The 55,783-nt window shown below is 66.3% G+C and carries 52 protein-coding genes, 2 pseudogenes and 1 CRISPR repeat array; of the genes and pseudogenes, 32 read left to right on the forward strand and 22 right to left on the reverse strand.

The genetic code is table 11. The annotated features are described in order from the left end of the window. Positions 1-139 precede the first annotated feature (139 nt). From PYV55_RS07100 to PYV55_RS07125, 6 genes are all read right to left on the reverse strand, one after another. Positions 140-553, reverse strand: coding sequence for a YidB family protein (locus PYV55_RS07100; RefSeq protein ID WP_275849994.1), 414 nt, complete (start codon positions 551-553; stop codon positions 140-142). 106 nt (positions 554-659) lie between these two features. Beyond that, positions 660-1,508 carry a ModD protein gene (modD, locus tag PYV55_RS07105; RefSeq protein ID WP_275849995.1) on the reverse strand — a complete coding sequence of 283 codons (849 nt, stop codon included), beginning with the start codon at positions 1,506-1,508 and terminating at the stop codon, positions 660-662. Between the two features lie 58 nt (positions 1,509-1,566). Further along, positions 1,567-2,691 (reverse strand): molybdenum ABC transporter ATP-binding protein, encoded by a 1,125-nt coding sequence (modC, locus tag PYV55_RS07110; RefSeq protein WP_275849996.1) that lies wholly within the window; start codon positions 2,689-2,691, stop codon positions 1,567-1,569. Further along, the gene (modB, locus tag PYV55_RS07115) at positions 2,684-3,421 is read right to left on the reverse strand and encodes a molybdate ABC transporter permease subunit (protein WP_275849997.1); all 738 of its coding nucleotides are present in this window, start codon (positions 3,419-3,421) and stop codon (positions 2,684-2,686) included. The genes modC and modB overlap by 8 nt, the downstream gene beginning before the upstream one ends. Before the next feature lie 45 nt (positions 3,422-3,466). Continuing rightward, positions 3,467-4,246 (reverse strand): molybdate ABC transporter substrate-binding protein, encoded by a 780-nt coding sequence (gene modA / locus PYV55_RS07120; RefSeq protein ID WP_275849998.1) that lies wholly within the window; start codon positions 4,244-4,246, stop codon positions 3,467-3,469. An 84-nt stretch (positions 4,247-4,330) separates the two neighbouring features. Then, positions 4,331-5,155, reverse strand: coding sequence for a TOBE domain-containing protein (locus PYV55_RS07125; protein ID WP_275849999.1), 825 nt, complete (start codon positions 5,153-5,155; stop codon positions 4,331-4,333). Between the two features lie 238 nt (positions 5,156-5,393). On the opposite strand from PYV55_RS07125, the gene PYV55_RS07130 reads away from it, so the two are divergent. The 16 genes and pseudogenes from PYV55_RS07130 to PYV55_RS07205 all read left to right on the forward strand — a co-directional run. Continuing rightward, complete coding sequence (locus PYV55_RS07130) at positions 5,394-5,822, forward strand: TOBE domain-containing protein (RefSeq protein WP_275850000.1); 429 nt, start codon at positions 5,394-5,396, stop codon at positions 5,820-5,822. 76 nt (positions 5,823-5,898) lie between these two features. Further along, a complete protein-coding gene (gene cas3, locus PYV55_RS07135; RefSeq protein ID WP_275850001.1) occupies positions 5,899-8,175 on the forward strand; it encodes a CRISPR-associated helicase Cas3' in 2,277 nt (758 codons plus the stop codon). Between the two features lie 15 nt (positions 8,176-8,190). Then, positions 8,191-8,859, forward strand: a complete 669-nt coding sequence (gene cas5c / locus PYV55_RS07140) for a type I-C CRISPR-associated protein Cas5c (protein WP_275850002.1) — start codon at positions 8,191-8,193, stop codon at positions 8,857-8,859. Then, the gene (gene cas8c, locus PYV55_RS07145; protein WP_275850003.1) at positions 8,856-10,643 is read left to right on the forward strand and encodes a type I-C CRISPR-associated protein Cas8c/Csd1; all 1,788 of its coding nucleotides are present in this window, start codon (positions 8,856-8,858) and stop codon (positions 10,641-10,643) included. The genes cas5c and cas8c overlap by 4 nt, the downstream gene beginning before the upstream one ends. Beyond that, positions 10,640-11,521 (forward strand): type I-C CRISPR-associated protein Cas7/Csd2, encoded by an 882-nt coding sequence (gene cas7c, locus PYV55_RS07150; RefSeq protein WP_275850004.1) that lies wholly within the window; start codon positions 10,640-10,642, stop codon positions 11,519-11,521. Before cas8c ends, cas7c begins: the two co-directional genes overlap by 4 nt. A 23-nt stretch (positions 11,522-11,544) precedes the next feature. Next, positions 11,545-11,751, forward strand: coding sequence for a hypothetical protein (locus PYV55_RS07155; protein WP_275850005.1), 207 nt, complete (start codon positions 11,545-11,547; stop codon positions 11,749-11,751). Continuing rightward, positions 11,748-11,990, forward strand: a complete 243-nt coding sequence (locus PYV55_RS07160) for a type II toxin-antitoxin system HicA family toxin (protein ID WP_275850006.1) — start codon at positions 11,748-11,750, stop codon at positions 11,988-11,990. Before PYV55_RS07155 ends, PYV55_RS07160 begins: the two co-directional genes overlap by 4 nt. A 3-nt stretch (positions 11,991-11,993) precedes the next feature. Beyond that, the gene (cas4, locus tag PYV55_RS07165; protein ID WP_275850007.1) at positions 11,994-12,623 is read left to right on the forward strand and encodes a CRISPR-associated protein Cas4; all 630 of its coding nucleotides are present in this window, start codon (positions 11,994-11,996) and stop codon (positions 12,621-12,623) included. After that, positions 12,620-13,663, forward strand: coding sequence for a type I-C CRISPR-associated endonuclease Cas1c (gene cas1c / locus PYV55_RS07170; protein WP_275850008.1), 1,044 nt, complete (start codon positions 12,620-12,622; stop codon positions 13,661-13,663). The genes cas4 and cas1c overlap by 4 nt, the downstream gene beginning before the upstream one ends. Positions 13,664-13,670: 7 nt before the next feature. Continuing rightward, a complete protein-coding gene (cas2, locus tag PYV55_RS07175; protein ID WP_275850009.1) occupies positions 13,671-13,961 on the forward strand; it encodes a CRISPR-associated endonuclease Cas2 in 291 nt (96 codons plus the stop codon). 187 nt (positions 13,962-14,148) lie between these two features. Then, positions 14,149-18,137: a CRISPR direct-repeat array (repeat unit 37 nt; unit sequence GTTTCTCCCGGCCAAAAAGCCGGGAGCGGATTGAAAC). Between the two features lie 244 nt (positions 18,138-18,381). Further along, the gene (fabG, locus tag PYV55_RS07180; RefSeq protein ID WP_275850010.1) at positions 18,382-19,131 is read left to right on the forward strand and encodes a 3-oxoacyl-ACP reductase FabG; all 750 of its coding nucleotides are present in this window, start codon (positions 18,382-18,384) and stop codon (positions 19,129-19,131) included. Between the two features lie 108 nt (positions 19,132-19,239). After that, on the forward strand, positions 19,240-20,388 hold the full coding sequence (locus PYV55_RS07185) for an acyl-CoA dehydrogenase family protein (RefSeq protein ID WP_275850011.1): 1,149 nt from the start codon (positions 19,240-19,242) through the stop codon (positions 20,386-20,388). An 87-nt stretch (positions 20,389-20,475) separates the two neighbouring features. Beyond that, positions 20,476-20,928: a PaaI family thioesterase gene (locus tag PYV55_RS07190; RefSeq protein ID WP_275850012.1), complete on the forward strand. Its 453-nt coding sequence runs from the start codon at positions 20,476-20,478 to the stop codon at positions 20,926-20,928. Positions 20,929-21,057: 129 nt separating this feature from the next. Then, positions 21,058-22,320: an ABC transporter substrate-binding protein gene (locus tag PYV55_RS07195; protein ID WP_275850013.1), complete on the forward strand. Its 1,263-nt coding sequence runs from the start codon at positions 21,058-21,060 to the stop codon at positions 22,318-22,320. A gap of 15 nt (positions 22,321-22,335) precedes the next feature. Beyond that, the gene (locus tag PYV55_RS07200) at positions 22,336-24,798 is read left to right on the forward strand and encodes a putative bifunctional diguanylate cyclase/phosphodiesterase (protein ID WP_275850014.1); all 2,463 of its coding nucleotides are present in this window, start codon (positions 22,336-22,338) and stop codon (positions 24,796-24,798) included. A 32-nt stretch (positions 24,799-24,830) separates the two neighbouring features. Then, a pseudogene (locus PYV55_RS07205) lies at positions 24,831-25,385 on the forward strand (MFS transporter); the annotation flags it as partial. Positions 25,386-25,413: 28 nt separating this feature from the next. Here PYV55_RS07205 and PYV55_RS07210 read toward each other — a convergent pair. From PYV55_RS07210 to PYV55_RS07225, 3 genes and pseudogenes are all read right to left on the reverse strand, one after another. Next, entirely contained in the window at positions 25,414-25,734 is a 321-nt protein-coding gene (locus PYV55_RS07210) for a BrnA antitoxin family protein (protein WP_275850015.1), read from the reverse strand. Further along, a complete protein-coding gene (locus tag PYV55_RS07215) occupies positions 25,694-25,972 on the reverse strand; it encodes a BrnT family toxin (RefSeq protein WP_275850016.1) in 279 nt (92 codons plus the stop codon). Before PYV55_RS07215 ends, PYV55_RS07210 begins: the two co-directional genes overlap by 41 nt. Before the next feature lie 552 nt (positions 25,973-26,524). Next, positions 26,525-26,698: pseudogene (locus PYV55_RS07225) on the reverse strand (hydroxypyruvate isomerase); the annotation flags it as partial. A 118-nt stretch (positions 26,699-26,816) separates the two neighbouring features. Between PYV55_RS07225 and PYV55_RS07230 the strand changes: the two are divergent. Then, complete coding sequence (locus PYV55_RS07230; RefSeq protein WP_275850017.1) at positions 26,817-27,536, forward strand: glutathione S-transferase family protein; 720 nt, start codon at positions 26,817-26,819, stop codon at positions 27,534-27,536. 30 nt (positions 27,537-27,566) lie between these two features. Continuing rightward, complete coding sequence (locus PYV55_RS07235) at positions 27,567-28,184, forward strand: glutathione S-transferase family protein (RefSeq protein ID WP_275850018.1); 618 nt, start codon at positions 27,567-27,569, stop codon at positions 28,182-28,184. A gap of 153 nt (positions 28,185-28,337) precedes the next feature. On the opposite strand, the gene PYV55_RS07240 is transcribed toward PYV55_RS07235, so the two are convergent. The 4 genes from PYV55_RS07240 to PYV55_RS07255 all read right to left on the reverse strand — a co-directional run bounded on the left by PYV55_RS07240 (position 28,338) and on the right by PYV55_RS07255 (position 31,685). Then, complete coding sequence (locus PYV55_RS07240) at positions 28,338-29,507, reverse strand: D-alanyl-D-alanine carboxypeptidase family protein (protein WP_275850019.1); 1,170 nt, start codon at positions 29,505-29,507, stop codon at positions 28,338-28,340. Between the two features lie 69 nt (positions 29,508-29,576). Beyond that, entirely contained in the window at positions 29,577-30,239 is a 663-nt protein-coding gene (locus PYV55_RS07245; RefSeq protein ID WP_275850020.1) for an alpha/beta hydrolase, read from the reverse strand. A 75-nt stretch (positions 30,240-30,314) separates the two neighbouring features. After that, positions 30,315-30,683 carry a (2Fe-2S) ferredoxin domain-containing protein gene (locus PYV55_RS07250; protein ID WP_275850021.1) on the reverse strand — a complete coding sequence of 123 codons (369 nt, stop codon included), beginning with the start codon at positions 30,681-30,683 and terminating at the stop codon, positions 30,315-30,317. 381 nt (positions 30,684-31,064) lie between these two features. Next, positions 31,065-31,685, reverse strand: coding sequence for a glutathione S-transferase family protein (locus PYV55_RS07255; RefSeq protein WP_275850022.1), 621 nt, complete (start codon positions 31,683-31,685; stop codon positions 31,065-31,067). Between the two features lie 132 nt (positions 31,686-31,817). Between PYV55_RS07255 and purB the strand changes: the two genes are divergently transcribed. Further along, positions 31,818-33,197, forward strand: coding sequence for an adenylosuccinate lyase (gene purB, locus PYV55_RS07260; RefSeq protein ID WP_275850023.1), 1,380 nt, complete (start codon positions 31,818-31,820; stop codon positions 33,195-33,197). Positions 33,198-33,306: 109 nt separating this feature from the next. Here the strand turns inward: purB and PYV55_RS07265 are convergent, their stop codons facing one another. Together PYV55_RS07265 and PYV55_RS07270 are read right to left on the reverse strand one after the other, a co-directional pair. After that, positions 33,307-33,606 carry a hypothetical protein gene (locus PYV55_RS07265; RefSeq protein WP_144730630.1) on the reverse strand — a complete coding sequence of 100 codons (300 nt, stop codon included), beginning with the start codon at positions 33,604-33,606 and terminating at the stop codon, positions 33,307-33,309. Positions 33,607-33,647: 41 nt separating this feature from the next. Beyond that, the gene (locus tag PYV55_RS07270) at positions 33,648-35,033 is read right to left on the reverse strand and encodes an ammonium transporter (RefSeq protein ID WP_275850173.1); all 1,386 of its coding nucleotides are present in this window, start codon (positions 35,031-35,033) and stop codon (positions 33,648-33,650) included. 374 nt (positions 35,034-35,407) lie between these two features. Here PYV55_RS07270 and PYV55_RS07275 point away from each other — a divergent pair, with 374 nt between their 5' ends. The 5 genes from PYV55_RS07275 (at position 35,408) to PYV55_RS07295 (ending at position 39,588) form a co-directional block, all read left to right on the forward strand. Next, positions 35,408-36,166, forward strand: a complete 759-nt coding sequence (locus PYV55_RS07275) for a sulfite exporter TauE/SafE family protein (RefSeq protein WP_275850024.1) — start codon at positions 35,408-35,410, stop codon at positions 36,164-36,166. Between the two features lie 134 nt (positions 36,167-36,300). Continuing rightward, complete coding sequence (locus PYV55_RS07280) at positions 36,301-37,065, forward strand: ABC transporter substrate-binding protein (protein WP_275850025.1); 765 nt, start codon at positions 36,301-36,303, stop codon at positions 37,063-37,065. 36 nt (positions 37,066-37,101) lie between these two features. Continuing rightward, complete coding sequence (locus tag PYV55_RS07285) at positions 37,102-37,884, forward strand: amino acid ABC transporter permease (RefSeq protein WP_275850026.1); 783 nt, start codon at positions 37,102-37,104, stop codon at positions 37,882-37,884. Then, positions 37,881-38,657 carry an amino acid ABC transporter ATP-binding protein gene (locus tag PYV55_RS07290; protein WP_275850027.1) on the forward strand — a complete coding sequence of 259 codons (777 nt, stop codon included), beginning with the start codon at positions 37,881-37,883 and terminating at the stop codon, positions 38,655-38,657. Before PYV55_RS07285 ends, PYV55_RS07290 begins: the two co-directional genes overlap by 4 nt. A 46-nt stretch (positions 38,658-38,703) precedes the next feature. Continuing rightward, positions 38,704-39,588: a DMT family transporter gene (locus tag PYV55_RS07295; RefSeq protein ID WP_275850028.1), complete on the forward strand. Its 885-nt coding sequence runs from the start codon at positions 38,704-38,706 to the stop codon at positions 39,586-39,588. Positions 39,589-39,600: 12 nt separating this feature from the next. Here PYV55_RS07295 and mrdA read toward each other — a convergent pair whose 3' ends face one another. From mrdA to PYV55_RS07315, 4 genes are all read right to left on the reverse strand, one after another. Then, positions 39,601-41,499 carry a penicillin-binding protein 2 gene (gene mrdA / locus PYV55_RS07300; RefSeq protein WP_275850174.1) on the reverse strand — a complete coding sequence of 633 codons (1,899 nt, stop codon included), beginning with the start codon at positions 41,497-41,499 and terminating at the stop codon, positions 39,601-39,603. A 158-nt stretch (positions 41,500-41,657) separates the two neighbouring features. Further along, complete coding sequence (gene mreD, locus PYV55_RS07305) at positions 41,658-42,176, reverse strand: rod shape-determining protein MreD (protein WP_275850029.1); 519 nt, start codon at positions 42,174-42,176, stop codon at positions 41,658-41,660. After that, positions 42,173-43,144: a rod shape-determining protein MreC gene (gene mreC, locus PYV55_RS07310; protein ID WP_275850030.1), complete on the reverse strand. Its 972-nt coding sequence runs from the start codon at positions 43,142-43,144 to the stop codon at positions 42,173-42,175. Before mreC ends, mreD begins: the two co-directional genes overlap by 4 nt. A gap of 127 nt (positions 43,145-43,271) precedes the next feature. Next, a complete protein-coding gene (locus PYV55_RS07315; RefSeq protein WP_114482545.1) occupies positions 43,272-44,315 on the reverse strand; it encodes a rod shape-determining protein in 1,044 nt (347 codons plus the stop codon). 214 nt (positions 44,316-44,529) lie between these two features. Between PYV55_RS07315 and gatC the strand changes: the two genes are divergently transcribed. The 3 genes from gatC to gatB are packed head-to-tail and all read left to right on the forward strand — an operon-like array spanning position 44,530 to position 47,800. Further along, on the forward strand, positions 44,530-44,829 hold the full coding sequence (gatC, locus tag PYV55_RS07320; RefSeq protein ID WP_275850031.1) for an Asp-tRNA(Asn)/Glu-tRNA(Gln) amidotransferase subunit GatC: 300 nt from the start codon (positions 44,530-44,532) through the stop codon (positions 44,827-44,829). A gap of 8 nt (positions 44,830-44,837) precedes the next feature. Further along, complete coding sequence (gatA, locus tag PYV55_RS07325) at positions 44,838-46,334, forward strand: Asp-tRNA(Asn)/Glu-tRNA(Gln) amidotransferase subunit GatA (RefSeq protein ID WP_275850032.1); 1,497 nt, start codon at positions 44,838-44,840, stop codon at positions 46,332-46,334. Continuing rightward, positions 46,334-47,800, forward strand: a complete 1,467-nt coding sequence (gene gatB / locus PYV55_RS07330; RefSeq protein ID WP_275850033.1) for an Asp-tRNA(Asn)/Glu-tRNA(Gln) amidotransferase subunit GatB — start codon at positions 46,334-46,336, stop codon at positions 47,798-47,800. Before gatA ends, gatB begins: the two co-directional genes overlap by 1 nt. 33 nt (positions 47,801-47,833) lie before the next feature. Here gatB and PYV55_RS07335 read toward each other — a convergent pair whose 3' ends face one another. Together PYV55_RS07335 and pyrE are read right to left on the reverse strand one after the other, a co-directional pair. Continuing rightward, the gene (locus PYV55_RS07335; protein WP_407066781.1) at positions 47,834-48,535 is read right to left on the reverse strand and encodes a DUF4124 domain-containing protein; all 702 of its coding nucleotides are present in this window, start codon (positions 48,533-48,535) and stop codon (positions 47,834-47,836) included. After that, on the reverse strand, positions 48,532-49,248 hold the full coding sequence (pyrE, locus tag PYV55_RS07340; protein WP_275850034.1) for an orotate phosphoribosyltransferase: 717 nt from the start codon (positions 49,246-49,248) through the stop codon (positions 48,532-48,534). The genes PYV55_RS07335 and pyrE overlap by 4 nt, the downstream gene beginning before the upstream one ends. 10 nt (positions 49,249-49,258) lie before the next feature. On the opposite strand from pyrE, the gene PYV55_RS07345 reads away from it, so the two are divergent. From PYV55_RS07345 to PYV55_RS07355, 3 genes are read left to right on the forward strand one after another with little or no spacing between them, the layout of a single operon-like run. Further along, positions 49,259-50,062 carry an exodeoxyribonuclease III gene (locus PYV55_RS07345; RefSeq protein WP_275850176.1) on the forward strand — a complete coding sequence of 268 codons (804 nt, stop codon included), beginning with the start codon at positions 49,259-49,261 and terminating at the stop codon, positions 50,060-50,062. Positions 50,063-50,107: 45 nt separating this feature from the next. Then, positions 50,108-52,060, forward strand: a complete 1,953-nt coding sequence (locus PYV55_RS07350) for a GspE/PulE family protein (RefSeq protein WP_275850035.1) — start codon at positions 50,108-50,110, stop codon at positions 52,058-52,060. Between the two features lie 28 nt (positions 52,061-52,088). Beyond that, positions 52,089-52,727, forward strand: a complete 639-nt coding sequence (locus PYV55_RS07355; RefSeq protein WP_275850036.1) for an MBL fold metallo-hydrolase — start codon at positions 52,089-52,091, stop codon at positions 52,725-52,727. Positions 52,728-52,789: 62 nt separating this feature from the next. Here the strand turns inward: PYV55_RS07355 and mpl are convergent, their stop codons facing one another. After that, a complete protein-coding gene (gene mpl, locus PYV55_RS07360) occupies positions 52,790-54,370 on the reverse strand; it encodes a UDP-N-acetylmuramate:L-alanyl-gamma-D-glutamyl-meso-diaminopimelate ligase (RefSeq protein ID WP_275850037.1) in 1,581 nt (526 codons plus the stop codon). 175 nt (positions 54,371-54,545) lie between these two features. Between mpl and PYV55_RS07365 the strand changes: the two genes are divergently transcribed. Further along, positions 54,546-55,154, forward strand: a complete 609-nt coding sequence (locus tag PYV55_RS07365) for a hypothetical protein (protein WP_275850038.1) — start codon at positions 54,546-54,548, stop codon at positions 55,152-55,154. Beyond that, positions 55,151-55,729 (forward strand): TlpA family protein disulfide reductase, encoded by a 579-nt coding sequence (locus PYV55_RS07370; RefSeq protein ID WP_275850039.1) that lies wholly within the window; start codon positions 55,151-55,153, stop codon positions 55,727-55,729. The genes PYV55_RS07365 and PYV55_RS07370 overlap by 4 nt, the downstream gene beginning before the upstream one ends. Positions 55,730-55,783: the final 54 nt, after the last annotated feature.

The following is a 55,783-nucleotide window of genomic DNA, read 5'->3' on the forward strand; positions in this document are numbered from 1 at the left end:
ATGGAAGTCCCCTGCGGAGTTGTTCCTGCCACAGGGAACTTTCGACTTCCAGGCCTACTGGACCAATATCATCAACCCTGTTGCACTTGGGGCTTGAATGCGCCCCTGATGCTGAAACGCTGAAACTTTTTGAAAACGCTCAACCGCCTTTGAGCATGCCCAGCAGGCTGCCCATCAAATTGTTCCCTTCTTGGGGTAACTGACCGCCAGGGGTGAGTTTGTCTATCACCTGGGGCAGCAGTTGCGCGAGCAGCCCGGACGCCTCTTGCGTGGAAAAGCCGAATTTCTCGGCGATGGCCTGAATTTTTTCGCTGCCCAGCACTGCGTGGATTTGTTCGGCAGAAATCGGCTGGTTTTCACCCGTGCCGATCCAGGAGGCGACCACTCCGCCGAGCTCTTGCTGCTCAAAAGCCTGTACCAGGCCGGAAAGACCGGCGCCGCCTTGCCCGCCGAGCAGCTCGGCAACCATTCCCATGGCGCCGCTGCCTTGCTGCGTGTTTTGGCCCGACAGGGCGCCCATGACTCCGCCCGCCAAGTTGTCCAAAAGTCCCATGTCCGCTCTCCAGAAGTGGATGAAGAGCATTCATTGTGCAACAGGCACCGCCGGTAGAGTGGTGTGGTGTGGTGTGGTGCGGGGCAGGCGGACGGATATGGAAAATTCATCCACCCGCGGCGCCTCCGGCCACAAAGTGCACCGCCACGTCCCGCGGTGCGGCGCTGTAGGGCCAGGAGGACACCAGCAGCGCCGCGCCCGCGGCCACGTAGTCGGCGGCGTTGCCGGGGTGGATGCCGCCGGCGGCCGCGAGCACGGGCGCGAGGCCCTGTGTGCGCAGCTGGTGGGCCAGCGCGGCGAGGGTGTCGGGGTTGAACTTTTCGAGCTGCAGCACGTGGGCACCCGCCTGGGCCCACAGCAGGCCCTCTTCGACGCTGTGCACCTCAACCACCACCTTGCGCTCGGGCTGGCTGGACTGCAGGCGCGCGATCGTGGCTGCGGGGGCTTCGGTGAGGAACAGCCGGTGCTCGGCGAACAGCAGCAGCGTTTCCGACAGGCCGAGCCGGTGCATGCCCGCACCGCCGGCGCGCACGGCCTTGACGGCCAGCGCCTTGCTGCCCGGCGGCGTCTTGCGCGTGCAGGCCACGGGGCAAGGCCGGGCGGCAGCCACGAGCGCCGCGGCGGCGCTGGCCAGTCCGCTGGCCCATTCGACCAGGGTCTGCGCGACTTTCCACGCGCGGTGCAGGGCGTCGGCGCTGCCCGCGGCGTGCAGGATGGGCTGCTGCGCCGCCAGCGCATCGCCACTCGCGGCCAGGGCCTGGGCGCGGCAGCCTGCGAGCGTGAACAGGCGCACGGCTTCTTCGACGCCGCACAGCCGCAGGTCTGCGCGCGCCTGAAAGTGCAGCTCGGCCGCTTGCGCGCCTATGCCCAGGGCCTCGGTCGTGAGGTCGCCGTGCGGCACGTCGTCGGCCAGCAGCGCTGCCAGGACATGGTCGGGGAGTACGCAGGAAGGCATGGCAGTGGTCTCCGTTTTTCGGTGCGTGTCGCAGAAAAGAAAAAGGGAAGGCAGTGCCTCAGCCCAGCAGCGCCACGGCCTTGATCTGCGCCCACACCGGCATGCCCACGGTCAGGTGCAGCTGGTCGCAGGAAAAGCGCGTGATGCGCGCGAGCAGCGGCGTGCCGCCGGCGTCCAGACTTACCAGCATGTGCGCGGGGGTGTCGGCGCTGGAGATGCCCGTGATGGTGGCAGGCAGGCGGTTGAGGATGGAGCTGCCCGGCGCGGGCGCGAGCGCCACGCTCACGTCGCGCGCCTGTACCTGCAGGCGTAGGGGCGCACCCGGCGCGAGCGGCGCGGGGTGCGGCGCGAGCAGCTCGCCGCCGGCAAAGCCTAGGCGCAGCAGCTCGTAGGCGCTGTCGTAGCCCTGCACCGTGGCCTCGATCAGCACGGCGGCGCTGGCGCTTTGCGCCGTGGGCAGGTCTATGCGCGCCAGGGTTGCGCCTATGGGGCCGCTGGCGAGCACTTGGCCCGCCCCTTTTTCCCCGCCGAGAAATACCAGGTGGTCGGCGAGCTGGATCACCTCGTCGAGCGCGTGCGAGACGTAGAGCACGGGGATGTCGAGCTCGGCGCGCAGGCGTGCGAGGTAAGGCAGGATTTCGGCCTTGCGCTGCGCGTCGAGCGCGGCGAGCGGCTCGTCCATGAGCAGCAGCTGCGGCGCGGTGAGCAGCGCGCGCGCAATGGCCACGCGCTGGCGCTCGCCGCCCGAGAGCGTATCGGGCCGGCGCTGCAACAGGTGGCCTATGCCCAGCAAGTCGATCGCCTGCGTGCGCGGCACGCGCCGCGCCGCGGCCGGGATGCGCCGCAGGCCGTAGTCGAGGTTGCGCGCCACGTCCAGGTGCGCAAACAGGCTCGCCTCCTGGAACACGTAGCCGAGCGGGCGCCGGTGCGTGGGCACGAAGTGCCGCGCGTCCTGCCAGACCTCACCGTTGACCGCGAGGTAGCCGCCTGCGTGCCGCTCCAGCCCGGCGATGGCGCGCAGCAAACTGGTCTTGCCCGAGCCCGAGGCGCCAAACAGCGCCGTGACGCCGTGCCCCGGCAGCTGCAAGTCGGCGCGCAGCGTGAAGCCGGGGTAGGCGATGGCAAAGCGCGCCGCTATGCCTTGCGCCGTTCCTTGCGCGGGCGCCAATGCAGCTTCAGACACCTGGCTGCCTCCCCGCGCCGCGGCCGTAGAGCCACAGCAGCACGACGAAGCTGAACGCCAGCATGCCGCCGGCCAGCGCATGCGCCTGGGCGTACTCCATGGCTTCGACGTGGTTGTAGATTTGGATGGACACCACGCGCGTCTGCTGCGGGATGTTGCCGCCCATCATCAGCACCACGCCGAACTCGCCCACCGTGTGCGCAAAGCCGAGCACACCCGCGGTGAAAAAACCCGGCCGCGCGAGCGGCAGCGCGACGCTCACGAAGCGATCCCAAGGCGCTGCGCGCAGGGTGGCGGCGACTTCGAGCGGGCGCGTGCCCACGGCCGCAAAAGCCTGCTGCAGCGGCTGCACCACGAAGGGCAGCGAATACACCATGGAAGCCAGCACCAGCCCGCCAAAGGTAAAAGGCAGCAGCCCGAGACCCCACGCCTGCATGAGCCGCCCCACCGGCCCCAGCGGCCCGAGCAGCACGAGCAGGTAAAACCCCAGTACCGTGGGCGGCAGCACCAGCGGCAGCGCCACCACGGCGCCCACCGGCCCCTTCCACCACGAGCGCGTGCGCGCCAGCCACCAGGCGAGCGGCGTGGCGAGCACGAGCAGCAGCACCGTGGCCGTGCCCGCAAGGCGCAGGGTCAGCGCAATGGCCGACCAGTCGTCGGGGCCGAGCAGCGAAGACAGTGCCGTCAAGCGCTGGGCTGCGCCGGCGTCTGGAAGCGGGCTAGAGGACATGGCGGCAGGCATGGCAGAAAGGATGGCGAAGGCATGCGTGCGGGCTCACAGCCCGTAGCCGTAGGTCTGGATCACCGCGCGCGCCTTCTCGCCCTGCAGGTATTGCATGAGCGCGGCCACCGCAGGCTTGGGCTGGCTGCCGGCCGTGCCTTTGGTGAGCACGACGGCATCCTGGCGGATGGGGCGGTAGAGTTTGGCCGGCACCATCCACATCGAGCCGCCCTTGAACTTCCCTTGCTCGTCGAGCACCTGCGAATAGGCAACGAAGCCCAGTTGCGCATTGCCGCTCGCGACGAACTGGTAGGCCTGGCCGATGTTCTCGGCCTGCACGATCTTGGGCGCCAGCGCGTCATACACGCCCAGCGCCTGCATGGCCTCTATGCCCGCTGCGCCGTAGGGGGCCAGCTTGGGGTTGGCCAGCGACAGGTGCGCGAAGTTGCCGCGCCGCAGCACCTCGCCCGCCTCATCCACCACGCCGGGCTGCGCGCTCCACAGCACCAGTTTGCCGATGGCGTAGGTGAAGTGGCTGCCCGCGAGCCCCGCGCCCTCCTGTTCGAGCCGCGCCGGGGTTTCATCGTCGGCGGCGAGCAGCACCTCGAAGGGCGCACCGTTCTTGATCTGCGCGTAAAACTTGCCCGTGGAGCCGAACGCGAGCACGGCCTTGTGCCCCGTGTCCTGCGCGAACAATGCAGCGATCTTCTGCATGGGCGCCGTGAAATTGGCGGCCACGGCCACCTGCACCTCGTCGGCGCGCGCGGCGGTGGCGCTGAGGGTGAGCACAAAGGCCGCGAGGTGGGCCAAGAAGCGGAACAGCAAGCGAGGCATGGCAAATCTCCTGGTGAGGTTGGGGAAAAGAAAAGTAGAAAAGCAAGAAGGACGAGAAGGACAAGAAGGGCAAAAAACGCCCGCTCAGCCCAGCACCGCAAGAATCACGCTAGACGCCTTGAACACGGCGCAGGCACGCAGGCCCGGCGCGAGGCCGAGGTTGTCCACGCTGTTGCGCGTGAGCACGGCGGTCACGGTCTTGCCGCCCGCGAGCGCCAGGCTCACTTCGGCGCTCACCGGCCCTTCGTGGATGTGGCTCACTTCGCCCCAGAGCTGGTTGCGCGCGCTCAGCAAGCCCACGCCCGCGGTGCACAGCAGCAGCGAGGACGACTTGACCAGCGCCACCACCTCCTGGCCCAGCGCCAGACCCAGGTTGTCTGCCGAGGCGCGCGTGATCAGCGCGGTGAGCTCGGTCTGCGCGTCGAGCGCGATGCGCACTTCAAAATCGACGCCGCCGCCATCGTGCAGCCCCACCACCGTGCCCACGAACTGGTTGCGCGCGCTGGTGCGCACGGCCATGCGGCGCAGCAGCGTCTGGAACTGGTGCACGTCGCCCGCGTTCAGCGCCTGCATCTGGCCCGCGAGCCGGTCGAGCGCGCCCTGGTATTCCTGCTCCACGGCGCGGTACAGCGCGATCACCTTGCGCCCGTAGTCGGTCAGGCGCGTGCCGCCGCCGCGTGCGCCCCCGGTACTGCGCAGCACGAGCGGTTCGTCCGCCAGATTGTTCATGGCATCGACCGCATCCCAGGCCGCCTTGTACGACAAGGGCACGGCCTTGGCCGCCTGCGAGATCGAGCCATGCTCGCCGATGGCTTCGAGCAGGCGGATGCGCGTGGCCCCGAGAAAAGGGCCGAGTTCGGTTTCGAGCGCCAGCCGACCTATGAGCTTGTTGGACTGAGGGGACATCATGGGCACCTTTTTTGTGTAGCGAAATATACAAAACTACATAACCAATTTGGCCGATTCCTGACAATCACGACGTGCGGGCATTTTTGTGGCAACCCGCACGGGGCAAGAAAAGAAAAGCATGAGGCGCTATGGTTGTGGATATACAGGGTTTGCACCTACACTGATCCACGCCATGCAAGAAGCATGCGCGATAGTGCCAAAGACATAACGCCATCATTCCACTTTGAAAGGAAACCCCATGAAAGTCAGTGCCCGCAACGTCTTTCACGGCAAGGTCAGCGCCATCACCGCCGGTGCGGTGAACAGCGAGGTCGAAATCACCACCGACGGCGGCGACAAGCTCGTGGCCATCGTCACCCAGGCCAGCGTCAAGGAACTTGGCCTCGCGCCCGGCAAGTCGGCGTTCGCGCTCGTCAAGGCCCCTTGGGTGATGCTGCTCACCGACGACGCAGGCGTGCACTTTTCTGCGCGCAACCGCCTGCGCGGCACGGTGAGCAAACTGGTGCCGGGCGCGGTCAACTCCGACGTGGTGCTCACCCTGCCCGGCGGCAGCCAGGTGCACGCCGTGATCACCTGCGAAGCCGTGCAGGAGCTGGGCCTCAAAGAAGGCAGCCCCGCCACCGCGCTCATCAAGGCCAGCCATGTGGTGCTGGGCGTGCCGGGGTGAAGCGCAGGGGGCTTCAGCAATCACGGGTAGCGGCCATGTCCAAGAGGGGACAGGCGACCCGTGAAAAAATGGGGCCATGAAGCCCAGTGATGCCCCCGCCGCCCATACTGCGCGCAACGCCGACGGCTCCTGGCGCACGCCCCACGCCTTGTCGGCGCATCTGTGTGCCGTTGCGGCGCTGGCGGCGCAATTTGCAAGCAGCTATGGCGCCGATTGGGCACGCCTGGCCGGCCTGTGGCATGACCTCGGCAAGTACCGGCCGGGCTTTCAGCGCTACCTGCGCGCCGCCAGCGGCGCCGAGGCCGAGAACGCCCACATCGAAGGTGGCGCCGGGCGCGTGTCGCACTCCACTGCCGGGGCCTTGCTCGCCTGCGAGCGCTTCGGCACGACGGGCCGGGTGCTGGCCTATCTGATCGCCAGTCACCACGCGGGGCTGTACGACTGGAACTCCGACGCGGGCAGTCTCGAAGCGCGCCTCGCATCGGAAGGCAGCCGCATCGAGCTGGCCGAAGCGCTCGCTGCGGCGCCGCCCGAGATCCTCGACCACGGTGGTTTTGATCCCAACCTGCGCGCCATTCCAGGCAGCTCCGCCGGCTTCGCGCTGTGGCTGCGCATGCTGTTCTCGGCGCTGGTCGATGCCGACTTCCTCGACACCGAAGCCTTCATGGACGAAGGCAAGACGGCCGCGCGCGGCGCCTGGCCGGAACTCGCCGCGCTGCGCACCGCCTTCGACGCCCACATGGCTGAGCTCGCTGCGGCTGCGCCCGACACGCCGGTCAACCGGCTGCGCGCATGCATCCTCGCCCAGTGCCGCGCCAAGGCCGCAGAAAAGCCTGGCCACTTCTCGCTCACCGTGCCCACCGGCGGCGGCAAGACGCTGGCGGCCATGGCCTTTGCGTTCGATCACGCCCTCACGCACGGCCAGCGGCGGGTCATCTACGTGATCCCCTACACCAGCATCATCGAGCAGACCGCCGATGTATTCCGCGGCATCTTCGGTGAGGCCGTCGTCGAGCACCACAGCAACGCCGAGTCCGACCCCGGCCGCGAGAGCCTGCGCAGCCGCCTCGCGTGCGAGAACTGGGACGCGCCCATCGTCGTCACCACCAGCGTGCAGTTTTTCGAGTCGCTGTTCGCGGCGCGCACCAGCCGCTGCCGCAAGCTGCACCACATCGCCGGCAGCGTGGTGGTGCTCGACGAAGCGCAGCTGCTGCCGCCCGAATTCCTGAAGCCGATCCTCGGCGTGCTGAACCTGCTCACGCGACACTACGGCGTCACCGTCGTGCTCAGCACCGCCACCCAGCCGGCGCTCGCCCGGCAGGAGTATTTCGACCCGCAGAAAACCATCCATGGGCTCGACGAGGCGCGCGAGCTGATGCAGGGCGGCCCGCATGTGGAGACGCCGGACGAGCTGTATCGGGATTTGAAGCGCGTCAACGTGCGCCTGCCCGCCGACTGGCAACAGCGCACCACCTGGCAAGACCTCGCCGCCGAGCTTGCGGCGCACGAAAGCGTGCTCGCCATCGTCAACACCCGCCGCCACGCCGCGGCGCTGCACGCGCTGCTGCCGAAGGACACGCTGCACCTGTCGGCGCTGATGTGTGGCGCGCACCGGGCCGATGTGATCGCCGCCATCAAAACGCGCCTCAAGACCGGCGCGCCGACGCGCGTGGTCAGCACCCAGCTCGTCGAGGCCGGCGTCGATCTCGACTTCCCCGTCGTCTACCGCGCGCTCGCCGGGCTCGACTCCATCGCCCAGGCCGCCGGGCGCTGCAACCGCGAGGGCCGCCTGCCCGGTTTGGGCGAGGTGGTGGTGTTCGTGCCGCCCGACGCCGCGCCGCCGGGGCTGCTCGCCAAGGGCGAGGGCGCCTGCCGCAGCGTGCTGCACGGCCACCAAGGCGACCCGCTAGCCCGTGAGCTGTTCGAGCGCTACTTCCGCCAGCTCTACTACCAGTGCGATCTCGACAAGCACGGCATCGAAAAGCTGCTCGCCGTGGATGGCAAGACGCTGGCCGTGAACTTCCGCAGCGCCGCCGACAGGTTTCGCCTGATCGACGATGCCGACCAGGCGAGCGTGATCGTCCTCTATCGGGGGCCGGATGGGCAGGACGCCACCGTCGATCTGCGCCTCGCGCAACTGCGCAAGGGCGGCGCCGAGCGCTGGCTGCTGCGCGCCTTGCAGCGCTACACGGTGAGCATCCATCAGCGCGACGCCCGGCGTTTGCTGGCGCAGGGCGACATCGAGGAACTATTGCCGGGCCTGTTCGTGCAGGTGGGCGATGTGCTCTACGATGCGGTGCTCGGGTTGCGCGTCGCCGACGGCGGCGATCCCGCGCGGCCGCTCATGGTTTGAGAATGCCATATGCCAATGACCAAGACCCATTGTCTCGAAGTTCGCGGCGATTTCGCCTGTTTTACCCGGCCCGAGATGAAGGTCGAGCGCGTGAGCTATGACCTCATCACGCCCTCCGCGGCGCGCGCGGTGTTCGAGGCCATCCTGTGGAAGCCTGCCATCCGCTGGCGGGTGCGGCGCATCGAGGTGCTGGCGCCCATCCGCTGGATCAACCTGCGCCGCAACGAGGTGGCGGGCGTGGTCTCCACGCGCAACGTCGAGAGCGCCATGCGCACCGGCAGCGGCGATCTGGCGCTCTACATCGAGGACGAACGCCAGCAGCGCGCGGGCCTGTTCCTGCGCGACGTCGCGTACCGCCTGCACGCGGAGCTGACCTTGCAACCCAATGCGCCGCCGGGCGAAACGCTCATCAAATACCGCGAGATGTTTGAGCGCCGCGCCGGCCGGGGCCAGTGCGTGAACCAGCCGTATCTGGGCTGCCGCGAATTTGCCGCCGCGTTCCGGCTGGTAACGGAATTGGGTAACGAGCCGCCACCGATCGCCGAGACGCGCGATCTCGGCTTCATGTTGCACGACCTCGACTTCAACAACCCGGCCGATCCGGTGCCGCGCTTTTTCCGCGCGCAGCTGACGGGCGGCGTGGTGGAAGTGCCGGACTTCGACGACGCGGAGGTGCGCGCATGATCCTGCAAGCGCTTGCCGACTACTACCGGCGCAAACAGGCCGACCCCGACCCGGCCCAGCGCCTGCCGGCCTATGGCTTCGAGGAGAAGGAGATTCCATTCATCCTCGAAATCGACGGCGAGGGCAGGCTGGTGCAGATCCTCGATACCCGCAGCGGCGATGGCAAGAAGAAAACCGCCCAGCGCTTTCTGGTGCCCAAGGCGGTCAAGAAGACCTCCGGTGTCGCCGCCAATCTGCTCTGGGACACGGCCGAATACGTGCTCGGCATCGACACCCGCGGCAAGCCCGAGCGCGTGGCCGAACAGCACGCGGCCTTTCGTGCCCGCATCGAAGCGCTGCCGGATGTCGCCAAAGCCGATGCCGGCGTGGCGGCGGTGCTCAAGTTTCTCGAGCGCATCGACTTCGACGCACTCGCCAAGCATCCGGCATGGGAGGAGATCAAAACGACCAATCCGCTGCTGACGTTTCGGCGGCACGGCGATGTGGAGCTGGTCTGCCAGCGCCCGGCGGTGACGGAGGCCGCGGGTCGCCAATCAGATGAAAAATCCGACGGTTTCTGCCTTGTGAGCGGGGAGTCTGATGTTATCGAGCGCTTGCACCCGCCGATAAAGGGCATATGGGACAAACCCGGCGCTATCGCGAACAAAAACATTGTCGGCATCAACAACAAAAGCGAGGGTAAAAGCAATAGCGGCCAGACACCCGCCTTTGCTTCATACGGCAAACAGCAAGGCTACAACTCCCCAGTCGGCAAGGCCGCCGCCTTCGCCTACACCACCGCCCTCAACCATCTGCTCGCCAAGGGCTCGCGCCAGCGCATCCAGGTGGGCGATGCCTCGACGGTGTTCTGGGCCGAAGAGCCGCACGAACTCGAAGCCTCACTCGCAGACCTGTTCGGCGAGTCGCCCAAGGATGACCCGGATCGCGGCACCGACGCGCTGCGCGCGCTCTACCGCGCGGTCGAGAGCGGGCGCTTTGCTGTGGGCAGCGACGACACGCGCTTTTACGTACTGGGCCTTGCGCCCAACGCGGCGCGCATCGCGGTGCGTTTCTGGGACACCGCACCGGCGATCGAACTCGCGCGGCGCATCCAGCGGCACTTCGACGACCTCGCCGTGGCGCGCTCGCCGCGCGATCCTGAGCACCTGTCGCTGTTCCGTCTGCTCGCCGCCACCGCGGTGCAGGGCAAGGCCGACAACATCCCACCCAATCTCGGCGGCGAGGTGATGCGCGCCATTCTCGAAGGTCTGCCGTACCCCGCGACGCTGCTCAACGCCGCCGTACAGCGCTGCCGTGCCGAACAACAAGTGAGCTACCCGCGCGCCGCCGCCATCAAGGCCTGGCTCAACCGCGACGCCCGCCGCCGCCATTTACCCAAGGAGGAGTTTTCACCGATGCTCGATCCAGACCACCCCAACGCCGCCTACCGCCTCGGTCGGCTGTTCGCCGTGCTCGAAAAAATCCAGGAAGAAGCCAGCCCCGGCCTCAACGCCACCATCCGCGACCGCTATTACGGCGCGGCGTCGAGCACGCCGGTGGCGGTGTTCACCACGCTGCTGCGACTCAAAAACCACCACCTCGGCAAGCTGCATGCTGGCCGCGCCACACAGATGGAAAAACTGATCGGAGAAATCATGGCCGGCGTCGATGACTTTCCGCGCCACCTGAACCTGCCCGATCAGGGCCGTTTCGCGCTCGGCTATTACCACCAGCGCCAGGCGTTTTTCACCAAACACGCCGCCGAATCCATAGAAACTGCATCCACCCAGGGAGAACCCGCATGAGCCTCGCGCACCGTTACGACTTCGTTCTGCTGTTCGATGTGAAGGACGGCAACCCCAACGGCGACCCGGACGCCGGCAACCTGCCGCGGCTGGACGCCGAAACCGGCCATGGCCTCGTGACCGATGTGGCGCTCAAGCGCAAGGTGCGCAATTTCGTCGGGCTGGTGAAAGGCGAGCAGCCGCCCCATGAGATTTACGTGAAAGAAAAAGCCATCCTCAACAACCAGCACAAGCGCGCCTACATCGGCATCGGCCGCAAAGACCTGCTCGCCGGCGACGACAAAAAGCGCAAGGGCGGCGACGCGGTCGATCAGGCCCGCGCCTGGATGTGCCGCAACTTCTTCGACGTGCGCACCTTCGGCGCCGTGATGTCCACCGGCATCAATTGCGGCCAGGTGCGCGGGCCCGTTCAGCTTACCTTTGCCCGTTCTGTCGATCCCATCGTTGCGTCCGAACATTCCATTACGCGGATGGCCGTCGCTACCGAGGCGGAAGCCGAAAAGCAGGAAGGCGACAACCGCACCATGGGCCGCAAGCACACCGTACCCTATGGCCTGTACCGCGCGCATGGTTTCGTGTCGGCCTTTCTCGCCAAGCAGACCGGCTTTTCGGGCGACGACCTGGCGCTGCTGTGGCAGGCGCTGTGCCAGATGTTCGAGCACGACCGCTCGGCCGCACGCGGCGAGATGACGACGCGCGGGCTCTACGTCTTCAAGCACGATTCCGAGCTGGGCAACGCGCCCGCGCATGCGCTGTTCGAGCGCGTCGAGGTCAAGCGCAAAGACGGTGTGGACGTGCCGCGCGCGTTCGCGGATTACGAGGTGCGCGTCGCGGCGGACGACTTGCCTAATGGCGTGACTTTGCAGCAACCTTGCTGAAGAAAATCTTTTGGGAGACGGCCATGAGCGAAATCCACGTCATCGTCGAACAGGCGCCCGAAGGCGGCTACCTTGCGCGTGCCGTCGGCGCGGACATCTTCACCGAGGCCGACGATCTGGCGCAGTTGCGCGCGCAAATACGGGATGCCGTGCATTGCCACTTCGAGCCTGGCGAATGCCCGAGCCTGATCCGCCTGCACATCTCGCGCGAAGAGGTCATCGCTGCATGAGGTTGCCCAGAGACCTGAGCGGCGCGGAGCTCGTGCGGCGTCTGGCGCGGCTCGGCTACGGCGTCACGCGGCAGACCGGCAGTCATATCCGCCTGACCAGCCACCAGCACGGCGAGCACCATGTCACCGTGCCGCGCCATGATCCGCTGCGCGTGGGCACGCTCGCGGCCATTTTGGAGGCCGTGGCCGCGCATCACGGTCTGGGCCGGGATGAGCTGCTGTCGCGCCTCATGGAGTGAGCCGTGCGCGAGGACGACTATTCCATCCCGATCTCCGCCCTCCAGCACTGGTGCTACTGTCCGCGCCAGTGCGGGCTGATCCACCTCGAACAATCGTTTGCCGACAACGTCCACACGGCGCGCGGACAGGCCCTGCACCATCTGGTCGATACGCCAGGCTACGAGATGCAGGCAGGCGTAAAGGTGGAGCGCGCATTGCCGCTGTGGTCGGATCGGCTGGGCCTGATCGGCAAGGCCGATCTGGTCGAGTTCCACCCCGATGGGCGCATCTTTCCGGTCGAGTTCAAACACGGCCCCAAACGCGCCAAACGCCACGACGATGTGCAGCTTGCCGCCCAGGCGCTGTGTCTCGAAGAAATGCTCGCCCGGCCGGTCACGCACGGCGCCATCTACCACGCTTCGAGCCGCCGCAGGCGCGAGGTGGAAATCACCCCGGCGCTGCGCGCGCTGGTGGTTGAGACCGCCGAGGCGATCCGCGCCATGCTCGCGAGCGGCCGCCTCCCGCCGCCCGCAAACGACGCGCGCTGCCGCGAGTGCTCGCTGATCGAGATCTGCCAGCCCGCGGCGCTTGCTGCCCGGAGCGTGCAAAACGCATTGCGCGCGGAATTGTTCGATACCAGCGTACAGGAATGACCGCCGTGTACGCCCTGCAAAACACGCTCTATGTGCTGACGCCCGACGCCTACGCGCACCTCGAAAACGACACCGTGCGCATCGACGTCGAGCGCGAAAAGCGTCTGCAAGTGCCGCTGCACCATCTGGGCGGCATCGTGTGCCTTGGCAACGTGCTCGTCTCGCCCGCGCTCATGCACCGACTCGCGGACGAGGGCAAGTCGCTCGTGTTGCTCGACGCGCATGGGCGCTTCAAGGCGCGGCTCGAAGGGCCCGTATCGGGCAACATCCTGCTGCGCCAGGCGCAGCACCGCAGCGCGTGGGATGGCGCGTTTGCCCTCGAATTCGCCCGCGCCATCGTCGCCGGCAAGCTCAAGAACAGCCGCAATCTGCTGCTGCGCGCCGCGCGCGAGGCGGCTACTGCCGATGAGCAAGCCCAGCTCAACCGCGCCGCTGACAACCTCGCCGCATCGCTGCGCGCCGCCGCGAAGGCGGCCGACCTCGATGCGCTGCGCGGCGTGGAAGGCGAGGCTGCGCGCGGTTACTTTGCGGCGCTCAACCTCGTCGTCAAACCCCAGGTGCGCGAGCACTTCACGCTGAACGGCCGCACGCGCAGGCCACCGCTGGACCGCTTCAACGCGCTGCTGTCGTTTCTCTATTCCATGTCCATGAACGACTGCCGTTCAGCGCTGGAGGCGGTCGGTCTCGATCCGCAGCTCGGCTTCCTGCACGCCGTGCGCCCGGGCCGCGCCGCGCTCGCGCTCGACTTGCAGGAGGAATTCCGCGCCATACTCGCTGATCGCCTCGCGCTCACCCTCATCAACCGCAGCCAGCTCGGCCCGCGCGACTTCGACGAGCGCGAAGGCGGTGCGGTGCTGCTGAACGACAGCGGCCGGCGCACCGTCATCACCGCCTGGCAGGAGCGCAAGCAGGAGGAGGTCACCCATCCGCTGCTCGGCATCAAAGTCCCCATCGGCATCGTGCCCTTTGTGCAGGCACGTCTGATGGCGCGCACCGTGCGCGGCGAGATGGACGGCTATCTGCCGTATCTGCCGAAATAACGCCACCATGCTGATCCTCGTCACCTACGATGTCTCCACCGAAACCGCCGCCGGCCGCCGGCGCCTGCGGCGCGTGGCCAAGGTGTGCGAAAGCATGGGCCAGCGCGTGCAGAAATCCGTGTTCGAGTGCCAGGTCAATGAAATGCAATTCGAGCAGCTCGAACGCACCTTGCTCGCCGAGATCGACGAGACCGAGGACAATCTGCGCCTTTACCGCATCAGCGAGCCGGCCCAACTGCGCGTCAAGCAGTATGGGGTGTTCCGCTCGGTGGACTTCGACGGACCGTTGATGGTCTGATGGAAATGCCCGCGAACCTTCAGCAGGCAGTGGTCTCTCAGATGGTTCGCGGGGCGTCTATCTTGTTGAAAATACAAAGAATTCATGCGCCGTGCGTACTTTGACCCAAAGGCAGAAAAGTCCGTGGGGCGAGGTTCGCGCGGCGCACGAAAAATTCGTTTTTGCAACCGATGGTTGTGAGGACGGAGTTTCTCCCGGCCAAAAAGCCGGGAGCGGATTGAAACGCGGTCACGGCACGCCCCACGTAGATATTGGGGTTTCTCCCGGCCAAAAAGCCGGGAGCGGATTGAAACGTGCCAACCCACAGACACGGAACAGCCCGAATGCGTTTCTCCCGGCCAAAAAGCCGGGAGCGGATTGAAACCCCAACGCCGATCTGACGTTGACGTTCACTGGCGGTTTCTCCCGGCCAAAAAGCCGGGAGCGGATTGAAACTTGCAACAGGGCGGGCAACTGAAAGACATGTTCGGGTTTCTCCCGGCCAAAAAGCCGGGAGCGGATTGAAACGACATTGACACACAGGCGATTGTGTCGGCTGAGATGTTTCTCCCGGCCAAAAAGCCGGGAGCGGATTGAAACGAAAGTGGGTAGTGAGAACGGAACGCTCACGGTCGTTTCTCCCGGCCAAAAAGCCGGGAGCGGATTGAAACAGATTGACCGGGCCTTGTACGTGGCTGTCTGCAAGTTTCTCCCGGCCAAAAAGCCGGGAGCGGATTGAAACTCGCACAGTGCGCGCTCTGCAGCGCGGCGTTTGACGTTTCTCCCGGCCAAAAAGCCGGGAGCGGATTGAAACTGCAAAAGCACGCTGGTGCGCAAAGCCAACGCGGGTTTCTCCCGGCCAAAAAGCCGGGAGCGGATTGAAACCTCCATCCGCACCAACATGCGCTGCATCGTTCCCGTTTCTCCCGGCCAAAAAGCCGGGAGCGGATTGAAACCCATGCATCCAGCTTCCCGCTGCGGTCCTTGGCCGTTTCTCCCGGCCAAAAAGCCGGGAGCGGATTGAAACTCAGCCACTCCGACCAGTGACTTGATGCGATCCTCGGTTTCTCCCGGCCAAAAAGCCGGGAGCGGATTGAAACATGCGGTGTTGACATCTTACCCGGAAACCAGGTACGTTTCTCCCGGCCAAAAAGCCGGGAGCGGATTGAAACAGCGTCACGACGGGCCAGCCGCGCCCTTGGAAGCGTTTCTCCCGGCCAAAAAGCCGGGAGCGGATTGAAACGCGCCGTAGGCAATCACGCTCATAGATCGCACGCCGGTTTCTCCCGGCCAAAAAGCCGGGAGCGGATTGAAACTCGACTACCGCAAATATGCCCAAACACCCAAGGGCGTTTCTCCCGGCCAAAAAGCCGGGAGCGGATTGAAACTCTGTGTTCTCCGCGAGAAGCACTTTCGCACTGGGTTTCTCCCGGCCAAAAAGCCGGGAGCGGATTGAAACGCTCATCGATCTCTTCGTCCCTGATGGCCGGGGCAGGTTTCTCCCGGCCAAAAAGCCGGGAGCGGATTGAAACAACGGCCACCGCGTGCATACGCGCCACGGCAAAACGTTTCTCCCGGCCAAAAAGCCGGGAGCGGATTGAAACAGACTCACCTCGTCAAGCCTCGCAGCGTCGTACCGTTTCTCCCGGCCAAAAAGCCGGGAGCGGATTGAAACGCTCTAAGCCTGCTCCTATCCGTGGCACGTGGGATGTTTCTCCCGGCCAAAAAGCCGGGAGCGGATTGAAACGTTAATGCCGGTAGTTTGAGCGTGACTTGCAGCGGCGTTTCTCCCGGCCAAAAAGCCGGGAGCGGATTGAAACATTTTGCGCCCGGCACGATCGAGCAGCTACCACGCGTTTCTCCCGGCCAAAAAGCCGGGAGCGGATTGAAACAGTGCCATGAGGGCCTGACGCAGCCCACCAAGGAGTTTCTCCCGGCCAAAAAGCCGGGAGCGGATTGAAACATCGAGCACGCGCGAGCCACGCTTGCCGGCCTGCGCGTTTCTCCCGGCCAAAAAGCCGGGAGCGGATTGAAACCACTTGACAACTAAGGGCTTGACGTCGGTCAGATTAGTTTCTCCCGGCCAAAAAGCCGGGAGCGGATTGAAACAACTCGGACGCAAGCTATCCGGTCAGGGGTTGCGGTTTCTCCCGGCCAAAAAGCCGGGAGCGGATTGAAACACATTTTCCAGCGAAACGCCCGTGCAGCGCTGGTTCGTTTCTCCCGGCCAAAAAGCCGGGAGCGGATTGAAACCACCGCCGCCGTGCCCAGCAAGGTAGGCGCATCCGCCGTTTCTCCCGGCCAAAAAGCCGGGAGCGGATTGAAACCAACTTGGCATGCAGGTGCGCCCGGTCGAACACGTTTCTCCCGGCCAAAAAGCCGGGAGCGGATTGAAACGGTGGCGGCAAAGCGCACGGTGCACACGCCGCGGGTTTCTCCCGGCCAAAAAGCCGGGAGCGGATTGAAACGAACGCTATGCGCACCAGCTGCGCCAGCTTGGGCGTTTCTCCCGGCCAAAAAGCCGGGAGCGGATTGAAACGTCTTGGGCGTCGCCGCTCTGTACCTCTGGTGTGGTTTCTCCCGGCCAAAAAGCCGGGAGCGGATTGAAACTCGTGGCCCCGCTTTGCGGGGCATGGCGATGCGTGGCGTTTCTCCCGGCCAAAAAGCCGGGAGCGGATTGAAACACAGAAGGGCAGTTTGACAAATGACTAAGATAGAGTTTCTCCCGGCCAAAAAGCCGGGAGCGGATTGAAACGTCCACCTCGTCCACGATGAGCGTGCGCACGCTGGGTTTCTCCCGGCCAAAAAACCGGGAGCGGATTGAAACATCAGCTAACCGAGGCACAGATAGAGCGCATCATCGGTTTCTCCCGGCCAAAAAGCCGGGAGCGGATTGAAACGCCTTTCTGCGCAGCATGACATCGTTGCGCGAAGCGTTTCTCCCGGCCAAAAAGCCGGGAGCGGATTGAAACGCTGTCCCCGGGCTGGTTTACTCCCTATGGCGGCGTTTCTCCCGGCCAAAAAGCCGGGAGCGGATTGAAACTGACGAGGTTAGGCATGAAATCAGCAACTTACAAGTTTCTCCCGGCCAAAAAGCCGGGAGCGGATTGAAACACTCAATACTCAAGGCAGCCCGAAAAGCACCATCCGGTTTCTCCCGGCCAAAAAGCCGGGAGCGGATTGAAACTTCCTGTTGACGAGTCGAAACATCATGATGTCCAGGTTTCTCCCGGCCAAAAAGCCGGGAGCGGATTGAAACGTGACAGGCTCAGAAAGCCAGCAACGAGAGTTGGAGTTTCTCCCGGCCAAAAAGCCGGGAGCGGATTGAAACTCGAAGTCCCAGCTGGTGGTGGTGCGCCTACTGGCGTTTCTCCCGGCCAAAAAGCCGGGAGCGGATTGAAACGTGACAGGCTCAGAAAGCCAGCAACGAGAGTTGGAGTTTCTCCCGGCCAAAAAGCCGGGAGCGGATTGAAACTCCTTGCCCATTAGATCAGCAAGGGGTCGTTGATCTGTTTCTCCCGGCCAAAAAGCCGGGAGCGGATTGAAACTCGAAGTCCCAGCTGGTGGTGGTGCGCCTACTGGCGTTTCTCCCGGCCAAAAAGCCGGGAGCGGATTGAAACAAAACTCCAGTTCAGGGGTGGCGTACTGCGCCACGTTTCTCCCGGCCAAAAAGCCGGGAGCGGATTGAAACCGTGCACTCAGCGCCGAAGTTGTACCGATTCTTGGTTTCTCCCGGCCAAAAAGCCGGGAGCGGATTGAAACATGCGCCTGCAAAGCGAGCTGCCCCTGAACTACGGTTTCTCCCGGCCAAAAAGCCGGGAGCGGATTGAAACATTTGCGCGCCTGTGAATGCGTCACGCTGGCCGCGTTTCTCCCGGCCAAAAAGCCGGGAGCGGATTGAAACCTTGGCAACACGCACCTTGCCGGGGCCTTCGGGCACGTTTCTCCCGGCCAAAAAGCCGGGAGCGGATTGAAACATGGCGTGCCCTTTGCGTTTGCAACGTGGCCAGCGGTTTCTCCCGGCCAAAAAGCCGGGAGCGGATTGAAACCTCGTTCATGGCTTTTTCAATGGCCTGCGTTGGGCGTTTCTCCCGGCCAAAAAGCCGGGAGCGGATTGAAACACATGCCCACCAACCTGCAGTTTGCCACCCGCGCGGCAGGTTTCTCCCGGCCAAAAAGCCGGGAGCGGACTGAAATCCTTTGCGCGGGCATGGCAGTCGTCACTTTGCACAAGCCCGCGCCCCCCTCTTCCAACGCCCCCAAAAACCACCCGCGACACTGCAGCATGCGGGCGGCGCATGCCCGGTGCGGGTGAAGTGCCGCTAAACTGTCAAGCAAACGTTTGTTTGGCTCGGCGCTCGGCAGCCTGCGTCGGATTCGATGATTTTGGCTGCAAAGCGCCGTGCAGCAAGCGTGAGCAGCTATGAATCAAGGGGTTTTCATGGAACTGGGTCTGCAAGGCAAGGTGGCCATCGTCACGGGGTCGGGGCGGGGGATTGGGGCGGAGACGGCGCGGGCGCTGGCTGAGGAAGGGGCGCGCGTGGTGATTACCGACATCGACGGCGCGGTCGCGGCCGAGACCTGCGTGGCGCTGCAGCGCGATGGGCTGCAGGCGATTGCGCTGGCCGCGGACGTGACGCGCAGCGCCGACGTGGAGCGGCTCGTGCAGGCGGCGCTCGAAGCCTTTGGCGGCGTGCACATCCTCGTGAACAACGCAGGCTTTGCGCGCGATGCGCGCATCGTCAAGCTCAGCGAGGCCGATTGGGACGCGGTGGTGGACACCATCCTCAAGGGGGCGTTTCTGTGCAGCAAGGCCGTGGTGCCGACCATGGCCGAGCAGCAGTGGGGGCGCATCATCAACATTTCTTCGCGCGCGCACCTGGGCAATCCAGGGCAGGCCAATTACTCGGCGGCCAAGGCGGGCATTCTGGGCTTCAGCAGTGCGCTGTCGCTGGAGCTCGGGCGCAACGGCATCACCGTGAACACCGTCGCGCCGGGCTTCATCGAGACCGACGGCGTGCGCAACTTGCCGCACTACGCCAAGATCAAGGAAAACGCCCTCGCGCGCACGCCCGTGGGCCGCGTGGGCCAGCCGCGCGACATCGCGAGCGCGGTGTGCTTTCTTGCGAGCGAGCTCGCGGGCTACGTGAGCGGCGCCACGCTGCACGTGACGGGCGGGCGCTACGGCTGACGGCGCACGGCTGCTGCGTGCCGCGGCTACGGGCACCGACCCTGCGCTGCGGCTTCTTGCGCCGGCTTTTCCCCTGTTCTCCTTGCCACCCTTCACGGAAGATGCACCATGGACTTCGGCTTTACCCCTGAACAAGACACGCTGCGCGACGCGGTGCGGCGCTTCATGCGCGAGCGTGTGGCGCCGCGCATCGACGAATGCGAAAAGAAGCGCGAATTTGCCTGGGATTTGCTGCCGCAGCTGCAGCAGTTCGGCTACCTGGGCGGGCTGCTGCCCGAGTCGGCGGGCGGCTTTGGGCTGCGTTACGTGGACTGGGCGATTTTGATGGAGGAGGCGGGCTACACCTGGCTGTCGCTGCGCGTGATGATGAATTCGCTCAACATCATCGCCTCGCTGCTGCACCGCCACGGCACGCCCGCGCAGCAGCAGCGCTTTTTGGCGCCGCTGCTCGCGGGCCAGCTGCGCCACTGGATGGCGATCACCGAGCCCAACCACGGCTCCAACGTGGCCGGCATCGAAACGCGCGCCGAAGACCGCGGCGACCATTACCTCGTCAACGGCGAAAAGCTCTGGATCACCAACGGCATCCACGGTGACTTTGGCGTGGTCGTGGCGCGCACCTACAGCGCGACCTGCGACGGCGGCATCAGCCTGTTCCTGATCGACCGCCAGGAGACGCAGTACCAGGCGCGCCGCGCCGACGTGATGTTCATCCGCGCCACGGGCACCTCGCAGCTCAGCTTTCAAGACGCCGTGGTGCCCAAGGCGAACCTGCTGGGCAAGGAGGGCGAGGGGCTCAAGTCCATCCTCACGGGGCTGAACTTCGGGCGCCTCAATGTGGCCATGGGCGCGGTGGGCGCGGCGCGCGCGGCGCTCGACTTGTCCATCGACTACGCCAAGCAGCGCAAGCAGTTCGGGCGCGTGATCGGCAGCTTTCAGCTCGTGCAAAAGCTCATCGTGGACATGATGGTGCGCTGCGAGGCGGCGCGCGCGCTCGGCTACCGCGCGGCCTGGTCGCTGGACCAGGGCGGGGCGGCGCGCACCGAATGCTCGATCGCCAAGCTCTACGCCGCCGAGGCCGCGCACGAGGTGGCCAACATGGCGCTGCAGGTGCACGGCGGCACGGGCTACAGCGAAGACTTGCCGATCGAGCGCATCTTCCGCGATACGCGCGGCGGGCTGATCCCCGAGGGCACGACCGAGATCCAGACCCTGATCATCGGCCGCGAGGTGCTGGGGATTTCCGCCTTCCATTGAAAGGCGCCATGGGCATGCGTCTACTTATCCCCTGGCGCTGCTGGGCGCCGCACTGCTCACGGCCCATTTTTTGCCAAAAAGGACTCCATGACCGGCACCTACATCCAAGAAAAACTCCGCCCCAACCACTGCTTCGGCTGTGGGCTCGACAACCCCTATGGCCTGCAAATCCACAGCTTTTGGGAGGGCGACGAGGTCGTCTGCCGCTGGACGCCCAAGCACTACATGACCGGCCCGCCCAACTTCCTCTATGGCGGCATCTCGGCGAGCCTGATCGACTGCCACTCGGTCAACGCCGCCGTCGCCTACGCCAACCGCCAGGCCGGGCATGAGGAAGCGTTCGACCCCGAGCTTTTCATGGTCACGGGCACGATGACGATCAAGTACCACAAGCCCGTGCCCATGCACGAGGTGGAGCTGCGCGCGCGCATCGCCAAGGTCGAAGGGCGCAAATACCTGGTGCACACCGACATCCTGAGCAACGGAGAGCGCTGCGTGAGCGGCGAGGTACTGGCGATACGCATTGCGCGCATGGGGTAAAAAAATGCGGCCGTTGTTGGGCGGCGTCGCGGAAAGTTTGATCAAGGTCAAGGTAGATGCGCCTGTGTGTGGCGGAGGCACAGCGGGAGTTTTGCCACGCAGTTACCTCTGGTTAAACTTGCGGCCATCGTGAAAAAGACATTGCCACGCACCTGGGCGTTGCTGGGCCTGAGCTTGCTCGTGGCCTGCGCGTCGTGGGCGCAGACTTCTGCCGCCGCCAAAGCGCCGCTCGTGATCGCCCATGTCGCGCCCACGAGCGGGCGTTTTGCGCTGCATGCCGAGGCGGATCGGCGCGGCGCCGAGATGGCGGTCGAGGAGTTCAACGCGCGTGGCGGCGTGCTCGGGCGCGAGGTGGTGCTGGTCGCGCGTGACCCCACGCTCGACAAGGCGCGCGCGGCGCAGGTGGCGCAGCAGCTCATCACCGAGGGCAAGGTGGGCTTTTTGCTCGGCGCCATCGATTCGGGCGTGGCCGCGAGCATGTCCGCGGTCTGCCAGCAGTACGGCGTGCTGTTCATCAACACCAATTCGTCCGCGCCGTCCGAAGCGGTCGAAAACGCGCACCGCAGCAAGTTCACGTTCGACGCCAACGGCGCCAATTTCAACCGCGCCCTGCTGCAGTACGCGCTGGCGCAGCGCCCGGGCAAGCGCGTCGTGCTGCTGACCGAAGATAACGACTGGGGCCGCAGCAACGCCGCCGCCTCGCGCGCCATCGTGGCCGAGTATGGCGGCAGTGTGGTGGGTGAAGTCATGGTGCCGGTGGCGCTGCCCGACCCGGCGGGCGCGCTGCGGCAGGTCGCGGCCATGGCTGCTGAGGTGGTGGCGGTGAACGTGAGCGGCAGCAACCAGATCCGCCTGTTCGCGCACATCGACCCCGCAGTGTTCGAGGCGCAGTCCTGGGTCGTCGGCGAGGTCGATTGGGAGGAACTCTACCCCGCGCCCGGCACGCCGCGCCCGCTCTACGGCACCACCTGGGCCTGGAACCTCGACACGCCGGGCACGGCGCAATTCGTGGCGCGCTACCGCGAACGCTATCGCCACACCCAGCGGCTGCCCTATCCCGGCGACGTGACCCACGCCGCCTACCTGGCCACCAAGGCGCTGCTTACGGCCATCGAACGCACCGGCAGCACTGACAACCATGCACTGATCCGTGCGCTTGAGGGCATGCGCTGGAGCGCGCGCGAGCGCATGCAGCACGACGACGCCTACATGGACCCGCAGAGCCACCACCTGCAGCAGACCATCTACATCGCCACCTGGAAGCCGCGCCCCGACCGGCCCGAGTTGAGCCAGGTGATCCTCGGCCACCTGCCGCCCGCGCAGGTGCGTTACGCGCCCGAAGGCGGGGCGCGGCTCGAACCCCTGGCTGGCATGCCGCACTATGCGCCTTGAACAGCAAATCGCACCATGAAAAAAATTCGCCTTGGCCTGATCGGTCGCATCGCGCTCGTGGTAGTGGCGATCGAAGTGCTGGCCTTCGGTGCGCTCGGCTGGTTCTATATCGACCGCTTCAGCCACTCGATTGCCGAGCGCACCTATACGCGCCTACACCAGATCGGGCACATGATCGCGGCCGAAGAGCTGTCCATCAGTTCCGTCCCAAGGGCTTCGATCATGTCTGACCTGGTGGGTCTGCCGTATCTCGAAGGTATGGTGATCGGCGGCAATGGCCGCGTCATCGTGGCGAGCAACCCGGCGCAGCTCGGGCGCCTGGCCGTGCAGTTGCCGGGCTTCGAGGCTGCGTGGCTGGCGCCGGATGCGCCCGAGGATCGCTTCGTCACGCATGGCGATGCGCTCACCTTTGTGCTGCGTCCGCGCAGCGCCGCCGATACCGCGCCCATCTACACCACGGTGCTCACGGTGAGCACCGCGCCGCTCGCGGCCACGCAACGCGCCATCGCCTGGGGCGGGCTGGTGGGCTCGCTGATGTTCATCGTGCTCACCTCCGCAGGCATCGTGCTGTTTGCGCAGCGGCTGATCACGCGGCGCGTTGCGCTGTCGCTGCAGGTGCTGGAGCGCGTCGAGCAGGGCGAGCTCGATGCGCGCATACCCGTCACGGCCGAGGACGAGCTCGGGCTGCTGCAGCGCGGCGTGAACGCGATGACGGACCAGCTCGCCCGCCTGCTCGTGCAGCAGCAGCGGCATGCCGAAGCGCTGCGCGCGCAGAAAGAACTGCTCGCTTCCGTGATCGACAACGCGCCGATCCGCGTGTTCTGGAAAGACCGCGACTCGCGCATCATGGGTTGCAACCCCCGGTTCGCGCACGATGCCGGCGCGTCCGCGCCCGAGGAGCTGGTGGGCAAGACCGATGATGAGATGCCCTGGCGCGCCCAGGCCGACGCCTACCGTGCCGACGATCAGCGGGTCATGATCAGCGGCCAGCCCAAGCTCGACTACGAAGAACCACAGACCACGCCCGAGGGCCGCACCATCTGGCTCAGCACCTCCAAGGTGCCGCTGCGCGACGCTGCAGGCCAGGTCTCGGGCGTGCTGGGCATTTACGCCGACATCACCGAGCGCAAGCAGGCACAGGAGCAGGTCCACCGGCTCGCCTATTTCGACGCCCTGACGGGCCTGCCCAACCGCACGCAGCTGCTCGAGCGCCTGCGCCAGACCATGGCGTGCTGCAGCGGCAGCGCCTGCGACAGCGGCTTTTGCGGCGCGCTGCTGTTCATCGACCTCGACGACTTCAAGGCCATCAACGAAACCGCCGGGCACGACATGGGCGACATGCTGCTGCAGCACGCGGCGCAGCGCCTGCGCGCCGCCGTGCGTCCCGAGGACGTGGTGGCGCGCGGAGGCGGCGATGAATTCATGGTGCTGTTGCCCCTGCAGGCCGCGAGCCAAGCGGCGGTCGTGCAGCTCGTCGAAACCGTGGGTGCGCACATGCTCGAAGCCCTGGGCCAGAACTACCGCCTCGACGGCATGGTCTTTCGCTGCACCGCGAGCATAGGCGCCACGCTGCTGCATGGGCGCGGCACGTCGGTCGAAGAGCTGCTCAAGCAGGCCGACGTGGCCCTGTACCAGGCCAAGGACGCCGGGCGCAATGCGCTGCGTTTTTTCGACGCCGAGATGGCCAGCGCCGTGCGCGCGCGTGTGGCGCTCGAAAAAGACCTGCGCGATGCCCTGCCGCAGGGCCAGCTCTTGCTGCACTACCAGCTGCAGGTCGATGGCGCCGGGCGCGCCACGGGCGCCGAGGTGCTGCTGCGCTGGCAGCACCCGCAGCGCGGCATGGTCTCGCCCGCCGCCTTCATCCCGCTGGCCGAAACAACGGGCCTGATCCTGCCCATAGGCCAGTGGGTGCTGCGCGCTGCCTGCACGCAACTCGCCGCGTGGGCCGGACGGCCCGAAACGGCACAGCTCAAGCTCGCGGTCAACCTCAGCGCGCAGCAGCTGCGCCAGGCAGACTTTGTCGCGCAGGTGCTGCAGGTGCTCGATGAAACGGGGGCGAATCCGCAGCGCCTCAAGCTCGAGCTCACCGAGAGCATGCTGGTGACCAACGTCGAGGACGCGATCGAAAAAATGCAGGCCCTCAAGGCGCGCGGCGTGCGCTTTGCACTCGACGACTTCGGCACCGGTTATTCCTCGCTCGCCTACCTGCGGCGCCTGCCGCTGGATCAGCTCAAGATCGACCAATCCTTCGTGCACGACGTGCTCAGCGACCCCAGCGCCGCCGCGCTCGCGCAGTCCATCGTCGCCCTGGCGCAGACCATGGGCCTGGGCGTGATCGCCGAGGGCGTGGAGACCGCAGAGCAGCGCGAGTTTCTGGCCCGCGTGGGCTGCCACGCCTACCAGGGCTACCACTTCGGCCGCCCCGTGCCGCTGGCGGAGTTCGAGGCGCAAACACGGGCGCTGCGTGCGGTGGGCTGAGAAACACGCGCCGCTTCGCAATCTGTCCCCTCATGAACCAAAACCTTGCCCTGCTGGCGCTGTGCCAGGGTCTTTTTCTGACCAACAACGTCGTCTTCATCGCCATCAACGGGCTCGTGGGGCTGCAGCTTGCGCCGCAGGGCTGGATGGCCACGCTGCCGGTGATGGGCTACGTGGTCGGCGGCGCGCTTTCGACCGCGCTGGTGGCACGCAGCCAGGCGTTGTGGGGGCGCAAGGTTTCGTTCCAGGCCGGGCTGCTGGTGGCGCTGCTGTCGGCGCTGCTGTGCGCCTGGGCGGCGGTGGGCCGGCATTTCTGGCTGCTGTGCGCGGCCACCGTGGTGGCGGGGTACTACAACGCCAATGCGCAGCTGTACCGCTTTGCCGCGGTGGAGCTGGCGCCGCCGCACGCGCGCGAGCGTGCCGTCTCGCTCGTGCTCGCGGGCGGCCTGATCGGCGCCGTGGCCGGGCCCTACCTGGCGCGCGTCACGCGCACGCTGTTTGCCGTGCCGTTTGCGGGCGCGTACCTGGCGCTGGTCGGCGTGGCGCTGCTGTCCATGGCCTGCATGGCGGGCATACGCTTTCCTGCGGCTGCACAGACCAGTTTGTTGCCGCTGCTCATTTGGCGCGCGCCTTGTGCGCCTCAACGTAGGAGCGCAAAACAGCATTCATGCGCGACTGATACCGTTTGCCGGTGTGCTTGAAGAACTCCAACACTTCGGCATCAATGCGCAACGTAATTTGCTTCTTGGTGTGGGGCAACTGATCTGCCGCTTTCATCCAGACGGCGTCAGCTAGGCCAGGTGCGTCGGTGTAGTCGATCTGCTCATCCGGCATCGAGGCCACGGCATCCAGTCTGGCCTTCTGCTCGGCGCTCAAGACGGGCGGCTTTTTCAGGTCAAGAGTTCGCTTCACGATACTGCTTTCTTTCGTCGGCATTGGCTTTCCTCGCAGAGATAAGGCGGATGCTGTCCTCGTGTCGAACCGTGTAGACCACATACAGGACAGCGGAGTAAGCAAGGCCAATCGTGGCCCAGCGATCCTCCCCGTAGTCCTCGCGTCCGTCGTAGGCTTCAACCCGCCCGGTGTCGTAAAAAACAAGCTCGGCATCCTCGAAGGAAACGCCGTGTTTTTTCAGATTTCGTGCCGCTTTGTCGGCATCCCATTCAAGTTTCATCGCGGCTTTATTGTAGTTTCGTTGTGTAGTTACGGAAAGCCTCGGCGACCCATGCCGTGCGAGTTGCCGCGCTTGATCTTGTGCGCCGGGCTCGTGGCGCTGCTGGGCCTGCTTTGGCTGGGCACGCGCCCGCGGATGCTTGCGAAACAGTAGCTGCTTGTGCTTGCTTTATCTTGGTAAATGGCCATTTTTGCTGCTACCAAGCGATAGGCACCTTCGCTGCATTGCCCATGCGCCGCAGCCACCCGAGCCCCTGCGAGGTGTCACCCGCGGGGCGGTATTCGCAGCCTATCCAGCCGTCCCAGCCTAGTGTAGTGTTTGATGCTTGATGCGACAAATAAAACCGATGGTTTTTTGGTCTGGGCAAGGCGCAAACCGCAGCGATACCGGGTGGTATCGCGAGGATTTGCAACGCGGCCCGGGCCGAAAAGACGCGGTTTTATGTCGCAGATAGCGTCGAACACTACACTAGCAGCCTGTCGGACTTTGGAATCGTCGGCTGCGAATGCGCCGCAGCGGCCCATTTTTCACCGTCTTCTTGCCCCATAGCAACAGCACGAGCTGCAAGTCATGTGCCGCCAGCTGCGCGGCCAGCGCGCTCGCCTCGAAGGCGTAGGGAAACTGGCACTCCACCGCCGTGAAGCCGTCGCGCGCGGCGGCGGCAAAGCGCTCGAGAAAGGGCAGCTCGGCGTACATCAGGCTCAGATTGGCGGCAAAGCGGGGCATGGGGCAGGCCTCGTGATCGGGGAAAACCAGGGGAATGGGCACGCGCAGGGGCGTTGGCCCATGGGCTTGACTATGATCGTTGCACCGACCCGCACCAGCCACCCACCGGAGCCAAGCCATGATAGACCTCTACACCGCCGGCACGCCCAACGGCCACAAGGCATCGATCGCGCTCGAAGAGCTCGGCCTGCCCTACGAGCTCAAGGTGCTCGACCTGGCCAAGAACGAGCAGAAGTCGCCCGCATTCCTCGCCATCAACCCCAACGGCCGCATCCCCGCGATCGTCGATCACGACGAGGACGACTTTGCCGTGTTCGAGTCCGGCGCGATCCTGATCTACCTCGCCGAAAAAACCGGCCGCCTCATGCCCACCGACCGCAAGGGTCGCTCGCGCGTGATCCAGTGGCTGATGTTCCAGATGGGCGGCGTGGGCCCCATGATGGGCCAGGCCAACGTGTTCTACCGCTACTTCCCGGAAAAAATCCAGCCCGCGATCGACCGCTTCCAGGGCGAGTGCAAGCGCCTGTTTCGCGTGCTCGACGGCCACCTCAAAGACCACGAATACCTCGCGGGCGACTACTCGATCGCTGACATCGCCAACTGGGCCTGGGTGCGCACGCACCGCTGGTCGGGCATTGAAATCGACGACCTGCCGCACCTCAAGCGCTGGCGCGACGCCATCCGCGCGCGCCCCGCGGTGCAGCGCGGCATAGAGCGGCCTGTATCCAAAATCGACCTCACGCGCGACGGCGACGAAAAAGCCGCGCAGTTCTCGCAAGAGGCACGCGGCATGGTCGAAATGGGCCAGTCCAAAGACGCCGCGCCACCGGCACACTGAAGATATTCATTCACATCAAAGGAGACGACGATGCTGCTCTATACCTCCGGGCGTGCCCCGAACCCGCGCCGCGTGCTCATGTTTCTGGCCGAAAAAGGCATCCACGACATTGCGCTCCAGGAAGTCGACCTCAACGCGCAAGAGCACAAGGCCGAGGCCTTTCGTGCCAAGAGCCCGCTGGCCAAGGTGCCCGCGCTCGAACTCGACGATGGCCGCGTGCTGACCGAGACGCGCGCCATCTGCACCTACCTCGAAGGCCTGCACCCCGAGCCCAACCTCATGGGGCACGACTTCGAGGAGCGTGCCTTCATCGAAATGGCCGACCGCCGCGCCGAGTGGTATTTGCTCGCCAACATCGCCAACTGCGTGCGCCACACGCACCCCGGCCTTGCGCCGCTCGAGCAGCCGCAGTTTCCCGACTTCGGCCACGCGCAGGCGCGCAAGGTGCGCGAGGTGGCCGGCTGGTTCGACGAAGTGCTCGCGCGCCAGCCCTGGATTGCGGGCGCGCGCTTCACGATCGCCGACATCACGGCCTTTTGCGCGATCGAATTCGCCAAGCTCATGAAGTTCAAGCCCGCCGAAGAAGGCTTTGCCGCGCTGCAGGCCTGGCGCGACCGCGTCGCCGAGCGCCCGAGCGTGCGCGCGTAAGCGCTCTATGGGCTGGCGGCGACGAGGTAAGTCGCCGCTGAAGAAGCGCCGGGACGGAGCTTCCGTGAGCCTAGTGTAGTGTCCCGCTACATTGTCGCCGCGGCAGTCCTCGGCCGCACGAGGGGCTCGTGCAGCGTTGCCTTCAGCGTTGCCTTACTTGATCCACAAGCGCAGCGCATCCCAGGCGCGGCCCAGGAAGCCGGCCTGCTCCACGCCCTCGAGCGCCACGAGCGGCACTTCGTTGAGCGGCTGCGTATCGAGCACGATTTTGAGCGTGCCCACCTGCTGGCCCTTGGCGATGGGCGCCACGAGCGGGTCTGGGCGCACGATCTGGGTGCCGATCTTGCCTGCGCTGCCCGCAGGCACGGCGACGATGAGGGGCTCGGGGCGGCCGAGCTTCACGTTGCTCTGCTTGCCCTTCCAGACGGGCGGCGTGACCACGGGCTGGCCGGCGTCGAACAGCTTGACGGCGTCGAACGCGGTATAGCCCCAGTTGAGCAGCTTCTGGCTCTCGTTGGCGCGCGCGTTTTCGCTCGCGGCGCCGAGCATCACCGACAGCAGGCGGCGCTGGCCGACCTTGGGCACCTCGCGGTGCGCCGTGGCGACGAGGCAGTAGCCCGCGGCCTCGGTGTGGCCGGTCTTCAGGCCATCGACCGTGGGGTCGCGAAACAGCAGCAGGTTGCGGTTGTTGCCGTTCGAGGCGGGCGTGCCGGGGTAGGTGTAGTGCTTGGTCGCATAGTAGTGCATGTACTGCGGAAAGTCGTGCATCAGCCGCGTCGCGAGGATGCCGAGGTCGCGCGCCGTGGTGGTGTGGCCGGGCTCGGTCAGGCCCTCGGGGTTTTTGTAGCTGGTGTTCTTCATGCCCAGCGCCTTGGCCTGCTCGTTCATGAGGCGCACGAAGTTTTCCACCGTGCCGCCCACGCCTTCGGCGAGCGCCACGGTGGCGTCGTTGCCCGACTGGATGATCATGCCGCGCAGCAGGTCATCGACGGGCACCTGCATCTTCGGGTCTATGAACATGCGTGAGCCGGGCATCTTCCAGGCGCGCTCGCTCACGGGGAGCTTTTGCTGCAGGTCGATCTTTTTGGCGCGCAGCGCGTCGAACACGAGGTAGGCCGTCATCAGCTTGGTCAGCGAGGCGGGCTCCACAGGCATGTCGATGTTCTTGCCCGCGAGCATTTGCTGCGCCGTCACGTCGAGCAGCAGATAGGCGCGCGCAGCGATTTCGGGTGGTTGCGGGGTCTGCGCCGGTGCGAGCAGCGTCGTGCCGGCCAAGCCCAGGGCGAGGGCGAAATTGCGGAAAGTGGCAAAAAGGCGTTGCATGAGAAAACCAATCCAGAAAAAGGAAGGAGGTGTCGCAAGGGCGCGCAGTGCGAGCGCCGCGAGCAGTCGTCAGGCGTCGTCCGCCGTCGCGTGCAGGTGGCGCTGCACCAGGCTTTTGAGCAGCGGCAGCTGGCCGTGGAAAAAATGCCCGCCACCCGGGATCACCGTCACGGGCAGCGCCTGCGGGCGCGCCCAGTCGAGCACGCTGGCCAGCGGCACCACGTCGTCTTGCTCGCCGTGCAGCACCAGGGTGCGCAGCTGCGCCTCGGGCGGCACGGGCGCGACGGCAAAGCGCGTGGTCGCCGTGCCCACGAGCACTACGTGCGCGATGCGCCGCTCGGGCCACAGCGCCGCGAGCGCGTGGCTCGTGACGAAGGCACCGAACGAGAACCCGGCCAGTGCGAGCGGCTGCGTCAGCAAGCCATCCTGCGCGGGCGGCGCCAGCTGCTGCACCACGGCCAGCAGGTCCTGCAGCTCGCCGCGCCCCTCGTCGTGCGTGCCGCTGCTCGCGCCCACGCCACGGAAGTTGAAGCGCAGCGCCGTCCAGCCCGCCTGCACGAAGGCGCGCGCCAGCGTCTGCACCACTTTGTTGTCCATGGTGCCGCCGAACAGCGGGTGCGGGTGCGCGATCACGGCCACGCCGCGCGGCGCGGCAGCGGCGGGCACGTCACGCGCCACTTCAATCGTGCCTGCGGGGCCTGGCAGCAGCAGGCGTTCGGTGTGGGCGTTCATCGGTAACACTTACTTTTTGATAGCTGCTAGCGCTTGACAGATAAGCGATAGATGCCAAAAAAGCTTGAAAGTTCCTTAATGCCCCACATCGGGCGGCAGCAGCAGGCGCTCGACCACGCGGCCGTTTTGCAGGTGTGAATGGAAAATTTCCTCGATGTCGCTCGCGTCCACATAGGTGTACCAGACACCCTCGGGATACACCACGGCCACGGGCGCGCCCGCGCAGCGGTCCAGGCAGCCGGCCTTGTTCACGCGCACCATGCCGGGGCCGGACAGACCGCCTTCCTTGACCAACACCTTGCAGCGTTCGAAAGCTGCCTGCGCGCCATGCTGGCCGCAACAGGCCTCGCCGTTCGGGCGTTCGTTGAGGCAAAAGAAGATGTGGCGCTGGTAGTACGAAGCTGCGGGTGCAGCGCCTGGTGTTGGGGTTTTGGTGTCGCTCATGGGCGGCAATCGTACCGCGCTCCGCTGGTCACGGCAGCCCCGGCCCGGCGGCGAAGCCGACGGGGTTTACAAATCTTTACCCCATGGAAAGGAACTCCGCATCGGCAGCGAGCCTCTACTGCCTACAATAGCGACTTGGTTTGTTGGTTGCTTGCGGTTGTTTTTGTCGTTGCGAAGCCTTTCGGTGCCGGGTGTGCCGAATGAACCTCCCGGGGTGTCCTCCTCCCTCCCTCTCTTGTTTGCTCTGGGACGCTTCGCAACGTTTTTGTTTTTTCAGCGCACAAAAGCACGAGCAAAAGCACAAGCGCCCAGCGGCCCCTGCGCCATCCGGCAGCTGGACGCTGTTTTTGTGTGTGCGGCTTGTGCGGGGGGCGCAGCCTCTCAGGCTGCGGGCGGGCGGGTGTCGGCGAAGCTCGGGCGCTGCATGAGCTTGTCGAGCAGCTTGCCCAGGTTCGGGTACTGCGCGCGCCAGGCGATTTGCGGAAAGCGGAACTCCAGCCAGCCGAGCGCCACGCCCACCGCGATGTCCGACAGGCTCAGGTGGATGCCGCTGCAGTAGGGCTTGTCGCCCAGCCCCAGGCTCATGGCCTTGAGCGCCTGCTGCGTCTTGCCAAGCTGACGGTCTATCCAGGCCTGGCTGCGCTCGCCGTCCTTGCGGCCCGGCCAGGTGGCCTCGAGCCGCGCCAGGATGGCGGCGTCGAGCAGACCATCGGCCAGCGCCTCCCAGGTCTTCACTTCAGCGCGTTCACGCCCTTGCGGCGGAATCAGCTTGCCCACGGGCGAGAGCGTGTCGAGGTATTCGACGATCACGCGCGAATCGAACACGGCCTCGCCGCCTTCGAGCACCAGGCAGGGCACCTTGCCCAAGGGGTTGGCACTGACGATGGTGGTGTCCTGCGCCCAGACGTCATCGAGCACGAACTGGTAGTCGAGCTTTTTTTCGGCCAGGACGACGCGCACTTTGCGCACGTAGGGGCTGGTGAGCGTGCCTATCAGTTTCATGGTTTTGCTTCCGGTACGCTGGGGGGATTCGTGGGCCATTTGCAACCGATTCTATCGAGAGCAGTCTGAGGGCGAAGCGCGGGCGCACCGCGCGTAGTTGCTGTGCCGCCCTACGACCTACAATCGCGCGCCATGAGCCTCTCCACCCTCACCGCCCTGTCGCCGCTGGACGGCCGCTACGCCGCCAAACTCGCTGCCCTGCGCCCCATCATGAGCGAGCATGGTTACATGCAGCGCCGCGTGCAGGTCGAGGTGGCGTGGTTCATCGCGCTGTCGGACGCCGGCTTTGCCGAATTCAAGCCGCTGAGCCCGGGGGCGCGCACCTATCTGCTGGGCCTGGTGAAACACTTCTCCGAGGCCGACTCGCGCGCCATCAAGGACATCGAAAAAACCACCAACCACGACGTGAAGGCGGTTGAATACTGGATCAAGTCCAAGTTCGAGGCGCGGCCCGAGCTCGAGAAAGTGGCCGAGTTCGTGCACTTTGCCTGCACCAGCGAAGACATCAACAACACCAGCCATGCGCTGCAGCTGCGCGCCGGGCGCGATCAGGTCATCCTGCCGGGGCTGGACCGCGTCGTGCTCAAGCTGCGCGAGCTGGCGCACCAGCATGCCGCCGTGCCCATGCTCAGCCGCACGCACGGCCAGACCGCGAGCCCGACCACGGTGGGCAAGGAAATGGCCAACGTGGTGGTGCGCCTGCAGGCGGCCTGCGCGGCCATCGCCAACGTGAAGATTCTGGGCAAGATGAACGGCGCCGTGGGCAACTACAACGCCCACCTCTCGGCCTGGCCCGACTTCGACTGGGAGGCGTTCAGCCGCAAAGTGGTTGAAACCCCCGAGCCGCTGGGCCTGGGCCTGCACTTCCAGCCCTACAGCACGCAGATCGAGTCGCACGACTACATGGCCGAGCTGTTCGACGCCGTGGCGCGCGCCAACACCATCCTCATCGATCTGGCGCGCGACATCTGGGGTTACGTGAGCCTGGGCTATTTCAAGCAGCGCCTGAAGGCGGGCGAGATCGGCTCTAGCACCATGCCACACAAGGTCAACCCGATCGACTTCGAAAACGCCGAGGGCAATCTGGGACTGGCCAATGCGCTGCTGCACCACCTGAGCGAAAAGCTGCCCATCAGCCGCTGGCAGCGCGACCTGACCGACAGCACCGTGCTGCGCAACCTCGGTGTCGCTTTTGGCTACGCGGCGCTGGCCTACCAGTCGCTGCTCACGGGCCTGGAAAAACTGGAGCTCAACGAGGAGGCCCTGGCGCGCGACCTCGACGCCGCCTGGGAGGTGCTGGCCGAGCCCATACAGACCGTGCTGCGTCGCTTCGGTGTGCAGGGCGCCTACGAAAAGCTCAAGGAAGTCACGCGCGGCAAGACCGTGACGCCCGCAGCGATGCAGGAGCTGATCCGCAGCCTGGCCATCCCCGAGGCCGAAAAGAGCCGCCTGCTCGCCATGACGCCCGCCAGCTACATCGGCAAGGCCGCAGAGCTAGCGCGGCGCGTTTGAGATTTCGGCACGAAATTGCCTTTTTTCGCAGTCCCAGAGAGCGTGAGAAGCTACTGATGTAGTAGCATTCTGGCTGTCTGAAAAAGCCACCACTGCGCCGGGGGCAGGATCAGCGTATGCCTCCGACATAGCGTGGCGCCTCGGGTGGCGCAGGCGGCGGCGCCGGAGCTGGAACCTGCGGTAACGCGGCGCCCGCGCCCATGGCGCCCATGGCGCGCTCGAGCTTGTCAGCCCACTCGGACAGTTCGGGCGTCTGGTCTTCGGCGGCGCGCTGGCGTGCAAAACGCACGATTTCGCGCGCATAGTCGGCATTGCAGGCCATCCATTCGGTGTCCGTCACGCGCCCCGTCTTGCGCCGCAGCAGCACATGCAGGTGCGCCGCGATAGCCAGTTTCTCGCTCTCCAGCATGCTTCGACTCCTTGCGTTCTTTTCGCCACCCACTTGCGCCATCAATGACCCAGCCGCTCTCGCTGCTGGGCGATATCCAGCCCGGTCAACTCGCTTTGCGCATCTACGCGCAAGCCGACCACCAGGCGTGTGATCCACAAGCACAGCGCGGTGCCGACCAGGCCGTACACCAGCACTGCCGCCACGCCCAGGGCCTGCGTGAGCACGTCGCCCCGCGCCCCGGAGACCACCGGGTCGGCAAACACGCCCGTCAACAAAGAGCCGACGACGCCGCCCACGCCATGCACGCCGAACACGTCCAGCGAATCGTCCGCGCCCAGCAAGCGCTTGAGCCCCGTGGCGCCCCAATAGCAGGCCACTCCCGCGATCAGCCCGATCAGCAGCGCCGAGCGCAAGGTGACGAAGCCGGCGGCAGGCGTGACCGCCACCAGCCCGGCCACCAGCCCCGAGCACAGGCCCAGCAGTGAGGGGCGTCCGCGCGCTATCCATTCGGCAAGCATCCAGGCCAGTGCGCCCGCCGCGGCCGCGAGGTGCGTCACGGCCATGGCCAGCCCGGCGCGCCCATCGGCGGCGACGGCCGAGCCGGCATTGAAGCCGAACCAGCCCACCCACAGCAGGCCCGCGCCCACCATGGTGAAACCCAGGTTGTACGGCTCGAACGGCTCGCGGCCGTAGCCCTGGCGCGGCCCCAGGATCCAGGCGCAGACCAGGCCCGCCACCCCGGCGTTCACGTGCACCACCGTGCCGCCGGCAAAATCCAGCGCTCCAAGCCGCGCCAGCCAGCCGCCAGGCTCCCACACCCAGTGCGCCACGGGCACGTAAACGCACAGCGACCACAGGCCCACGAACCACAACAGGGCGGAAAAGCGCATGCGCTCGACCAGGGCGCCCACGATCAGGGCCGCGGTGATGAGGGCAAAAGTCAGCTGGAACATGGCATAGACCGACTCGGGAATGTGCGGCGCAATGTGGCTCACTGCGACCAGACCTGCGGCCTGCTGCAGGTCCAGCCCGGCAAAACCCAGGCGCTGCCCGCCGCCGAACCATGGGCTGCCCGGCGTGAAGGCCCACGAATAGCCCGCAGCAAACCACAACACACTCACCAGCGCGGCAATCGCCACCACGCTGGCCATGGTGTTGAGCACGTTCTTCTGGCGCACCATGCCGGCGTAAAACAGCGCGATGCCGGGCAAGGTCATCAGCAGCACCAGGGCCGTGGCGGTGATCATCCAGGCCGTGTCCCCCGCGCTGATGCTGCTTTGCGCCACGAGCGCAGGCGCCGTCAGCGCAGAGGACGCAGCGGGTGCGGCCGCTGCCAGCACCGGCGCAGTGCCGTTGCCCGGCAAAGTCTGGGCCAGGGCCGCGGTACCAAGCCCGAAGAACCCCGGCACTGTGATTCCAAGCCATCGAAGCAAGGCTGCGCGCATCATGAACGCCTTTCTGTAAAGAGTGGTAACCAGGCACCCCTTGCACAAGACGTGCCAACGGGCCCCGCGGCCTGGAGTGCGGTGCTGCAGGCGCGCGGGGTTGCGGTGAACGGCAGGGGCGGGAAATCCCCAATGCACCAATGCAGTGAATGCGCTTACATTCCCCCTCACTCGAAAGCGCGGTCTGCGCCAGACGAGGGAGCCGAGGAGACACCCACAAGCACAAAATCCTTTCAAAGCGCCCCCATGAGGTGCACTTTTTTCAGCGTCGGTGATCCCGGCGCTTTTTTTTGCCAAAAATGCGGATAGCCAAGGTGTATCGTTCACCTTTAGCTCTTTATTCAGTAGCGTTTTGAGGCGGCGACAATACCCGCATGGAATGGATTGCGATGGCGCTCGCCGCCTTGCTCGCGGGTTTTGTCGATGCCATCGTTGGTGGCGGTGGGCTGGTGATGCTGCCAGCCCTGTTTGCGGCCTTTGCGCAAGCGCCCGCAGCGACCTTGCTGGGCACGAACAAGGCCACCTCGGTGTGGGGCACGGCCATGGCCACCTGGAATTACAGCCGGCGCGTGCCGCTGCGCTGGAGCGCCATGGCGCCGGCCGCGGTGGCGGCGTTTCTTGCGGCGTGGGCCGGAGCCTGGGCCGTCACCTTGGTGCCTGGAGATACGCTGCGCCGGCTGCTGCCCTTGGTGTTGCTCGCCGTGCTGCTCTATACGCTCTCTAAAAAAGAGCTTGGCAGGCAGCATGCACCTAGGTTTTCCGGCAACAAAGAGGCCATTTGTGCGAGCCTGATCGGCGCGGGCATAGGCTTTTACGATGGTTTTTTCGGGCCGGGGACGGGCAGTTTTTTCATCTTTTTGCTCGTGCGTGTGCTGGGCTATGACTTTCTCAACGCCTCGGTGTCGGCCAAGCTGCTCAACTTTGCGAGCAATGTTGCCGCGATCCTGCTGTTTGCCGGCAAAGGCCACGTGTGGTGGCCACTCGCGCTCACGCTGGGGGCGGCCAACGTGCTGGGCAGCTTGCTTGGCACCCATCTTGCGTTGCGACACGGAGCCGGCTTCGTGCGCGGCGTTTTCATCGCGGTGGTAGGTGTGTTGATTTGCAAGACGGGCTGGGATGCTTTCCTGCGCTGAAGCTCGGGCTTGCAGCCCGACCGCCGTGATTGCCGCGATTGCTACGATTTTTTGACATTCGCCGCGCCTCGAAGCTATAGTTTCGCCGCTCCCAAGGAGCGCGATCCGTCCGTGACCACCCTCGCAGAGTTCCTATGAAACGCTTTCGCATTCTTGCCGCCGCATTGCTGGCACTGTGCGCCCTCGGTGCGGCCCAGGCGCGCTCGCTCGACACCGTGCGCAAAGACGGGCGGATCGTCGTCGCCACCGAGGGCCAGTTCGCCCCCTTCAATTACTTCAAGGGCAGCACCCTGACAGGCTTCGAGGTCGAACTCGCCGAACTCGTCACCCAGCGCATGGGGCTCAAGACCGATTGGAAGACGGTGGGCTTCGATGCCCTGCTCACCGGGCTGCAGCAAGACCGCTGGGATCTGGTGATCGCCTCGCACGGCGTGACGCCCGAGCGCGCCAAAGCCGTCACGTTCACCGCGCCGCATTACTGCTCGGGCGGCATCGTGGTGTCGCTCGATCCGGCGATCCGCAGCGCCAAGGACCTGGCGGGCAAGGTGGTCGCCGTGCAGACGGGCACGAGCTACCTCGAGAGCGTGCAAAAAATCCCCGGCATCCAGCAGATGAAGAACTTCCCCACCGACGTCGATGCCCGCAGCGCACTGCTCTCACACCGCGTCGATGCCTGGGTCACCGACCGTTTCGTCGCCAAGGAGATGATCGCGAAGGCTCCAAACGCAGGCATGAAGCTCGGCGACATGGTGTTCGTCGAGCGTATCGCCGCGGCCGTCGCCAAGGGCAACCAGGCGCTCGCCGACGCCTGGTCCAAGGCGCTCGCGCAAACCATGGCCGACGGCAGCTACACCGCCCTGTCGCAAAAATACTTCGGCGAAGACGTGCGCTGCCACTGAGTCTGCGATCGCTGCCGCCTTCGCTTTACGACCTGCATGTTGACCGCCCTTTGGCCTGCGCACTGGAGCCGCTCGCAGCGCAGCAACGCCACGCTGGTGGCGGCCGTCATTCTCATGGTGTTGGTACTGGCCCTGCTGGGGCAATTGCTGGCTTTGCTGCCCGAGCCGATCGGCCCGAACGCGCAGGCTTTTTCTGATGGCGCGCGCACCACGCTGTGGCTCACCTTGCTCAGCGGCACGCTGGGGCTGGTGCTGGGCGTGGGCGCAGCGCTTGCCCGCACGGCACGCTGGGCCGCACTGCGCCGCGTGGCGGGGTTTTATATCTGGGTCATGCGCGGCACGCCCTTGCTGGTGCAGATTCTGTTCGTTTACTTTGCGCTGCCGGCCTTGATCCCGGGGCTCAACCTGCCGGAATTTGCGGCTGCGGTGTTGGCCCTGGGGCTCAACGTGGGCGCGTACAACGCCGAGGCCTTGCGCGCCGGGCTGCTGGCCGTGCCGCGCGGCCAGACCGAGGCGGCACGGGCGCTGGGCCTCGCGCGCAGGCATGTGTTTTTTGACGTGGTGTTCCCGCAGGCGTTCAAGATTGCGCTGCCGCCGCTGGTGAGCAACTTCGTCGCGCTGCTCAAGGATTCGTCGCTGGCCTACGCGATCGGTGTGGTCGAGCTCACCAACGTGGGCAATCGCATCCAGTCGGCCACGTTCCAGCCGGTGGCCACGCTCAGCACCGTGGCGCTGACGTATCTGCTGCTCACCACGCTGGTGACGCAGGTCTCGAACGCCGTGGAGCACCGCTTCGACATCGAGGGGCGCCTGCAATGACGACGGTGGCTGCGGCCCTATCCGCCGCTCCCGCGCGCGGCGCGCCCTACATCGAGGTGGAGAACGTCAGCAAGTCCTTCGGCAGCCACCAGGTGCTGAAAAACGTGAGCACGCAGTTCTACGCGGGCGAGGTGAGCGTCATCATCGGCGCCTCGGGCTCGGGCAAGAGCACCCTGCTGCGCGCCATCAACCGGCTCGAGCCGCACGACAGCGGCACCATCCGCATCGCGGGCGTGCCGGTCACCGACGACGCGGCCACCTTGCAGCGCCAGCGCTGCGAAGTGGGCATGGTGTTCCAGCAGTTCAACCTGTTCGGCCACCTGAGCGTGCTCGACAATGTGGCGCTGGCGCCGCGCCGTCTGCGCCACCTCAAGCGCCCCGAAGCCAATGCGCTCGCGCTCGAACTGCTGACCCGCGTGGGCATGCAGGCGCATGCGCACAAATACCCTTGGCAGCTTTCGGGCGGCCAGCAGCAGCGCGTGGCCATCGCGCGGGCGCTCGCCATGGCGCCCCAGGTGATGCTGTTCGACGAGCCGACCTCGGCGCTCGACCCCGAAATGGTGCAGGAGGTGCTCGACGTGATGCGTGGGCTGGCGCGTGGCGGCATGACCATGATCGTGGTCACGCACGAAATGGGCTTTGCGCGCGAGGTGGCCGACCGCGTGCTGTTTTTCGACCAGGGCCGCATCGTGCATGATGCGCCGCCGGCGGAGTTCTTCGATCATCCTCCGAACGAGCGCATCCGTGCCTTTATCGGTCGCCTGGGAGCGTGATTTTTACTTTTTCTCTGTGTCGGCGCGGCTGCTGACACCGTGTTCCATGCATTCTGAACGTCTTGGCCTGCTGGCCCTGCTGGTCGTGACCATCGTCTGGGGCACGACTTTTCCCGCGATGAAACTGCTGTCGGCGCAGCTCGACGCGCTGCAGATCATCTGGCTGCGCTTTGCCGTCGCCTCACTGGTGCTCGCGCCGCTGTGGCGCGGCATGCGCAGGCCCGAGCGCGCGTGGGGAGGGCTGCTCGGAGCCTTGCTGTTCATCGCGTTCTGGCTGCAGATCGAGGGGCTCGCGCGCACCAGCAGCAACCGCAACGCTTTCGTCACGGGGCTCAACGTGCTCGTGGTGCCGCTGTTGGCCATGCTGGTGCTGCGGCGCCGCTACGGCTGGCACCTGTGGGCGGCTTGCGCTTTGGCCTGCACCGGCATGGCGCTGATGTTCCGCGCGGATGCGCCCTGGAATTTCGGTGACACGCTCACGCTGGTGAGCACCTTGTTTTATGCGCTCTACATCCTGGCGCTCGAAGAATGCGCGCGCCGCACGGCGGCCCAGCCGCTGCGCGCCACGCGCATGGCCACGGTGCAGGCGGGCGTGATGTGTGCCGCCGCGACGGCGCTGTTGCTGATACGCGGCAGTGGCCTGGGTTGGCTGGCGTCGCTTGAGCGGCTGGATGCGGAGCATTGGGGCGCGCTGCTGTATCTGGGGCTGGTGGCCAGCGTGCTCGTCGTGAGCTTGCAGGCCTGGGGGCAGCAGCGCGTCGATGCCATGCGCAGCGCCATCGTGTTCGGGCTCGAGCCGGTGTGTGCCGCGCTCGCCGCGTGGGTGCTGCTGGGCGAGCGGCTTGGCTGGTCGGGCAGTGCGGGCGCGGCGCTGATCGTAGTTGCGTTGGTGCTGAGCCAGTTGCCTTCGCCAGGTGCGCGTAATTCCTGAGCTGGGCCTGGGTCAAGGCGCTTGTTGCACTGCGGGCGACAGCGGCACTTCGGCCGCCTGCCTTGGCTTGCCGATCGGTGCGGTGGCCTTGCCGCTGCGCACCGCCGCGATGTCTTCCTCGCTCGGGTATTCGCCCAACAACCAGTAGTCGAACACGCGCCGCGCGATCGGCGCGGCAGCACTCGCGCCCCAGCCGGCGTTTTCGACGATCACCGCGAGCGCGATGCGCGGCGACTCGGCCGGGGCGAAGGCCATGTAGAGCGCGTGGTCGCGCTGGCGCTCCTGCAGTTTGCTGGCGTTGTATTTTTCCTTCTGCCCTATGGTCACGGCCTGCGCCGTGCCGGTCTTGCCCGCCGAGAGGTAGCGCGCGCCGGCAAAGGCCCGCGCGGCGGTGCCCTGCTGCGTCACGCCGACCATGGCGCGGTGCACCACCTCGACGTTTTCAGGCTTGAAGCCGAGGTTCACGCCGGGCTCTGCGGGCAGCGTCTGGCGCGCGTGCGTGACCGGATCGAGCGTGGCCAGCCCCAGGTGCGGGCGGTGGCGCACCCCGCCATTGGCCAGCGTGGCCGTGGCCTGGGCAAGCTGCAGGATGGTGAAGTTGTTGTAGCCCTGGCCTATGCCCAGCGAAATGGTCTCGCCCGCGTACCAGACTTTTTGCTCGGGGCGGCGGTAGGTGGCGCGCTTCCAGGCCTGGCTGGGCAGCACGCCGCGCAGTTCGCCGCCGAGGTCTATGCCGGTGACCTGCCCGAAGTCCAGCGGCTTCATGAAATCGTGGATGGCGTCCACGCCCAGGTCGTTCGCGAGGGAGTAGAAATAGACGTTGCTCGAGAGCATGATCGCGCGGTGCATGTCCACCACGCCCAGGCCGCCGTCTTCGTGGCTACGGAAGGTGTGGCCGCCGAAGGTCCACGCGCCGCGATCGACGATGGTGTCGCGCGGGGTGCGTTTGCCCAGTTCGAGCGCGGCCAGCGCCATGAAGGGTTTGTAGGTCGAGCCCGGCGGGTAGGTGCCGCGCAGGGCGCGGTTGAGCAGGGGCTTGTCGAGCGATTCGTTGAGCGCCGTCCAGTTCTCCACGTCTATGCCTTCGACGAACAGGTTCGGGTCGAACGTGGGTTTGGAGACGAGCGCGAGCACTTCGCCCGTGCGCGGGTCCAGAGCCACGAGCGCGCCGCGCCGCTCGCCGAACAGGTCTTCGACCATTTGTTGCAGCTTGATGTCGAGCGCGAGCACCACGTTGCTGCCCGGCGTGGCCGGGCGGCTCGCGAGCTTGCGCACGGCGCGTCCGCCGGCAGAGGTTTCCATCAGCTCCACGCCCGTGGTGCCGTGCAGCAGCGCCTCATAGTTTTGCTCTATGCCCAGCTTGCCTATGTATTCGGTGCCGCGGTAGTTGGCCTCGTCGTCCGAGTCCTGGATGCGCTCTTTTTCCGCCTGGTTGATGCGGCCTATGTAGCCTATGGCGTGGCTCGCGGTCTCGGCGAGGGGGTAGCTGCGAAAGAGCCGTGCCTTCACATCGACGCCCGGAAAGCGAAAGCGCTGCGCCGCAAAGCGCGCCACCTCTTCGTCCGTGAGGCGCGTGCGTATGGGCAGCGAATCGAAGTTGCGCGATTCTTCGAGCAGGCGCTTGAAGCGCCTGCGGTCGCGCGGCTGGATCTCGACCACCTGCGCCAGCGCGTCCAGCGTGGCTTCGAGGTCGGGCACCTTGGAGGGCGTGATCTCGAGCGTGTACGCGGCGTAGTTGCTCGCGAGCACCACGCCGTTGCGGTCCAGGATCAAACCGCGACTGGGCACGATGGGCAGCACTGCCGTGCGGTTGCTCTCGGCCTGCGCAGCCAGGTCTTCGTGGCGTATCACCTGCAGGTACACCAGCCGCGCGAGCACCAGGCCAAACGCCAGCAGCACCACCGCGCCCATGACGAGCACGCGCAGGCGAAAGTCCGCCGCGTCGGCCTGGACGTTGCGCAGCTCGGCGACGAACGCGACCTCTTCGCCCGGCCATGGCGCATCGCTGCCCTGCAGGCGCCTGCGCAGGCGCAGTGCGGTCTGGCGAAGGCGCGCAAACCTCGGCATGGTCACAAGGGGCGGTTTTCGTCGCGCGCGGGCGGGCGGCGCTGGGGGGCCAGCAGGACCCAGCTCGCCAGCGGCCACAGCAGGGTTTCGAGCAACGGTGCAATGACACCGGCCAGGCCCGGGAACACACCACCCCAGGCGAGCCCCACGGCCAGCGCCATCGCGTGCGCGAGCAGCAGCAGCGGCAGCACGTGCAAGGCCTGCGCCCAGGCGCTGAACCACGCGAGCCGTCGCTGCAGCGCCGCGGCGCCGTAGGCGAGCACGGTGTAGGCGAGCGCATGCTGGCCCAGCAGGCTGGTGGCTTGCACGTCCATGCACAGGCCCAGCACGAAAGCCGTGCCCATGCCCACGCGCTGCGGCTGGTGCACGCACCAGAAAGCGAGCAGCAGCATGAGGAAGTCCGGCAGCCAGACCACGCGCCCGAGCGGCAGCATGTTCAGCGCCAGCCCGGCGACCAGGCTCGCGGCGATGAAAAAAGGCTTGGCCGGCAACAGCAGCGGCTGCCCGCGCGGCATGATCATGGTGCGCGTCCTCCCTTGCCTTCGGTCTTTTCGGTCTTGCTTTCGCCCTTGCCTTTCTTTTTCGCAGCAGGCGCTTCGAGGGCCGAGGCCGGTGGGCGCTCCGGCAGCTGCGCGGCGAGCGGCTGCAGCACGAGCACGTGGCGCGCGCCCTGCACCTGGGCGAGCGGTGCACAGGCGACGCGCGCAAAGGTCGAATCGGCGCGGCGCTCGACGCGCAGCACCCGGGCCACGGGCTGGCCCGGCGGATAAACGCCATCGACGCCGCTGGTGCTGAGCAGGTCGCCTTCGCGGATGTCCGCACTGCTGGGCATGAAGCGCAGTTCCAGGCTGCCGCTGTGACCCGCCACCGGGTCACCAAAGGCCACGCCGCGCGCCCCGGTGCGCATGTTCTGTACGGGCGTCGCCTGCTCGCGGTCGATCAGCAGCGTGACTTCGCTCACGAGCGGCAGCACGCGCGTCACCTGGCCGAGCACGCCCGCGGCATCGATGACGGGCGCGCCCGCCACCACGCCCGCGGCCTGGCCGCGGTCTATGACCACGCGGCGGCTGAACGGATCGGCCGCGTCGTAGATCACCTCGGCCGCCTGGGCCGGGGTGTCCAGCCGGTTTTTCAGCTGCAGCAATTGACGCAGTTGCTGGTTTTCCTGAAGGAGCAAGTCCGTCTGGTGCGCGCGCTGCGCGAGCTGCAGCATCTGGGCGCGCGCGGCCCGGGCTTCAGCCTCGGCCTGGTGCAGCGACTGAAAGTAGTCCAGCCCCTGGTGTGCGAACTCCACGGGCTGGCGCATCAGCCACTGCGCGGGGTACAGCACTGTGGCCACGGCCCGGCGCAGCGGCCCTACGAGCTGAAAACGCGCATCGGCCACCATCAGGAACAGCGCCAGTGCAGCGTACAGCGCCAGTTGCGACAGCGGCGACGGCCCCTGTTTGAAGAGCGAGGGCGCGCTGCGCTCCAGGGTTGCGGGCGGCATGGGGCGGGTTCAGGAGGGGGCGATCAGAGCGAAGCCGACGGCAAGGTGCGATGCGGGCATCCGTGCAGGGGCCACAAGCGCGCGCACTGGCATCCGCAGGGCATGATCGCGCGGCGCTCCAAACGCCTCATTCGCTCGTGAAAATGCTGCCGAGCCGGTCCATGCGCTCGAGCGCGATGCCGCAGCCGCGCACCACGCAGGTCAGCGGGTCTTCGGCCACGAGCACGGGCAGGCCGGTTTCCTCGGCGAGCAGGCGGTCGAGGTCGCGCAGCAGCGCGCCGCCGCCCGTGAGCATCATGCCGCGCTCGGCAATGTCCGCGCCGAGCTCGGGCGGTGTCTGCTCGAGTGCGTTCTTGACGGCCGAGACGATCTGGTTGAGCGGGTCGGTGAGCGCTTCGAGCACTTCGTTGCTCGAAATGGTGAAGCTGCGCGGCACGCCCTCGCTGAGGTTGCGCCCCTTGACTTCCATCTCGCGCACTTCCGAACCCGGAAAGGCCGAGCCTATGGTCTTTTTGATGAGTTCGGCCGTGGGCTCGCCGATCAGCATGCCGTAGTTGCGGCGGATGTAGTTGATGATGGCCTCGTCGAACTTGTCGCCGCCCACGCGCACGCTGCCTTTGTAGACCATGCCGCCGAGCGAGATCACGCCGACTTCGGTCGTGCCGCCACCGATATCGACGACCATGGAGCCCGAAGCCTCGCTCACGGGCAGGCCCGCACCTATGCCTGCGGCCATGGGCTCCTCGATCAGATAGACCGCTGTGGCGCCAGCCGCTTCGGCCGCGTCCTTGATGGCGCGGCGCTCGACCTGCGTGGAGCCGCAGGGCACGCAGATGATGATGCGCGGGCTCGGCGTGAGCAGGGTGCGCGGGTGCACCATCTTGATGAACTGCTTGATCATCTGCTCGGTGATCACGAAGTCGGCAATCACGCCGTCCTTCATCGGGCGGATGGCTTCGATATTGCCGGGCACCTTGCCCAGCATGGCTTTGGCTTCGCGGCCCACGGCCTGGATGACTTTCTTGCCGTGCGGGCCGCCTTCGTGACGGATCGCGACGACCGAGGGCTCATCAAGCACGATGCCCTTGTCGCGCGCAAAAATCAGGGTGTTGGCCGTGCCAAGATCAATGGCCAGGTCGGTGGAGAAATACCGACGGAAAGCTCCGAACATTCAAAATCCTCTGGGGCACGGCATGCACGTGCGGCCTGCCAGTGCCGGGTTGGTGGGGTCAAAAGTTTTGCTTTTTTCGCACAATGACCGGCAGGAGGGAGGGTATTGCGGCAAAGCCGGGATAATACCCGATCCCCTCTGCGCGAACCGTGCCACGGCTTGGCGCGCAGCACAGTTTTACATCTGTGGCAGCACCACTTCCACCCTTGTTTTTATGGCACTGACACCCCAGGACATCGGGCGCATCGCGCACCTGGCGCGGCTTGCGCTCAGCCCCGCCGAAGCCGAGCGCATGCACACGCAGCTCAACGGCTTTTTTGCCATCGTCGAGCAGATGCGCGCCGTCGATACCAGCGGCCTCACGCCGCTGCCGCACCCCGTCGCCACCGTGCAGCCCGTGGCCCTGCGGCTGCGCGACGACGTCGCGAGCGAGCCCAACCAGCGTGAGCGCAACCAGCGCAGCGCGCCGGCCGTGGAGCGCGGCCTGTACCTCGTGCCCAAAGTCATCGAGTGAGGCCGCGCATGACATCGACCCCTGCATTGCACGATCTGGGCGTGGCCGAACTCGCCGCCCAATTGCGCGCCCGCCGCGTGTCCGCCGTCGAAGCGGCGCAGCATTTTCTGGCGCGCGCGCGCACCCACCAGCACCTGGGTGCCTACCTCGCGCTGAACGAAGAAGCGACGCTCGCGCAGGCACGCGCCGCCGATGCGCGCCTGCAGGCCGGCACGGGCGGCCCGCTCGAAGGCGTGCCCATCGCACACAAGGACATCTTCGTCACCCAGGACTTCCCGAGCACCGCGGGCTCGAAAATGCTCGCGGGCTACCAGTCACCGTTCGACGCGACCGTGGTGCAGCGCCTCGCCGCGGCCGGCTGCGTGACGCTGGGCAAGCTCAATTGCGACGAATTCGCCATGGGTTCGGCCAACGAAAACTCGGCCATCGCGCCACTGGGCTTTGACGCGCCCGCGCCGGTGCGCAACCCCTGGGACACCGCTCGCGTGCCCGGCGGCTCCTCGGGCGGCAGTGCGGTGGCCGTGGCGGCGCGCCTGGCGCCCGCCGCGACGGGCACCGACACTGGCGGCTCGATCCGCCAACCCGCCTCGTTTTGCGGCATCACGGGCATCAAGCCGACCTACGGGCGCGCCTCGCGCTACGGCATGATCGCCTTTGCCTCCAGCCTCGACCAGGCCGGCCCCATGGCGCGTTCGGCGCAGGACTGCGCGCTGCTGCTGTCGGCCCTGTGCGGCCCCGACCCCGACCGCGATTCGACTTCACTCGACCTGCCCGCCGAAGACTTCAGCGCGCGGCTGGGCGACAGCTTCGATGGCCTGCGCATCGGCATCCCCGCCGAGTTTTTCGGTGAGGGGCTGGCCGAAGACGTGCGCGCCACGGTCGAAGCCGCGCTCAAGGAGTACGAAAAACTCGGCGCCACGCTCGTGCCCATCCGCCTGCCGCGCACCGAGCTATCGATTCCGGTGTACTACATCATCGCGCCCGCCGAGGCGAGCTCCAACCTGAGCCGCTACGACGGCGTCAAGTTTGGCCACCGCGCACGCGACTACACCGACCTCGAAGACATGTACAAAAAGACCCGCGCCGAAGGCTTCGGCGACGAGGTCAAGCGCCGCATCATGATAGGCACCTACGTGCTGAGCCACGGCTACTACGACGCCTACTACCTGCAGGCGCAAAAAATCCGCCGCATGATCGCCGACGACTTCCAGCAGGCTTTCACGCACTGCGACCTGATCGCCGGCCCCGTCGCACCGAGCGTGGCCTGGTCCCTGGGCGCACACGGCAGCGACCCGCTCGCCGACTACCTGGCCGACATCTACACCCTGCCCGCCTCGCTCGCGGGCCTGCCCGGCATGAGCGTGCCCGCGGGCTTTGGTGCGCACGGCATGCCCGTGGGGCTGCAGCTCATAGGCAACTATTTTCAGGAAGCCCGGCTGCTGAACGCAGCGCACCGCTTGCAGCAGGTGACGGATTTTCATTTGCGCCAGCCCGGGGGGTTGTGATGATGACGAGCAGCAATTTGATCCACGGCTACGAAGTCGTGATCGGTTTCGAAACCCATGCGCAGCTGGCCACGCGCAGCAAAATCTTCAGCCGCGCCTCCACGGCGTTTGGCGCCGAGCCCAATACGCAGGCTTGCGCGGTCGATCTGGCCTTGCCGGGCACGCTGCCGGTGATGAACCGCGCGGCCGTCGAATGCGCTATCAAATTGGGACTCGCACTCGGCTCCCACATTGCGCCTATGAGCATTTTTGCGCGCAAAAACTATTTCTACCCCGACCTGCCCAAGGGCTACCAGATCAGCCAGTACGAAATTCCCGTGGTGCAAGGCGGCGAGGTGTCGTTTTACGTGGGCGACGCGAAAAAAACCGTGCGCCTGGTGCGCGCGCACCTCGAGGAGGATGCGGGCAAGTCGCTGCACGAAGAGTTCCACGGCATGAGCGGCATCGACCTGAACCGTGCCGGCACGCCGCTGCTGGAAATCGTCACCGAGCCCGACATGCGCTCCACCGCCGAAGCCGTGGCCTACGCCCGCGAGCTGCACAAGATCGTCACCTGGATAGGCATCTGCGACGGCAACATGCAGGAGGGGAGCTTTCGCTGCGACGCGAACGTGAGCGTGCGCAAGCCCGGCCAGCCGCTGGGCACGCGGCGCGAGATCAAGAACCTCAACAGCTTCAAGTTCATGCAGCAGGCGATCGACTACGAGATCCGCTGGCAGATCGAGCAGCTCGAGGACGGCCACGCGATCCAGCAGGCCACGGTGCTGTTCGACCCCGCGACGGGCGAGACGCGCGCCATGCGCACCAAGGAGGACGCGGCCGACTACCGTTATTTCCCCGATCCAGATTTGCCACCGCTCCATATTTCAGAGCAATGGGTCGAGGAACAGCGTAGGCTGATGCCCGAATTGCCGCGTGCCATGGCGGCGCGCTTCGTAGTGGACTACGGCTTGCCCGAGTACGACGCGAGCACGCTCACGCAGTCGCCCGCGATGGCCGCGTACTTCGAGGCCGTGGCGCGCGCTTGCGGCCAGCCCAAGCTCGCGAGCAACTGGATCATGGGCGAAGTCTCGCGGCGCCTGAACGCCGAGGAAATCGGCATCGCGCACTCGCCCGTGGGCGCTGCGCAGCTTGCGGCGCTGATTGCGCGCATCGCGGACGACACGCTCAGCAACAACGCGGCGCGCCAGGTGTTCGACGCCTTATGGAAAGGCGAAGGGAAGGGCGAGGGCGGCGACGTCGATGCCTTGATCGAAGCCAAGGGTCTCAAGCAGGTGAACGATGCCGGCGCGCTCGAGCAGATCATCGCCGAGGTGATCGCCGCGAACCCCGACAACGTGGCGCAGTTCAAGGCCGGCAAGGACAAGGCCTTCAACGCGCTCGTCGGGCAGGTGATGAAGGCGAGCAAAGGCAAGGCGAATCCACAGCAGGTGAATGCGTTGCTGCGCGCCAGGCTCGAGGGATGAGAGAGCGCAGCGGCGGCCTGCTCGGCCCGTCCTTCAGCGTACCGATGGCGGGTTGAGGGCAGGGGGAGGCGTTGACACAGGCGCCGCGGCGGCGGAAGGCTGGCCTTGGCTGCGCCACAGCTCGCGCAGCTGCGCAAGCTCCGCGTCGAAACGCTGTTGAATACGGCGCTTTTCCTGCTCCTGCGCGGCAATGAAGCGCCACTGCGCGGCTGTTTCGTCCTGGTTGTCGGCAACCTGGCGGCGCAGTTTCAGGGGGGCTTTGCTCGGGTCTTTTTGATAGAACTCCATCTCCGTATCCAGCGCCTTGCGCTCCTGCAGCAATTCCTGCAGGCGCTTGCGGGCGATGGCCGTGACCTCGTCGACCTGTGCCAGCGCGGCGGCGCGCTCGGCATCGTGCGCAGCCTGGTTCGGGTAGCGCGCGAGCAGGACGCGGTTGCGGCGGCGCTCTTCGAGCATGCGCGATTGCTCCTCGGCCTCTTTGCGGCGTTGCGCTTCGAGGGCTGCACGTTCCGGTTCGGTGAGCGAGGGGCCGATTTTGCGGCGCGTCACGCCCATGGGGCTGAGTTCACGCTGCTCGCGGTCCAGGCATTCGACGATGGGGCGGTCGGACGTGATGCGCCGGCCCTGGGCATCGGTGCAGGTGTAGATGCTGCCACCCGTGGGGGGTTGCGCGCCTGCGGCAATGGTGCCAAGGCCTGCGAGCAGCGCCGCACCGAGGTTCCAGAATTTGGTCAAAAAATCGCTCCCCCGCCATCGTCATCGACCCCGTAGCGCTCGCGATAGGCGAGCACCCGGGCGCGGTGGGCTGCCATTGCGTCCCCGGCCGCGTCGGACAGGTACAGCAATAAATCTGCCAGGCGCGCAATCGCGCACACCTGCAGGCCGAGCTCACGGCGCACGTACTGCACGGCGCTGTAGGGCACGTCCTGGCCGTTTTCGGTGGCTTTTTCCTGCCGGTCGAGTGCGACCACCATCGCATGCGGCGTGGCGCCGGCGGCGCGGATCAGCGCGATCGACTCGCGCGCTGCGGTGCCCGCGGACATCACGTCGTCGATGATGAGCACGCGCCCGCGCAGCGGCGCGCCCACCAGCGTGCCGCCCTCACCGTGGTCTTTGGCCTCTTTGCGGTTGTAGGCGAAGGGCACGTTGCGCCCTTGGCGCGCGAGTTCCACGGCCACCGTGGCCGCGAGCGGGATGCCCTTGTAGGCCGGGCCGAACACCATGTCGAAGGCGATGCCGCTTGCTTGCAGCGCGCTTGCATAGAATTGCGCGAGCCGGCCGAGCTTGGCGCCGTCGTCGAACAGCCCGGCATTGAAGAAATAAGGGCTCAGGCGCCCCGCCTTGGTCTTGAATTCGCCGAAGCGCAACACACCGGTCTCGACGGCGAAACGCACGAAGTCCTGCGCCAGCTGGCTTTGTGGTGCGCTTTGTACGCCCTTGTCTCCCATGGAAAAACCCTTGTTCAAGTTAAGCAGCCTCAATCTCAACGGCATCCGCTCGGCCGCCAGCAAAGGCGTAGAGGAATGGATTGCCTCCATGCGGCCGGATTGTATTTGCGTGCAGGAGGTCAAGGCCCAGGCCGCCGACGTGCAGGGACGCTTCGAGCAGCTTGCCGGATTGCAGGGCTATTTTCACTTTGCGCAGAAAAAAGGCTACGCGGGCGTGGGCATCTACACGCGCCACACGCCCAGCGACGTGCTGACGGGTTTTGGCGTACCCGAATTCGATGCCGAGGGGCGCTACGTCGAGCTGCGCTTCGACACGCCCGCGCGCAAGCTCTCCATCGTGAGCGCGTACTTCCCGAGCGGCTCCTCGGGCGAGGAGCGCCAGCAGGCCAAGTTCCGCTTTCTCGAGGCGGTTTACCCACACCTGCTGCATCTGCAGGCCGAGCGCGAGTTCATCCTCTGCGGCGACCTCAACATCGCGCACCAGCCCATAGACCTGAAAAACTGGCGCAGCAACCAGAAAAACAGCGGTTTTCTGCCCGAAGAGCGCGCCTGGCTGACAAAGCTGTTGCGCACGAATGACAACCCGCTTGGGCTGGTGGACGTTTATCGCCACCTGCAGCCCAGCGCTACGGACGCGGCCTACACCTGGTGGAGCAACCGCGGCCAGGCCTGGGCGAAGAACGTGGGCTGGCGGCTCGACTACCACCTGGCCACGCCGGCCCTCGCGGAATTGGCACGCGCCGAGCATGTTTACAAGGAGCAGCGCTTTTCCGACCACGCGCCGATCACGGTCGATTACGCTTTGGCGCTTTGATGGCTTTGCGCGCACAAACGCCTTTGCTTACCCAAGCTTTTGCTTATGTCCGATATTTCCGATCCTGTTTTGGTCGACCCGACCCCCGAGGCGCCGACGCCCACCTTCACACCGCCGCATGCCGAGGCACTGTGGAAACTGGTCACCGTCCCGCATCCGGTCATAGGCAAAGCCCACCACCTCGGTGAGGCGCTGGTGCACGCGGGCCTGATCAGCGCGCCCGTGCTCGCCGATGCGCTGCAGATTCAGCAGCTGGAACGCCAAACTGGCAAAGACCCGCATCTGGGGCAAATCCTTGCCAGCCACGGCCATGTCACGCCCGAGCAGCTGCAGCGTGTCATCGACAGCTGGCTGGGCGAATATGTGGTCGATCCCGGCAAGCTGGCGCCCGACCCTGCAGCCCTGGAGCTGGTGCCGCGCACGGTGGCCGAGCGTGAATCGGTGCTGCCGCTGCTCGCGCGCGACGATGCGCTGGTGCTGCTGATGGCGGACCCGCACGACCGTGTGCTGCTCGACGAGCTGCGCTTTCTGACGCAGCGGCGCCTGATTCCGGTGCATGCTGCGCCGGGCACGCTGCTGCCGGCGATCAGCCGCTTTTATGGCGGTGCCGGCGGCGCGAATGCCGGCGCGAAAAAGGCTGCACCCGCCGCGGCAGGCGCCATGAACCAGCCGACGACGGCTCAAGAGCTTGCCTCCAACCTGGATGCGGCGGGTGGCGACCTCGACGTGACGCCGGCCGACGTCATCAGCGAATCCGACAACACCCTGGTGCGCCTGATCAATTCGCTCATCAGCGAGGCCATTTCCCACCGCGCCTCCGACATCCACATCGAAACCGAGTCGCCGCCGCAGCCGGTGCGCATACGCCTGCGCATCGATGGCGATCTGCAGCCATATCTGGAGCTGCCCGCGCGCTATCGTTTTGCGCTCGTGGCGCGCCTCAAGATCATGGCGGTGATGGACATTTCGGAGCACCGCAAGCCGCAGGACGGCAAGATCGACTTTGCGCGCTTCGGCGGCCCGCCGGTCGAGCTGCGCGTGGTCACGGTGCCCACTTCGCGCGGGCTCGAGGACGTGGTGCTGCGCCTGCTCGCGGGCGCCAAGCCGCTGCCGCTCGACCAGATCGGGCTGAGCCCGGGCAATCTGACGGGGCTGCGCACCTTGATGCGCAAGAGCTACGGCCTGATCCTGGTCTGCGGCCCCACGGGCAGCGGCAAGACGACCACGCTGCATTCGGTGATCCGCGAGCTCAATACCGACAGCCGCAAGATCTGGACGGCCGAAGACCCGATCGAAATCTCGCAGGCCGGGCTGCGCCAGGTGCAGATGAACCCGCGCATCGGCTGGACCTTCGCCTCGGCCATGCGCACCTTTTTGCGCGCCGACCCGGACGTGATCATGATCGGCGAAATGCGCGACGAGGAAACCGCGCGCATCGCGATCGAGGCCTCGCTCACCGGGCATCTGGTGCTCTCCACGCTGCACACCAATTCGGCGCCCGAGAGCATCACGCGGCTGCTCGAAATCGGGCTCGATCCGTTCAACTTTTCCGATTCGCTGCTGGGCATCCTCGCGCAGCGGCTGGTGCGGCGCCTGTGCACGGCCTGCCGCGCCCCGCGCGTGGCCGAGGCCGACGAGCTCGACAGCCTGGCCTCGCAGTACCTCGAAAGCGGCACCACCCACACGCCCGAAGTCCGCGCGGCGCTGATTGCGCAGTGGCGCCAGCGCTTCGGCGGCCAGGGCGGCGAACTGCGCCTGTGGAAGCACGTGGGCTGCAAGGAATGCGAGGGCCATGGCTACCGCGGGCGCATGGGCATTCACGAGCTGATGCTGAGCGACGACAGCATCCGCCAGCACATCCGCCACCGCGCGCCAGCCTCGGACATCCGCCATTCGGCGCTCGCCGCCGGCATGCTGACGCTGCGCCAGGACGGCATCGAAAAAGTGCTGCAAGGCCTGACCGACATGCCCGAGGTGATCGCCGCGAGCAATTTGTGACCCGTCCATTTCCCCTACGGAACCCGCCATGCTCCACTACCGCACCCTCCCCGTCACGCCTTTCCAGCAGAACTGCTCCATCGTCTGGTGCGATGCCACGCACGAGGCGGCGTTCATCGACCCGGGCGGCGACATCGAGCAGCTGCTCGCCGAAGTCCGGCGCCTGGGCGTCAAGCCCACGCAAATCTGGCTCACGCACGCGCACATTGACCACGCCGGCGGCGCGGGTGAGCTCGCGCAATACCTGGGCATCCCCATCGTCGGCCCGCACCCGGGCGACCAGTTCTGGATCGACGGCCTGGCGCAGCAAAGCACGGCCTTCGGCTTTGCGCCCGCCGTGCCGTTCACGCCCACGCGCTGGCTGCACGATGGCGACAGCGTGCAGGTCGGCCAGGAGACGCTGCAGGTGCGCCACACGCCGGGCCACACGCCGGGCCACGTGGTATTCCACGCGCCGCAGATCGAGCGCGCCTTCGTCGGCGACGTGCTGTTCGCGGGCAGCATTGGGCGCACGGACTTTCCGGGGGGCAACCATCAGCAGCTGATCGACAGCATCATTCAGCGCCTGTGGCCCATGGGCGACCAGACGGTGTTCATTCCCGGCCACGGGCCCGAGAGCACCTTTGGCCGCGAGCGGCGCAGCAATCCCTTCGTGGGTGGTACTTGAGGCGCGTGCCGACGAATTTGGATAAAAACTACCTTTAGTCAAGGTAGGACAAGCGCAAGCAGCTATTGTTTAGATAGTGCTTCGAGCAGCTTGGCGTGCACGCTGCCAAAGCCGCCGTTGCTCATGCACACGATGTGGTCGCCCGGCTGCGCGGCCTGCACGACCTGGCGCACCAGCGTGGCGATGTCGGGCGCGGTCTGCGCGCGTGCGCCCAGCGGCGCGAGCGCCTCGCGTGCGTCCCAGTCGAGGCCCCCGGTGTGGCAAAAGGCCAGGTCGGCCGGCTCCAGGGCCCAGGGCAGCTGCGCCTTCATGGTGCCGAGCTTCATGGTGTTGCTGCGCGGCTCGAACACGGCCAGGATGCGCGCCTGCCGCTGGCCCGAGGCGTCTAGGAGCCTGTCGGACTTTGGAATCGTCGGCTGCGAATGTGCCGCAGCGGCCCATTTTTTACCGTCTTCTTGCCCCATAGTCCCGCTATGGGGCGGCAAATCCGGCAAAAACTGGTCTCGCTGGGGCGCATTCTCGCTATCGACGCCCAAAGTCCGACAGGCTCCTAGCTGGCGGCGCAGGCCGTCGAGCGTGGTGCGCATGGCCGTGGGGTGGTGCGCGAAGTCGTCGTACACCGTGACCTCGCCGCCCGGCAGCGCCACGCGCCCGCGCAGTTCCATGCGGCGCCGCACGTTCTGAAAGCCCGCGAGCGCCTGCGCTGCCTGCGCCACCGGCACGCCCACGTGCTGCGCCGCCGCGATGGCCGCGAGCGCGTTGAGCTGGTTGTGCACGCCCGTGAGCGACCAGACCACGCGCCCCTGCGGCTGGCCCTGCACGAGCACGTCGAAAGCCTGCGGCTCGCCCGCGGCGCAAAAATCGCTCACCGCGGCGCCAAAGCTGCGCACCTCGCTCCAGCAGCCCTGGTGCAGCACGCGCGCAAGGCTCTCCTCGAGGCCGTTGACCACCACGCGCCCGGCAGCCGGCACGGTGCGCAGCAGGTGGTGGAACTGGCGCTCGATCGCGGCCAGGTCGTCGAAGATGTCGGCGTGGTCGAACTCGAGGTTGTTGAGCACCGCCGTGCGCGGGCGGTAGTGCACGAATTTGCTGCGCTTGTCGAAAAAGGCCGTGTCGTATTCGTCGGCCTCGATCACGAACAGCGGCCGCGGCTGCCCCGGCGCCTGCGCGCCCAGGCGCGCCGAAATGCCGAAATTCAGCGGCACGCCGCCCACCAGAAAGCCCGGCGTGAGCCCGGCGCTCTGCAAAATCCACGCGAGCATGGAGGTCGTGGTGGTCTTGCCGTGCGTGCCCGCCACGGCCAGCACATGGCGGCCCTGCAGCACATGCTCGGCCAGCCACTGCGGGCCGCTGGTGTACGGCAGGCCCGCGTCGAGGATGGCCTCCATCAAGGGGAACTTGGGCGCACCATCGGCCAGCCGCGCGCGGCTGACCACGTTGCCCACCACGAACATGTCGGGCGCGAGCGCGAGCTGGTCGGCGCCAAAGCCTTCGATCAGCTCGATGCCCAGCGCGCGCAGCTGCTCGCTCATGGGCGGATAGACGCCCGCATCGCAGCCCGTGACCTTGTGCCCGGCCTCGCGCGCGAGCGCGGCCACGCCGCCCATGAAAGTGCCGCAAATGCCCAGAATGTGGATATGCATGGCGGGGCATTGTAATCTTGGAGACAAATTGGCCTCTAGCGCAGAATCATCAAGCGCAAGCAGCTATGAAAAAAGGAGTTTTCGAACGGTCTGCGCGGGGCTGCGGGCTGCGGTATGGCGCAGGGCTGCGGGTTCACGCCACAATGCGGGCTGCACACACTGCCGCCCGACTGCCATGCCAGCCAACTCCTTGAGCGCCGAAATCGCCAGCACCGCGGCCCGCCTGGCCGTGGAAGAAGGGCTCGAATGGGGCCCGGCCAAGCGCCGAGCGCTGCGGGTGCTGGGCCTGCCGGCGCGCACGCCGCTGCCCGACAACACGCTGGTGGAAGCCGCCGTGCGCGAGCACATCGCGCTTTTTTGCGCCGACACCCAGCCGCGCGAGCTGCGTGCGCTGCGCCAGCTTGCGCTGAGTTGGATGGAACGCCTCGCGGAATTCCGGCCCCACCTCGGCGGCGCCGTCTGGCACGGCACGGCCACGCGGCTTTCCGACATTTACCTGCAACTTTTCTGCGACGACCCCAAGTCCGCCGAGATCGCCCTCATCAACCACAGCGTGGAGTACGAGCCGCGCACGGTGCCGGGCCTGCACGGCGCGCCCGTAGAGGCGCTGAGCATCTCCAGCCGCGCGCCTGAGCTGGGCGAGGCAATCGGTGTGCACCTCTTGATCTACGACCTCGACGACCTGCGCGGCGCCCTGCGCCCCGATGCCCAGGGCCGCACGCCGCGCGGCGACATCGCTGCGGTGCGGCAGCTGCTGCAAGAACCGCCGCATCCCAAACCATGAACCAACGCACCGAAAACAAACCGCTCTCCGCAGAATCCGCAAGTGCCGGCCGGCGTCGGCTGCTTTATGCCGGTGTCGCCGCAGCCGCCGCACTGGGCGGCGCCTGGCTGGCTTGGCGCAGGCTTGCGCTCGATGGCACTTCCCCAGATCTGGAGCAGATGCTCTGGGCGCAGGAGTTCGACACCCCACAGGGCGGCGCGCGCCTGGCGCTGCGCAGCTTCGCGGGCCGACCGCTGCTGCTCAACTTCTGGGCCACCTGGTGCCCGCCCTGCGTTGCCGAATTGCCGCTGCTCAACAGCTTTTACCGCGCGCACCGCGAGGCCGGCTGGCAGGTGGTGGGCCTGGCGATCGATCAGCCGGCCTCGGTGCAGCGCTTCTTGCAGCGCCAGCCGCTCGATTTTCCGATCGGCCTGGCCGCGCAGGGCGGCACCGAGCTGGCGCGTGCGCTCGGCAACCTGGGCGGCGGGTTGCCGTTCACGGTGCTCTTCGACGCGGCGGGCAAAGTGCGGCACCGTAAAATCGGCGCGGCGAGCGAGGCCGAACTGCAGCAATGGGCGGCGCTGCCAGTGCGCTGAGTATTTGCGTATTCCTGCCGGCTCCATGCGCAACACCTTTTCATGGTCGCCTCC

This window comes from Extensimonas soli, from assembly GCF_029211265.1.
Taxonomy (GTDB): domain Bacteria; phylum Pseudomonadota; class Gammaproteobacteria; order Burkholderiales; family Burkholderiaceae_C; genus Extensimonas; species Extensimonas soli.

Bases quoted from the DNA above. Each gene is read 5' to 3' on its own strand.
- PYV55_RS07265 (WP_144730630.1), bottom strand. From the start codon at position 33,606: ATGCTGGAGAGCGAGAAACTGGCTATCGCGGCGCACCTGCATGTGCTG.
- PYV55_RS07185 (WP_275850011.1), top strand. From the start codon at position 19,240: ATGGACTTCGGCTTTACCCCTGAACAAGACACGCTGCGCGACGCGGTG.
- mreC (WP_275850030.1), bottom strand. From the start codon at position 43,144: ATGCCGCCCGCAACCCTGGAGCGCAGCGCGCCCTCGCTCTTCAAACAG.
- modB (WP_275849997.1), bottom strand. From the start codon at position 3,421: ATGTCCTCTAGCCCGCTTCCAGACGCCGGCGCAGCCCAGCGCTTGACG.
- modA (WP_275849998.1), bottom strand. From the start codon at position 4,246: ATGCCTCGCTTGCTGTTCCGCTTCTTGGCCCACCTCGCGGCCTTTGTG.
- gatA (WP_275850032.1), top strand. From the start codon at position 44,838: ATGACATCGACCCCTGCATTGCACGATCTGGGCGTGGCCGAACTCGCC.
- PYV55_RS07365 (WP_275850038.1), top strand. From the start codon at position 54,546: ATGCCAGCCAACTCCTTGAGCGCCGAAATCGCCAGCACCGCGGCCCGC.
- PYV55_RS07160 (WP_275850006.1), top strand. From the start codon at position 11,748: ATGAGGTTGCCCAGAGACCTGAGCGGCGCGGAGCTCGTGCGGCGTCTG.
- PYV55_RS07280 (WP_275850025.1), top strand. From the start codon at position 36,301: ATGAAACGCTTTCGCATTCTTGCCGCCGCATTGCTGGCACTGTGCGCC.
- PYV55_RS07295 (WP_275850028.1), top strand. From the start codon at position 38,704: ATGCATTCTGAACGTCTTGGCCTGCTGGCCCTGCTGGTCGTGACCATC.
- gatB (WP_275850033.1), top strand. From the start codon at position 46,334: ATGATGACGAGCAGCAATTTGATCCACGGCTACGAAGTCGTGATCGGT.
- PYV55_RS07315 (WP_114482545.1), bottom strand. From the start codon at position 44,315: ATGTTCGGAGCTTTCCGTCGGTATTTCTCCACCGACCTGGCCATTGAT.
- gatC (WP_275850031.1), top strand. From the start codon at position 44,530: ATGGCACTGACACCCCAGGACATCGGGCGCATCGCGCACCTGGCGCGG.
- PYV55_RS07155 (WP_275850005.1), top strand. From the start codon at position 11,545: ATGAGCGAAATCCACGTCATCGTCGAACAGGCGCCCGAAGGCGGCTAC.
- PYV55_RS07230 (WP_275850017.1), top strand. From the start codon at position 26,817: ATGATAGACCTCTACACCGCCGGCACGCCCAACGGCCACAAGGCATCG.
- PYV55_RS07190 (WP_275850012.1), top strand. From the start codon at position 20,476: ATGACCGGCACCTACATCCAAGAAAAACTCCGCCCCAACCACTGCTTC.
- PYV55_RS07210 (WP_275850015.1), bottom strand. From the start codon at position 25,734: ATGCCGACGAAAGAAAGCAGTATCGTGAAGCGAACTCTTGACCTGAAA.
- PYV55_RS07275 (WP_275850024.1), top strand. From the start codon at position 35,408: ATGGAATGGATTGCGATGGCGCTCGCCGCCTTGCTCGCGGGTTTTGTC.
- cas8c (WP_275850003.1), top strand. From the start codon at position 8,856: ATGATCCTGCAAGCGCTTGCCGACTACTACCGGCGCAAACAGGCCGAC.
- PYV55_RS07125 (WP_275849999.1), bottom strand. From the start codon at position 5,155: ATGATGTCCCCTCAGTCCAACAAGCTCATAGGTCGGCTGGCGCTCGAA.
- cas7c (WP_275850004.1), top strand. From the start codon at position 10,640: ATGAGCCTCGCGCACCGTTACGACTTCGTTCTGCTGTTCGATGTGAAG.
- PYV55_RS07290 (WP_275850027.1), top strand. From the start codon at position 37,881: ATGACGACGGTGGCTGCGGCCCTATCCGCCGCTCCCGCGCGCGGCGCG.
- purB (WP_275850023.1), top strand. From the start codon at position 31,818: ATGAGCCTCTCCACCCTCACCGCCCTGTCGCCGCTGGACGGCCGCTAC.
- cas1c (WP_275850008.1), top strand. From the start codon at position 12,620: ATGACCGCCGTGTACGCCCTGCAAAACACGCTCTATGTGCTGACGCCC.
- PYV55_RS07250 (WP_275850021.1), bottom strand. From the start codon at position 30,683: ATGAGCGACACCAAAACCCCAACACCAGGCGCTGCACCCGCAGCTTCG.
- PYV55_RS07200 (WP_275850014.1), top strand. From the start codon at position 22,336: ATGAAAAAAATTCGCCTTGGCCTGATCGGTCGCATCGCGCTCGTGGTA.
- PYV55_RS07240 (WP_275850019.1), bottom strand. From the start codon at position 29,507: ATGCAACGCCTTTTTGCCACTTTCCGCAATTTCGCCCTCGCCCTGGGC.
- cas3 (WP_275850001.1), top strand. From the start codon at position 5,899: ATGAAGCCCAGTGATGCCCCCGCCGCCCATACTGCGCGCAACGCCGAC.
- modD (WP_275849995.1), bottom strand. From the start codon at position 1,508: ATGCCTTCCTGCGTACTCCCCGACCATGTCCTGGCAGCGCTGCTGGCC.
- pyrE (WP_275850034.1), bottom strand. From the start codon at position 49,248: ATGGGAGACAAGGGCGTACAAAGCGCACCACAAAGCCAGCTGGCGCAG.
- PYV55_RS07130 (WP_275850000.1), top strand. From the start codon at position 5,394: ATGAAAGTCAGTGCCCGCAACGTCTTTCACGGCAAGGTCAGCGCCATC.
- cas5c (WP_275850002.1), top strand. From the start codon at position 8,191: ATGACCAAGACCCATTGTCTCGAAGTTCGCGGCGATTTCGCCTGTTTT.
- PYV55_RS07100 (WP_275849994.1), bottom strand. From the start codon at position 553: ATGGGACTTTTGGACAACTTGGCGGGCGGAGTCATGGGCGCCCTGTCG.
- PYV55_RS07255 (WP_275850022.1), bottom strand. From the start codon at position 31,685: ATGAAACTGATAGGCACGCTCACCAGCCCCTACGTGCGCAAAGTGCGC.
- PYV55_RS07245 (WP_275850020.1), bottom strand. From the start codon at position 30,239: ATGAACGCCCACACCGAACGCCTGCTGCTGCCAGGCCCCGCAGGCACG.
- mrdA (WP_275850174.1), bottom strand. From the start codon at position 41,499: ATGGGCGCGGTGGTGCTGCTGGCGTTTGGCCTGGTGCTCGCGCGGCTG.
- PYV55_RS07370 (WP_275850039.1), top strand. From the start codon at position 55,151: ATGAACCAACGCACCGAAAACAAACCGCTCTCCGCAGAATCCGCAAGT.
- fabG (WP_275850010.1), top strand. From the start codon at position 18,382: ATGGAACTGGGTCTGCAAGGCAAGGTGGCCATCGTCACGGGGTCGGGG.
- mpl (WP_275850037.1), bottom strand. From the start codon at position 54,370: ATGCATATCCACATTCTGGGCATTTGCGGCACTTTCATGGGCGGCGTG.
- PYV55_RS07270 (WP_275850173.1), bottom strand. From the start codon at position 35,033: ATGCGCGCAGCCTTGCTTCGATGGCTTGGAATCACAGTGCCGGGGTTC.
- PYV55_RS07350 (WP_275850035.1), top strand. From the start codon at position 50,108: ATGTCCGATATTTCCGATCCTGTTTTGGTCGACCCGACCCCCGAGGCG.
- PYV55_RS07215 (WP_275850016.1), bottom strand. From the start codon at position 25,972: ATGAAACTTGAATGGGATGCCGACAAAGCGGCACGAAATCTGAAAAAA.
- mreD (WP_275850029.1), bottom strand. From the start codon at position 42,176: ATGATCATGCCGCGCGGGCAGCCGCTGCTGTTGCCGGCCAAGCCTTTT.
- cas2 (WP_275850009.1), top strand. From the start codon at position 13,671: ATGCTGATCCTCGTCACCTACGATGTCTCCACCGAAACCGCCGCCGGC.
- PYV55_RS07235 (WP_275850018.1), top strand. From the start codon at position 27,567: ATGCTGCTCTATACCTCCGGGCGTGCCCCGAACCCGCGCCGCGTGCTC.
- PYV55_RS07355 (WP_275850036.1), top strand. From the start codon at position 52,089: ATGCTCCACTACCGCACCCTCCCCGTCACGCCTTTCCAGCAGAACTGC.
- PYV55_RS07285 (WP_275850026.1), top strand. From the start codon at position 37,102: ATGTTGACCGCCCTTTGGCCTGCGCACTGGAGCCGCTCGCAGCGCAGC.